This window comes from Micromonospora sp. NPDC049049 (assembly GCF_040649115.1).
Taxonomy (GTDB): Bacteria; Actinomycetota; Actinomycetes; order Mycobacteriales; family Micromonosporaceae; genus Micromonospora.
The window spans coordinates 1-57,017 of the sequence record NZ_JBEZEX010000025.1; the positions used below are offsets into that span (position 1 = coordinate 1).

Below are 57,017 nucleotides of genomic sequence, written 5' to 3' on the forward strand. Positions count from 1 at the left end.
CTCCACCACTCCCACTGACCCCCGATCCCCCCCCGACCCACGACCCATCAGCCCCGCGCCCCGCGCCCCGCGCCCCGCGCCCCGCGCCCCGCGCCCCGCGCCAAGATCGTGCTCGAACCAGGATGTAGTGGCATCAGCGACGCGCCGAGCCCACTAGATCCTGGATATTGCGCGATCTTGGGTCCGAGTCGGCCTTCTTCGCGACAAGATCCGCTCAACTTCGGGGAACTTGCGGCGTCACAGCACGCCGAGGCAGCACTTTCCCTGCAATTGAGCGGATCTTCACGGCCCCGGCCGGACCGGCCGTCTTCACGGACCGGCCGGACCGGCCCGCGGATCCCGCGGGCCCGACACCCGGCGGCCTGCCTTGTGTCTCGCGGATCTTGACGGTCGCCGGATGGCGTGGTCGGGTTTCGGCATGAGTGAGCAGTGGCGGGCACAGTTCGACGCGGAGGTGAGCTTCGCCAACGGCGGCGGGCTGCGTACCGAGGGGTTCCGGCTGGACATTCCCGGCCGGGAGATCACCGACGACGACCTCGCGGCGTTGTTCGTCCGGCACCTCGGGCTGCTGATGGTCGCCGACGTCCGGATCAGCGCCAAGACGATCGTCGAGGAGTCGCACAAGGGCGGCCGGGGTGTCGCGGTCGACGGATCCGGCGCCGAACGCCGGCTGGTCGAGCTGAGCCACGTGATCCGCGACGGGATGACCACCCTGCCGGGCTGGCCGGGCCCCCGGATCACCGACTGGCTGACCTTCGCGGCATCCCGCGAGCGGTACGCCCCGGACACCGAGTTCCACGTGGCCCGCATCGAGATGATCGCCAACACCGGCACGTACCTGGACACGCCCGCCCACCGCTGGGCCGGCAGGGACGACCTGACCGCTGTGTCGCTGGACCGTCTCGCCGACCTGCCGGGGGTGGTGGTCCGGGTGCCGGCCGGCATCCGCGCGGTGGACCGGCTGATGCTGGCCCCGTACGAGGTGAGCGGCCGGGCGGTGTTGCTGCACACCGGGTGGGACGCGCACTTCGGCACCGACCGGTACGCCGCTCCGGAAGCGCCGTACCTGACCGGCGACGCCGCCCAGGCGCTTGTCGAGGCGGGGGCGGCCCTGGTCGGCATCGACTCGATCAACATCGACGACATGAGCCCGACGGCCGCCGGCGTACGCCCCGCGCACAGCACGCTGCTCGCCGCCGGCATCCCGATCGTGGAGCACCTGACCGGCCTGGACGCGTTGCCGCCGAGCGGGTTCCGGTTCACCGCTGCCCCGCCGATGGTGGCCGGCATGGGCACCTTTCCGGTCCGCGCCTTCGCCGTCGTCAACCCCTGACGCGACCTGCGACGCCTGACGCCACCCGCGCCCCCTGACGCCACCCGCGACGCCTGACACCGCCCGCGACGCCTGCCGCACGGCCAGCGGCGGTCGCCACCGGGCCGCCGGGGCGACGAGTTGGTTCCACAGTGCGGTCCACAAAACAGACCATAGGCTAACAACGTGGACAAGGAATCGCGCGGCACAACTCGCGACTGGGCGCCCCGCAGCATCGGACTGCTCCTCGGCACCCTCGTACTGGCCACGGCGTTCATCGCGGCCTACGTCGGCGCGTTGCACCAGCCCACACCGCGCGACGTGCCGATCGGCGTCGTCTCCGGCGACCAACGCGCCCAGGCGACGCTCGACGCCGTGCGCGCCCAGACCACCATCCTCAAACCCATCGGGTACGACGACCCGGCCGCCGCCGAGCACGCACTGCTCAGCCGAGCGGTGTACGCCGTACTCAGCACCGGAGGAGACAACGGCCTGCTCCTCACCGTGGCGAGCGCCTCCGGCCCCTCCGCCACGAGCGCGATCAAGGAGGTCCTCGGCACCGCCACCACCCGCACCGGCACCGCGCTCCAGATCGTCGACAAGGTGCCGGTCACCCCGACCGACCCGCGCGGGGTGGTGCCCTTCTACCTGAACGTCGGGTACGTCCTCGGCGGCTATCTCGCCTCGACGGTGCTCGGGATATCCGCCGGCACCACACCCCGTACGGCGCGACGAGCCGGACTGCGCATCGCCGCCCTGGCGGTCTACAGCGTGCTGCTCGGCATCGCCGGCGCGGTGGTGGTCGGACCCGTTCTGGACATCTGGCACGGCGACGTACCGACGATCGCCGCCATCGGCGCGCTGGCCGTCTTCGCCGCCGCCATGTTCGCCAGCGCCATTCAGGGCTGGCTCGGCGTCGCGGGCACCGCGCTGGTCATCCTGCTGTTGGTGGTGCTCGGCAACCCGGGCTCCGGTGGCATCTACGCGCCCGAGTTCCTGCCCGGGGTGCTGCGCGGCATGCACCGCTGGAACATCCCCGGGCTCGCCAACGACCTGACCAAGGCCGCCGTGTACTTCGACTGGCGGTCGGCCGGCTGGCCGGCTTCCGCCCTCGGGATCTGGGCGGTGCTCGGAGGGCTCGGACTCGTCAGCGCGAGCCTGGTCCGGGGTCGCCGGGCCGTCTCCTCCGGCCCTGCAACGACCCGCTCGGGCCTCTCGCCGGACCGCGACGGTGGTTGAGATCACCCCGGAAAACACCCCTCCCAGGGCAGTGGATCACCAGGGGGCCCTCCAGACATCCGTTGCGCGCGGATACCATCCAGTAAGTCGGACAGCGCTGTCCTTCGTATCCACGTAAGGGAGCGCATCGTGACCGATCAGCACGACCACGACGGCCCGGACGCCGCACTGCGCGCCGACATTCGCCGACTCGGCACCCTGCTCGGCCAGACCCTGGCCCGCCAGGAGGGTCGCCCGCTGCTCGACCTCGTCGAGGAGATCCGCGCCCAGGTCCGCTCCGACGCCCCGGCGGCCGCCCAGCGCCTCGGCGGGCTCGACGTGACCACCGGCACCAAGCTGGCTCGCGCCTTCTCCACCTACTTCCACCTGGCCAACATCACCGAGCAGGTGCACCGGGCACGGGACCTGCGCCGCCGCCGTGCGGTGCAGGGCGGCTGGCTGGACCAGGCCGCCAAGATGATCGCCGAGCGCGGGGTGCCGGCCGAGGAGATCGCCAACGCGGCTCGCCGGCTGGCGGTGCGACCGGTCTTCACCGCGCACCCGACCGAGGCGGCTCGTCGCTCGATCCTGTCCAAGTTGCGGGCGATCGCCGACGAGTTGGACACCGAGACCGCCAACGCGATCCTCTACGGCGCCAGCGACGAGGGCCCGGCCAACCGCCGGCTGGCCGAGTTGTTGGACCTGATGTGGCAGACCGACGAGCTGCGGCTCGACCGGCCGGACCCGACCGACGAGGCCCGCAACGCCATCTACTACCTGCGCGACCTGTACGCCGAGGCCGCCCCGCAGGTGCTCGACGACCTGGCCGACACGTTGCGCACGCTCGGTGTGGAGACCTCACCGACGGCCCGGCCGCTGAGCTTCGGCACCTGGATCGGCGGCGACCGCGACGGCAACCCGTTCGTCACCCCGGCGGTCACCCGCGAGGTGCTGACCATCCAGCACGAGCACGGCATCGCGGCCACCGAGAAGGCGATGGACCACCTGATCAACGAGGTCTCGGTGTCCCGCCGACTGCGCGGGGTCTCCCTGGACCTCTCCGCCAGCCTCGCCGCCGACCTGGACGCGCTGCCCGAGGTGGCACAGCGCTTCCGCCGGGTCAACGCGGAGGAGCCGTACCGGCTCAAGGCACGCTGCGTGAAGGCGAAGCTCGCCAACACCCGGCTGAGGTTGCGCCAGGGCACCGCACACGTACCGGGCCGGGACTACCGGGGCTCCGCCGAGCTGATCGCCGACCTGGACCTGCTGCGCGCCTCGCTGGCCCGCAACTCCGGGCAGCTCACCGCGGTCGGCCGGCTGGCCTCCACCATCCGTACGGTCTCCGCGTTCGGCCTGCACCTGGCCACCATGGACGTCCGGGAGCACGCCGAGGCGCACCACGCGGTGCTCGCGCAGCTCTACGAGGCGGTCGGCGAGGTCTCCGACTACCCGGCGCTGACCCGGCTGGAACGCACCAAGCTGCTCGCCGACGAGCTGACCGGTCGCCGTCCGTTGTCGACGCTGGACACGTCGCTGTCCGAGCCGGCCCGCAAGACGTTCGACGTGTTCAGCACCATCCGGGAAGCACAGGACCGGTTCGGCGCCGAGGTGATCGAGTCGTACATCATCTCGATGACCCTGGGTGTCGACGACGTGCTTGCCGCGGTGGTGCTGGCCCGCGAGGCCGGCCTGGTGGACGTGCACAGCGGGCGGGCCCGGGTCGGGTTCGTGCCGCTCCTGGAGACCCCGGCCGAGCTGAACTCCGGCGGCGAACTCCTCGACGAGTTGCTGTCGCTGCCCGCGTACCGGGCGCTGGTGAGCGCCCGGGGTGACGTGCAGGAGGTCATGCTCGGCTACTCCGACTCGAACAAGGAAGCCGGGATCACGACCAGCCAGTGGTCGATCCACCGGGCGCAGCGCGCGCTGCGCGACGTGGCCGCCCGGCACGGTGTGCACCTGCGGCTCTTCCACGGCCGGGGCGGCACTGTCGGGCGCGGCGGCGGGCCGACGCACGAGGCGATCCTGGCTCAGCCGTACGGCACCATGGACGGCGCCATCAAGGTGACCGAGCAGGGCGAGGTGATCTCCGACAAGTACACCCTGCCCTCGCTGGCCCGGGAGAACCTGGAGCTCACCCTCGCCGCTGTGCTCCAGGCCACCCTGCTGCACACCGCACCCCGGCAGCCCGCCGAGATGTTGGAGCGCTGGGACGCGACGATGGACGTGGTCTCCGAGTCGGCGTTCCGGTCCTACCGGTCGCTCGTCGAGGACCCGGACCTGCCCGCGTACTTCTGGGCGTCCACCCCCACCGAGCTGCTCGGCGCGCTGAACATCGGCTCCCGGCCGGCGAAGCGCCCGAACACCGGCGCCGGGCTGTCCGGGTTGCGGGCCATCCCGTGGGTGTTCGGTTGGACGCAGACCCGGCAGATCGTGCCGGGCTGGTTCGGCGTCGGCTCCGGGCTGGCCGCCGCCCGCGAGGCCGGTCTGGCGGACGTGCTGGCCGAGATGCACCGCAACTGGCACTTCTTCCGCACGTTCCTGTCGAACGTCGAGATGATGTTGACCAAGACCGACCTGAGCATCGCCCGCCGGTACGTCGAGACGCTGGTGCCGAAGAAGCTGCACCCGATCTTCGAGCAGATCGAGCAGGAGTACGAGCTGACCAAGCGGGAGGTGCTGGCGGTGACCGCCTCACCGGCCCTGTTGGAGAACTCGCCGGTGCTCCAGCGCACCCTGGCCGTCCGCGACACCTACCTGGAGCCGCTGCACCATCTCCAGGTGGCGCTGCTGCGGCAGTACCGGGAGTCGGGTGCCGCCGGCCGGGCGGTCGCCACCGCACCGGGCGGCCGACGCGCGCCGAGCGACGGCACCGCCCTGGAACGCGCGCTGCTCACCACTGTGAACGGCATCGCGGCCGGGATGCGCAACACCGGCTGATCAAGAGGTACGGAAAACGGGCCCCGGTCGTTACGACCGGGGCCCGTTTCGGTGGGTCTGAACGACCGTCAGAAGTCGCCGCCGCCGAAGTCCCCGCCCCCGAAGTCGCCACCGCCGAAACCGCCGCCACCAAAGTCACCGCCGCCGAAGTCCCCACCGGCGTAGTCGCCGCCGCCGAAGTCGCCGCCCTGGTCGCCGCCGCCGAAGTCCCCGCCCTGGTCGCCGCCGTCGCCCCCCTGGTCGACGCCGTCACCGAAGCCCTCCTGGTAGCCAGCGTCGTAGCCGTACCCGGGGTCGGCGAAGGCGGGCGAGAAGAGCGCGTCGGCGATCAGGATGCCGCCGAGCACACCGGCACCGGCACCCAGCGCCGTCTTCCACCAGGGCGTCGAATACCAGCCGGCCGGCACCGGTCGACCCTGATAACGCCCACCCGGGTAGTAGTAGGGCGTTTCCCGGCCGGGTTGCGGCCCGGCCCGGAAGGTCTGCCCCTGCACATCGACCTCACGCTCCTTGGTGAGCTGCCCCACGCCGCGGGCGGCGGCCAGGGTCGGCACCTCGGGGCCCGGATCGATGCCCAGCGCCGTGCGCGCCGCCCGGATGTACGCCAGACCCTCCAGCGCGGTCTCCCGGGCCAGCCCGAACTGGTGCGGCGTGGACGCCTGTTCCAGCTGGGAGCCCGCCGCGTTGTACCGCTCACCGGCGTCGGCAAGCGCCTGGCGTACCGCCGGGTCGTCGCCGTGCAGGTTCATCAACTGGCCGCCGAGGCGCTCGTACCACCGCTGCGCCTCCGCGCGGGCGTCGCCGAGCTCGGTGCGCCGACGGGCACCGGCCTGAGCGCGGACGAGGGCGGCGGCGCCCAGCGCGCCGACCAGCACAACGGCGAGACAGAGCACAAGTTCCATGTCATCGAACGTACCCCCGGGTCGCACGTCGTATCCGTCTGGCAAGCTCCGGTGATGGACGTCTCGACGCTGCTCCTGGTGATCGTGTGCCTCGGCACCGGCGGGGCGGTGGGCTGGCTCGCGGCCCGGTCCCGGTCGGCCGCCGACATCGCCCGGCTGGATGCCACCCTGGCCGCCACCCGGGAGGGCGAGGGTCGGCTGGAGCAGTCCATGCGGGCGCTGAGCTACGAGGCCACCGCACAGTCCCAGGAGGCGGTGGCCCGGGCGGTCGCGCCGCTGCACGACACCCTGCGCCGCTACGAGCAGCGGGTGGCCGAGCTGGAGCACGACCGCGTCGACGCGTACGCCGAGCTGCGTGAGCAGGTCCGCTCGATGAACGCGGTCTCCGGTGAGCTGCGTACCGAGACCAAGCAGTTGGTGGCGGCGCTGCGCGCACCGCAGGTGCGGGGCCGCTGGGGCGAGCACCAGTTGCGCCGGATCGTCGAGGCTGCCGGGATGCTGGAGCACTGCGACTTCTCCGAGCAGGTCACCGCCGCCACCGACCAGCAGGTCGTCCGACCGGATCTGGTGGTTCGCCTGCACGGTGGTCGCTCGGTGGTGGTGGACGCCAAGGCCCCGTTCGACGCGTACCTGACGGCCATGGAGGCCCGCGACGAGCGCGGCCGGGACACCCACCTCGACGCGCACGCGCGGCACCTGCGGGGGCACGTCGACGCCCTGGCCGCCAAGTCGTACTGGTCGGCGTTCGACAACTCACCCGAGTTCGTGGTGCTGTTCGTCCCGGCCGACCCGTTCCTCGACGTCGCGCTCCAGCGAGACCCGTCGCTGCTGGAACACGCCTTCACCCGCAACGTGGTGCTCGCCACGCCGGCCACACTGGTCGCGCTGCTCCGCACCGTGGCCTACTCCTGGCGGCAGGAGGCACTGGCCCGCAACGCGCTCGCCGTGCACACTCTCGCCCGGGAGCTGTACGGCCGGCTCTCCACCCTGGGCGACCACGTGGGCAAGCTCGGGTCCTCGCTGGCCGGTGCGGTGACCGCCTACAACCGGGCGGTCGGCTCGCTGGAGGCCCGGGTGCTGGTCAGCGCCCGCAAGCTCGCCGAGTTGGGCGTGTCGGACGACGAGTTGGCCACCCCGGCCCAGGTCGAGTTGACGCCCCGGCAACCGCAGGCACCCGAGCTGGCCGACCCGGCCGGTGACGAGGTCTCGAACCGCTCGCCAATCATGTGACAGTACGTATACCCGCATGTCACGAACTGGTCACAAGGGACTGACCAGTAGTGACAGTGCTCACCGCTACCACGAAAGATTCTGCTCACCCGAGCGCCCTTCTCTGAAGGGCCCTGTTCTCTGGAGGTAAAGAGAACGTGAGCAGACTCCGAAATATGAGCCGGCGCACCTCAGCCGCGCTCTTCGCGTCGGTCCTGGCGGCGAGCGCCATGACGACGATGGGTGGTGCCGCCACCGCGGCCGCCGCTCCCGCCACCACACCGGACGCTTCCCCGGCCACCGCCGCCGAGACGCTGGGCGCCCACGACGCCAAACTGCTCAGTGAGGCCCGCGCCAAGAAGGCTCCGACCGTCACGTTGATCGTCGCCACCGAGAAGGGTGAGGCGGGGGACGTCGCCGACAGCCTCACCAAGCTCGGCGGCACTGTCAGCCAGCGGCAGGACAGGGTCGGCTTCGTGCTGGCCAAGGTTCCGACCGACCGGGTCCTCAAGGCGGCACGGCTGCCGGGCGTCTCGGCCGTCGACCTGGACGAGGTCATCCAACTGCCGGACCCGGCCCCGGAGCGCACCGCCACCGGCACCGCCGGCGCGCGGCAGGCCGCCGTCGCGGCGCCGGGAGAGACCACCCCGGCCGACAACCCCTACATGCCGACGAACGAGACCGGCGCGGTGGCGTTCACCGCGGCCCACCCCGAGTGGGACGGCCGGGGCGTCACGATCGGCATCATGGACTCCGGTGTGGACCTGGCCCACCCGGCGTTGCAGCAGACGACCACCGGCGAGCGCAAGATCGTCGACTGGGTCACCGCTACCGATCCGCTGGAGGACGGCTCGTGGCGGCGGATGCAGGCCGAGGTCACCGGCCCGTCGTTCACCATCGCCGGCGGCACCTGGACGGCACCGGCCGGCACGTACCGGTTCAACCTGTTCAGCGAGTCGGTCACCGCAGCGAGCGACGCCCGGGGTGACGTCAACCGCGACGGCGACACGACCGACACCTGGGGTGTGCTCTTCGACCCGGCCACCAACAACATCCGGGTGGACGCCAACCAGAACCTCAACTTCACCGACGACCCGGTTATGCGGCCGTACAAGGAAAAGTACGACATCGGCTACTTCGGTACCGACAACCCGGCGACCCCGGTCGCTGAGCGGCAGCCCTTCGTCGTCGAGTTCCGCAAGAACGTGAACACCACGCCCATCGGCCTGCCGGGCACCTACGACTACGTCAACATCGGCATCGTCGAGAGCACCCACGGCACTCACGTCGCCGGCATCACCGCCGCCAACGACATGCTCGGCAACGGAGCCTTCGACGGCGCCGCGCCCGGTGCCAAGCTGGTCTCCGCCCGCGCCTGCTCCTGGGGCGGCGGCTGCAGCGCGGCTGCCCTCACCACCGGCATGATCGACCTGGTGGCCAACCGTGGCGTCGACATCGTCAACATGTCGATCGGTGGCCTTCCGGGCCTGAACGACGGCAACAACGCGCGGACGAACCTCTACAACGAACTGATCGAGACGTACGGCGTGCAGTTGGTCATCTCGGCCGGCAACTCCGGCCCGGGTCTCAACACCGTCGGCGACCCCTCGGTGGCCAGCAACGTGATCAGCGTTGCCGCCAACATCAGCAAGGACACCTGGCTGGCCAACTACGGCTCGGTCGTGAAAAAGAAGAACGCCCTGTTCAACTTCTCCTCCCGTGGCCCGCGCGAGGACGGCGGCTTCAAGCCGAACATCGCCGCCCCCGGCTCGGCCATCTCCACCGCACCGACCTGGCAGCTCGGAGCCCCGGTCCCCGAGGCCGGTTACGCGCTGCCTCCGGGCTACGCGATGCTGAACGGCACCTCGATGGCGTCTCCGCAGACCGCCGGCGCCGGCGCGTTGCTGCTCTCGGCGGCCAAGGCCACCGACCGGGGCATCAGCCCGGCCGCACTGCGGCGGGCGCTGTTCAGCTCCGCCAAGCCGATCGCGGACGTGCCGACGTACGCGCAGGGCTACGGCATGGTCAACGTTCCGGGCGCCTGGCAGTTGCTGCGCCAGGGCGTCGAAACCCGGTCGTACGTCTCCGACGCGCCGGTCTGCAGCCCTCTCGCGGAGCAGCTGACCATCTGGAACGGCGTGAAGTTCGTGCCGAACCCGGGCCGGGGCACCGGCGTCTACAACCGCTGCACCTCGTCCGAGGGCGGCCACAAGGTCGGCCAGAGCAAGACGTACCCGGTCAAGCTCACCCGCACCAGCGGCCCGGCCGGCACCATCAAGCACACCATCACGCTCCAGGGCAACGACGGCACCTTCAAGGCGCCGAAGACCGTCGCGTTGCCGCTCAACAAGGCCGTCACCATCAACATCAGCGCCAAGCCGGCCACCGAGGGCGCGCACGGCGCGATCGTGCGGATCGACGACCCGGCCACCAACGTCGTCGACTTCGAGGTGTCCACAGTGGTGGTGGCCTCGAACGACGTGAAGAAGCCCACCTTCTCGTACGCGAACGAGGGCTCGGTCGACCGCAACGGCTTCACGTCGTACTTCGTCACGGTGCCGGAGGGCGCCAAGGCACTCCAGGTGAACCTCTCCGGGATCGCCACCGATTCGCAGACCCGGTTCATCGCGATCAACCCGTTGGGTGTGCCGGTGGAGGCCACCACCAGCACCGTCTGCTACACCAACTTCTCCGACGTCAACGTCTGCAAGCCGCAGGAGCGTGACTACCAGAACCCGCTTCCCGGGGTCTGGGAGATCGAGGTGGAGGCGCGGCGGACGTCCCCGGCGCTGAACAACCCGTTCAAGCTCCAGGCACGGGTGCAGGGCCTGACGGTCGAGCCGGCGCTGGTCGAGCTGCCCAGTGTCGAGGCCGGCGAGCCGACCCCGGTGAGCTGGAAGGTCACCAACGCCTTCGGTCCGGTCTCGGTCAGCGGCCGCAGCGGCGCGTTGACCGGTGTGCGGACCGAGCGTCCGACCATCACCGAGGGCGGTCCCAACCAGGAGTGGACCGTCGAGATCCCAACGGGTACGTCGACGTTCACCGCCCGGATCGGCAACCCCGCCAACGCGGGCGCCGACCTGGACCTGTTCGTCTACCGGGGTACCACCGAGGTCGGCCGGGCCGCTGACGGCGACTCGGAGGAGGCGGTCACGCTGACCAACCCGGCCGCCGGCACCTACCGCGTCGTGGTGGAGCCGTACGGGGTCGACGGGCCGGGGACCAGCACGGCCTACGACTACTACGACGCGTTCGCGTCGGCGTCGCTGGGCACGATCACCGCTCCGGCCGTCGCGGTGCCGCTGATGCACGGCGAGTCGGCCACCATCACCGGCACGGTGACCGCGGTGGCCGTTCCGGCCGACGGGCGTCAGCTCTCCGGTGAACTGGCGATCGTCACCAGCGAGGGTGCGATCGTGGGTCGCGGCAACGTGTCCATCGGTGCGGTGAACTGATCCGCTCGTAACACCGGCAGGAGCCCGTCCCCACGTTCGGGGGCGGGCTCCCGCATGTCAGGGGTGGGAAGGGGTCAGGACCGGTGGGCTGCCGTCACGACGAACGGGGTGCCCTGCTGGCAGGTGGTCATCATGCCGGGCTCCACCCGACCGGTGACCTCGACCCGGGCGCCCGGCGTCAGCACCTCACGCGGGCCGCCGAGCAGCAGGTAACCGTCGAGCAGCACGCAGCCGGGCTCCACACCGCCCTGCACGGTGCCGCTCAGGGTGGTGGCCCCGACGCCCGGCGGCGTGCTCGGGCCGCCCGGTTTCGGAGTCTTCAGTCCGGGCGGCACGCTCCGGGTGCCGGTCTCCGGCGAGGGCGTCGGGTCGGGCGTGGGCTGGCTGGTCACCGGCTGTGCTCCCGTCGGTGTCGGGGTGGGTGTGCCGCCCCCGACACCCTGGCCGCCGCAGGCGCTCAGCGCCACGCAGACGGCCAGCGCGGGGACGGCGAGCCGAAGAGTCCTCATGCCGAATCTGACGTACGCCGACCCGAGTTCGTTCCGTGCTTCAGCCGCGCGCCGCAGCGGCCTTCATGTCCCGCCTCAGCTCCTGCGGAAGCGAGAACGTGAGCCGCTCGTTGGCGGTGGTGATCTCCTCGACGTCGGCGAAGCCGCGGGCGGCGAGGTGGACCAGCACCTCCTGGACCAGGTCGTCCGGGACGCTCGCGCCCGAGGTCAGGCCAACCGTGGTGGCCCCCTCCAGCCAGGCGTCGTCGATCTCGTGCGCGAAGTCGACCAGGTGACCGGCGCGGGCGCCGGCGTCCAGGGCGACCTCGACCAGGCGGACCGAGTTGGAGGAGTTCGTCGAGCCGACCACGATCACCACGTCACAGTCGGCGGCGATCTCCTTGATCACGTGCTGCCGGTTGGAGGTGGCGTAGCAGATGTCGTCGCTGGGCGGGGACTGCAACAGCGGCAGCCGCTGCTTGAGGCGGGCCACCGTCTCCAGCGTCTCGTCGACCGAGAGCGTGGTCTGGGAGAGCCAGACCACCTTCTCCGGATCACGTACGGTGATCTTGTCGGCGCCGTCCGGACCGTCCACGAGCTGGATGTGCGCGGGGGCCTCACCGGCGGTGCCGATGACCTCTTCGTGCCCCTCGTGGCCGATGAGCAGGATGTCGTAGTCCTCAGCCGCGAAGCGCCGCGCCTCGTGGTGCACCTTGGTGACCAGCGGACAGGTCGCGTCGATCGCCTTCAGCGAACGCGCCTTGGCCTGCTCGTAGACCTCCGGCGCCACACCGTGGGCGGAGAAGATGACGGTGGCGCCCTCCGGCACCTCCTCGTTCTCCTCGACGAAGATGGCGCCCTGGGCCTCCAGGGTCTGCACCACGTGCTTGTTGTGCACGATCTGCTTGCGCACGTAGATCGGGGCGCCGTAGAGCTTCAGCGCCTCCTCCACGGTCTGCACGGCGCGGTCGACACCCGCGCAGTAGCCGCGGGGCTTGGCCAGGAGCACGCGCTTGCCGGTCCGGTGAGTCGCCTGAGCCTCAGTCACCACCCCATCGTACGTGCCACCCCTCCACCCGCCACCGGCCCGCGCCCCACCCATCCCTGCGTTGATCATGAAGTTATTGCTGCGACACGCCGGCACGGAGGGCAATAACTTCATGATCGACGGGCCAGGCCGGGGAGGTCCGTAGGGTGGGCGGGTGAGCGAGGGCGGGCGGGTGGGAAGCGGCGGGGCCAGCGGCGGGGGCAGCGGCGGGGGCAGCGGCGGGGGCGGCGGGGCGAGCAGCGCTGAGGAGCCTTGGCCGGTACGGGTGGTCAGCCAGAAGGTGGGGGCCTGGATCGCCAAACTGGGCTGGGTGTGGGTGGACGGGCAGGTGGCGCAGATCAGCCGCCGCCCCGGGGCCAGCACTGTCTTCCTCACCCTGCGTGACCCATCGGCCGATCTGAGCCTGACCGTCACCACCAACCGGGACGTCCTGGACTCCGGCGCGCCGGAGCTACGCGAGGGCGCACGTGTGGTGCTGCACGCCAAGCCCGAGTTCTACGCCGCCCGGGGCACGCTGAGCCTGCGGGCCGACGAGATTCGTCAGGTGGGGCTCGGGGAGCTGCTGGCCCGACTGGAGAAGCTCAAGAAGCTGCTCGCCGCCGAAGGGCTCTTCGACCGCGCCCGCAAGCGTCGACTGCCGTTCCTGCCCGGCCGGATCGGGCTCATCACCGGTCGCGCGTCGGCGGCCGAGCGGGACGTGCTGACGAATGCCCGGCGGCGCTGGCCGGCCGTGGAGTTCCGGACGGTCAACGTGGCCGTGCAGGGCCCGTCCGCGGTGCCACAGATCGTTGACGCGCTCAAGGTGCTGGACGCCGACCCGAGCATCGACGTGATCATCATCGCCCGGGGTGGCGGCGGCATCGAGGACCTGCTGCCCTTCTCCGACGAGGCGCTCTGTCGCGCGGTGTTCGGCTGTCGTACGCCGGTGGTCAGCGCGATCGGCCACGAGACGGACGCGCCTTTGATCGACTACGTCGCCGACGTCCGCGCGTCCACCCCGACCGACGCGGCGAAGCGGGTCGTCCCCGACCTCACCGAGGAGGTACGCCTCATCGGTCAGGCCCGGCACCGCCTCGAACGGGCGGTGCGCAACCTGGTCGACCGGGAGACGCACCGGCTGGACGGGCTGCGTTCCCGACCGGTGCTGGCCCGACCCCAGGTGATGGTGGAGCATCGGGCTACCGAGCTGACCGCGTTGCGTCAGCGGGCCGGCCGCTGCCTGGAACACCGGCTCGGGGCCGCCGAGGACGACCTGCGGCACACCCTCGCGCGGCTACGCGCCCTCTCCCCCGCCGCCACCCTCGACCGGGGGTACGCGATCGTGCAGCGCGCGGACGGCCACGTGGTCCGCGCGGCGGCGGAGGTCGGCAAGGGCGACCCGCTGCGGGTACGACTGGCCGACGGCGAGCTGGCCGCCACTGTCGATGGCTGAGTGGCGACGCGGCACGGTGGGGAGTGGTGTGCTGAGATGAACGCGATGACTGATGACACGAAGGCCGGGCCGGACGAGCGGCTCAGTTACGAGCAGGCCCGCGCCGAGCTGGCCTCGGTGGTGGAACGGCTGGAGGCCGGCGGCACGTCCCTGGAGGAGTCGCTGGCCCTCTGGGAGCGCGGCGAGGCGCTGGCGGTGATCTGTCAACGCTGGCTGGATGGTGCGCGGGCGCGGATCGACGCCGCCCGGCAGGAGCCCGCTTCCTGACCGACCGCCGGTGGGGCGGCCGGAGCCGCCCCACCTCGGCACGTCAGTTGAACAGGCTGTACAGCTCGGCCGGCGCCTCGACGACCTGGTCCGCCGGCGGCTTCTGCGCGGCGGTGGCGGCACCGTAGTCGGAGTACGTCATCTTGATCTCCTGGGCGGTGGTCTGCCCGGCGGCCGGCAACTGCAGCACCAGCTCGCTGAGCCGGCCCTGCGGGTCGACCTTCGCGGTGAACGGGACGGTCTTCGCCTGGGTGCCCAGCGCGGCGATCGTGGCGGCGTTCAACGAGCCCGCCTCGGCGGCCTTGGTGACGTCGATGGTGCCGGCGTACGCGCCGGTGCCGGTGCTGCGCACCTCGGTGATGCCCTGGGTGAGCACCGCGCTGCCGGCCGGGTCGACCTTCTCGAAGTCGAAGCCGAGGCTGCGGTTGCCCTTGATCCGGGTCTGGTCGAGGTGCTGGTACTTGCCGAGATTGAGCTGCTTGATGGCGGGCAGGCTGTTGGCGGTGGGGCCGCTCAGCTCCAGCTTGACCCAGCTGTCCGGCTTGAAGTGGATCACATCGAGCTTCATCGCCAGGTCGGACGAGGGGCCACCGATCGCGATCTTCATCGCCGCGCTCTGGCTCGGCTGGTGCACGAGCCCCTCCGCCGTCGAGCCGGCACCGGCCAGGGTGAACCGGAAGTTCCCGTTGCTGATCTCCTTGGTGGAGTCGAGCAGGGCCTGCTTGGCGTCGCCCGCGACCGGAGCACCGGACGGGCTCGCCGTCCCGGACGCGCTCACCGTCGGAGACGGCGTCGATCCGGCGGTGCCGGTTCCGCTGGCGCAGGCGGCCAGTGCGGGCGTGATCAGAGCGGCGGCTACCAGGCCGGCGCCGAGTCGTCGAACAGTCATACGTGTCTCCCAAGGGGGTCACCCGACGACCTGGAAGGCGCCGGAAACTCCGGGCGACGCAGCAGCACCGTCGGCTGCGTCGCGCGACCCGGGCCGAGCAACGCGCCCGGATCACCCCCTCCTTCTTCCCTGTCGACGCGTCGGACAATCACCCTTCGGGCCAGTTGCCCAGATTCAGCGCCGACGGAGCCAATCCACCGGGTCCGGTCAGCGCAGCGAGCCGGCCAGTTCGCGGAGTTCGTTGTCCCGGGCGTCGCCGACGACGATCACCGTGCGGGTCGGCTCCAGCAGGACCAGCGCCTGCTGGTTCCCCCGGGCCGTGTAGAGCTGCCAGGAGCGCCCGGCCAGCTCGGTGGGACCCTGCGGCTGGCCCTGACTGGTCAGCTCGGCGGGGAGCAGACGGTCCGCCGGGACGCTGCTCTGCAGCAGTTGGACGCCCCGCCCCTCCGGCGTGAGGTAGCCGAGCCGCAGGTTCGCACCGCCCTCGACGGTCTGGTAGCGGGCGCTGACCGTCTTCCAGTCGGCGCCGAGCCCCTGCGGCTGGCTCACCGGGAAGACGTTCGCCGAACGTGCCTGCTCGATGGCGGGCGCAGGATCGACTGTGGTGGCCTGGTCGCCGCCGAGGAATCCCCGGTAGAACGCCAGGAGCAGCGCGATCGGGACGAGCAGCACCAGCAGCGAGATCGCCATGTCCTTCGGCGACCGCTCGGACTTGCCGGAAACCGCCGGCGGCGGTGGGGTCGGGTCGGTCGCGGCGGGCTCACCACTGCGGCCGGCGGGGGCGTCGGCCGGCGGCTGACCGTCGGGCGGCGTGCTGTCGGCGGGTACGCGGTCGGCAGGCTGTGCGGGTTCCACCCCGTTATCTTCGCAGCCGCCCGACCGGCGGTATCCAGGCCATCACCGCCCCGCGCCGACGCCCGGTCGGCCATCGTGTGAGGATCAGCGACAAAGCCGGCAGTGGGGGCCTCCCCGTCGCCGGTCGTCCCCGCACCGTCGCGAGGAGGAGTAGCCGTCATGACGAACACCAGGACGCGGATCCCACAGGATCTCGACCGAAACCTTGCCCTCGACCTGGTCCGGGTCACCGAGGCCGCGGCGATGGCCGCCGGCCGTTGGGTCGGTCGGGGCGACAAGGAGGGCGGCGACGGGGCCGCGGTCGACGCGATGCGCAAGCTGATCAACTCGATCCAGATGCGCGGTGTGGTGGTGATCGGCGAGGGCGAGAAGGACAACGCCCCGATGCTCTTCAACGGCGAACACGTCGGCGACGGCACAGGCCCGGAGGTGGACGTCGCCGTCGACCCGGTGGACGGCACCACCCTGATGAGCAAGGGCATGCCGAACGCGGTGGCGGTGCTCGCCGTCTCCGAGCGCGGTGCGATGTTCGACCCCAGCGCCGTGTTCTACATGGAGAAGCTCGCCGTCGGGCCCGCGTACGCCGACGTGATCGACATCAACGCCGGTGTCGCGGAGAACCTGCGCCGGATCGCCAAGGTCAAGGGCACCGACGTCTCCGAGGTGACCGTCTGTGTGCTGGACCGGAGCCGTCACGACGACCTGGTCACGGATATCCGCCGGACCGGGGCGGGGATCCGGTTCATCTCCGACGGCGACATCGCGGGCACGATCGCGGCTGCCCGGGGTGAGTCGGACGTCGACGTCCTGATGGGCATCGGCGGCACCCCGGAGGGCATCATCTCCGCCTGCGCGCTGAAGTGCATGGGCGGTGCGATGCAGGCCAAGCTGTGGCCACGTGACGAGCAGGAGCGGGAGAAGGCGATCGCCGCCGGGCACGACCTGGACCGGGTGCTGGCCACCGATGATCTGGTCACCGGCGACAACTGCTTCTTCGTGGCGACCGGGGTCACCTCGGGCGACCTGCTGCGCGGGGTGCGTTACCGGGCGGGCGGCGCGTACACCCAGTCGATCGTGATGCGCTCGAAGAGCGGCACCATCCGGGTGATCGACTCGTATCACCGGTTGGAGAAGTTGGCGCTCTACTCCGCTGTCGACTTCGACGGTCGTCCGCTGGCCGAGCAGGAGTGACAGCCGCCGACACGGCGACCCCGCAGACCCTGTCGGCCGCCCGCCGGATCACCGGCGTCGCGCTGGCGTCGGCCTCCGGGGTCGCGGTGGCGGTGCAGTCGCGCATCAACGGCGAGCTGGGGGTACGCCTCGACGACGGTTTCGCCGCCGCGGTCGTGTCGTTCGGCATCGGTCTGCTGGTGCTGCTGGTGCTGGTGCCCGCGACCCCCGGTGGTCGGCGAGGGCTGGTCGCGACGCGGCGGGCCCTGCGGACCGGCACGCTGCGGCCCTGGCAGTGCCTCGGCGGGATGTGCGGAGCCTTCCTGGTGGCCACCCAGGGCCTCACGATCGGCACGTTGGGCGTGGCGGTCTTCACCGTGGCGGTGGTCGCCGGCCAGACCGGCAGCAGCCTCGCCGTGGACCGGGCCGGAATCGGGCCGACCGGCCGGCAGCCGGTCACCCGGCAGCGGCTGGCCGGAGCGGTGCTCACCGTGCTGGCGGTCGGCCTGGCGGTCGGCGACCGTCTTGGCGACCTGGGCGCGCTGGCGCTGGCCCTGCTGCCACTGCTCGCCGGGGTGGGTATCGCCTGGCAGCAGGCCGTCAACGGTCGGGTCCGGGCGGCGGCCGACAGTGCGCTGACCGCCACGCTCGTGAACTTCGCCGTCGGCACCGCCACCCTGCTCGTCGCGTTCGCGATCGACATCGCCGTACGCGGCTGGCCCGGGGGTGAGCTGCCGTCCGAGCCGTGGCTCTACCTGGGCGGCCCGATCGGCATCGTGTTCATCGCGATCGCCGCCGCGATCGTGCGCTTCACGGGTGTGCTGCTGCTCGGCCTGGCCACCATCGCCGGGCAGATCGTGGGCGCGGTCCTGCTGGACCTGATCCTCCCCACGGCGGCCTCGCACCCGGGTGTGAACACCCTGCTCGGGGCCGCGCTGACAATGGTGGCGGTGCTGATCGCCGCGCTGGCGCCGCCCGCCCCCCGCCGCTGACCGGCCGCCCGCCGGAGGATCACTGCGGCGGGTAGGGCGGATCAGGCACCGTCGGCGGGCGCGCGGGATAGGGCGCAGGCGGGTAGGGCCCGTACGGCGGATAGGGCGCATAGTGCGGGCGCGGCGGGTACCGGCGCTCGAACGCGCGGGCCGGGTCGACAAGCCCCGCGATCCGGGTGGCCAGCAGCACGCCCGGCACCAGGGCCAGCAGGGCGATCGCCACCGCGAACCGGGTCCGCGACGGGGTGCCGTACAGCCAACCGACGAGCGGAAGCCCGGCCAGGAACGCCGTGAGGAGGAACCCGGTGATCGCCCACCTGATCCACCGACGCAGAGCACCCTGGTAGGAGGCTCTAACGATCATGGCCACCGCGGTGAGGACGCCCACCGCCAGCACGAACGGCACGGCCATGAACGCCAGCATGTCGTCGTCACGCTCCCAGGCCGAGGCCAGCACGATGCCCGCCACCAGCAGTGCCCCGCTGCCAGCGATCCCCCACCAGCGCGTGCCTCCACCACGGCGGATAGCGAGGTGACCGGCGAGCGCGGCGACGGCACAGCCGAGAGTCAGCGCCAGCGCGACGGCGAGCAGCAGGTCCGTCCCGCGGTCACCGGGCCCGCCACCGCCCAGCCGGGGCGGATCGTTCCACGACATGGCGCTCTGCCCCTCCTCGAAGAGGAACCCGTCGCGCTGCCACGAAGCGTCGGGCAGGCGGCGCAGAAACCCGTCCCGGCCGTTGGCGACCAGCACCTCGTGTCCGCCCCTGGGATGGGGGTAGACGACCAGGTCGCGGGAGGCGAAGTGGCGCTGGACATCGCCCGGGTTCGGCGACCGGCGGGCCAACTCCTCCCGCTGCTCGTCGGGCACCTTCCAGGCCACCCGCCAGGTGGCACCAGCGTCGTCACTCTCCTCGACCCGCAGATGCCCGGTGACGACCCGGTAGCAACGCCGGGGCTCGTCCGGAGCGCACGCCTGCTGCTGCCCGGTCTCCTGGCGGGACAGCCGCTGCTTCTCGTCATCGGTGGCGGGCCGCCAGGTGGTCGCGCCGTCATCGCTGACCGCCCATTGCCCGTCCGACGGGCTGGTCGGCCAGTCCGACGCGCTGTAACCGCTGCCGACCGAGATCGCCGGTTGGCCGTCGAGCATCGCGGTGCCCACCGCGTACGGGTAGTTGATCGCACTGGTCGCTGCCACCGCCAGCACCGCCGGTGGCAGCACCACCAGCAACCGGACCAGCCGGGCGGTCCGTCGGCGCACCGGGCGGCGACGTGACCGCGTCCAACTCCACCAGGACAGACATAGCGCCGGCAGGGTGAGCAGGTCGGTCCAGTCGGCCCGGACCAGCGACGGCCCGGCCAGCACGGTCCAGGCCGAAGAGGCGAGTTCGGCGGCGTACCCACTGGATTTGACGACCGCGAACCCGGCACCCACCGCGACCAGGCCGGCCAGCGCGGCGGCCCGGGACGGCAGCCGTGGCACCAGGAGAGTCAGCAGCACCGCGACAAGCGGTGGTGCCAGCACCAGGCCGGCGACGTCGCTCAGCTTGCCGGTCACCGGGCCAGGGAAGGCCACCTTCAGCACATGGTCGTTGAGCAGCAGCAGGACCAGCGCGACCAGGGTTGCGGGGTGGCAGAGCCAGGACAGCGTGGTGGGCGCGCCGTCCCGCGGTGTCTCGGGACCCGTCATCCTCTCAGGATCCGGTCGACCAGTCTCGATCCGGACTCGGGTCGGTCTGGGTCCGATACCGACGCTCAGCCGGCGTCGGAGGAGTGCCCGGGGAAGAGGTGTGCGCTCGGGTCGATGGCCACTGCCGCGTTGTTGACAGCCGTCGCCGCCTCACCGAAGCCGGTGGCGATCAGCCGGACCTTGCCCGGATATTCGGTGATGTCGCCCGCCGCGAAGACCCGGGGCAGGTTGGTGGCCATCGCGCTGTCGACCAGGATGTGCCGGCGGTCCAGCCGTAGCCCCCACTCGGCGAGCGGGCCCAGATCGGCGGTGAAGCCGAGGGCGGCCACCACGACGTCCACCGGCAGCGTCTCGGTCGCGCCGCCGCGCACCGTCACCTCGGCACCGGTCACCGCACCGTCCCCGAGCAGCCTGGTGACCTCGGCGTTGACCACCACCCGCACCGGCAGGGAGAGCACCCGGGCGACAGTCGAGGCGTGGGCCCGGAACTTCTCCCGGCGGTGCACCAGGGTCACCGACCGGGCCAACGGTTGCAGCGCCAGCGCCCAGTCGAACGCGGAGTCGCCGCCACCGACGATCAGCACGTCCCGATCGGTCAGCTCGGTCGGCTCGGTCACGAAGTAGAGGATCCCCGAGCCGGGGGCGCCGTCGGCGCACGGCAACGGCCGAGGGCTGAAGCTGCCGAGCCCGCCGGTGACCACGACCGCGCCGCACGCGAGCTGCTCGCCACCGGCCAGGCCGAGCACCGGGCGGCCGTCGGCGTACGCGAGCTTCTCCGCCCGGGTGCCGAGCAGGTACTGCGGATTGAACGGTGCCGCCTGGGCCACCAGGTTGGCCACCAGGTCGCGGCCCTTGACCGCGGGGAAGCCGGCGACGTCGAGGATCAGCTTCTCCGGGTACATGGCGGTGACCTGGCCGCCCGGCTCGGGCAACGCGTCGATCACCGCCACGGACAGCCCCCGGAACCCGGCATAGTAGGCGGCGAAGAGGCCGGCCGGACCGGCCCCGATCACGGCGACATCGACCTCGCGCATGGCGTACCGTCGCTTTCCGCTCACGGATCAACGCTTGCTGATCTCGACCGTAAGCGGGCGGCGACGGTCGGGCAAGCATGTCCCAGAGGCGCGCCGGAGAATCGCCTCAGGGCAGGCTGAGCGTGGAGCCCGAGTAGTCCGAGCCGCCCAGTGCGGGTCGCCGCCGACGGAACAGGATCGCCGCCACCACCCCGCCGAGCAGGCCGAACAGGTGCCCCTGCCAGGAGATCCGCTCGTCGGTGGGGAGGATGCCGACCAGCTGCCAGCCGTAGAGCAGACCGACCAGGAGGAAGACCGCGAAGTTCCACCAGCTGCGCTCGACGATGCCTCGGGTGAGCAGGATGCCCAGGTAGCCGAAGATGACACCGCTGGCGCCGACCACCACCGAGTTGGGTGAGCCGGTGAACCACACACCGAGGCCGCTGACCAGGATGATGACCAGTGTCGACCAGAGGAACCGGCGGGCGCCGGCGGCGAGGACGAAGGTGCCCAGCAGGATCAGCGGGATGCTGTTGCTGTAGAGGTGGTCGAAGCCGTGGTGCAGGAACGGGGAGAAGAAGACCCCGTCCAGACCCTCGATGCGCTGCGGGATGATGCCGGCGGTGGCGTCCAGGCCGAACGCGAGCCCCTGGTCGACGGCCTCGATGAGAAAGAGGAACGGCACCACCGCGCACATGGCGACGAACGCCCGGCCGAGCGAGGCGTAGAACGCCTCGGTGCCGAACCGGAACGGGTCGCCGCTTGACGGGTGCAGGGTCACTCCACAACTGCTATCAGCAAAAGCGGCCGACCGCCACTCACGTCCCGTCCGGGGTACGCGCGACAGCGGGGCGGGTGGTCGCCCACCCGCCCCGCGTCGACAGCGTCAGTAGTGCCCGTTGTTCTGGAAGTAGGTCCAAGCGCCGCAGGGCGTCTTGTACCGGCCCTTGATGTAGCCCAGCCCCCAGATGATCTGGGTGGCCGGGTTGGTGCGCCAGTCGGACGCGACGGAGCCCATCTTGCTGCCCGGCAACGACTGCGGGATGCCGTACGCGCCGGAGGACGAGTTGGCGGCCTTGTGGTTCCAGCCGCTCTCCTTGGTCCAGAGCTTCTCCAGACAGGGGAACTCCGCGATGCCGAAGCCCTTGTCGATCATCAGGGCACAGCCGACCTTGCGGTTGCCGCTGTACTCCGCGCAGGATGCCGGGATCGGCCCGTCGTACGGCTTGGCGGGTGCGTTGGCGGCGGCGCGCTCGCGCTTACGGGACGCCGCGGCGGCCTCGGCCCTGCGGGCCCGCTCGGCGGCTTCCTTGGCGGCCTGCTTCGCCCGCAGCTTGGCCTGGTACTCGGCGGCCCGCTGCTTGGAGAACTGCACCTGGTGGGCGGCCTGCCGCTCGCGCTGGTACGCGAGGTCGGCCCGGTCGACCTCGAGACTGACCTGCTCGGTCAGACCCTGTTGCTGGGTTTCCCGGTCTTCGCCCAGGTAGAAGCCACCGGCAACGCCCACGGAGAGCAGCGCGACAGCAGCCGTACGGGCGCCCAACCGGCTCCACAGCCGACTCACGAAGTGGTCCCTTCGTCGGGAGCAAGGACGCGGCGCGGCGCAGACCACAGGTGGGCCGTCAGCCGTGCCACGAGCGCCCCGACCGGTTGCCGGTCGCGCCGACGCACCGACCTTCGCCGATGTCGTCCGTCTCGGGACGAACGATCACCAACGATTCCGGTGGTGCGTGGACGCTCGTGGGACACGATTGCGCACAGTGAGGCTGATGGGAAACCAACCAGGCACTTTGTGATCTGCGCCACACCGAAAATACGGACGAAAGCCCGCATATCACCCGTCAGATCGGGATGTCCTCCAGAAGGTCCGTGACCATCGCCGCGATCGGAGATCGCTCCGAACGGCTGAGGGTGACGTGCGCGAAGAGCGGATGACCCTTGAGCGCTTCGATGACAGCCGTCACCCCGTCGTGCCGGCCGACCCGCAAATTGTCCCGCTGGGCCACGTCGTGGGTGAGCACCACCCGGGAGCCCTGCCCGATCCGGGACAGCACGGTCAGCAGCACCCCGCGCTCCAGCGACTGGGCCTCGTCCACGATCACGTAGGCGTCATGCAGGCTGCGCCCGCGGATGTGGGTCAGCGGCAGCACCTCGAGGATGCCCCGCGAGGTGACCTCCTCCAGCACGTTCTCGTGCACCACCGCGCCGAGCGTGTCGAAGACCGCCTGGGCCCACGGCGACATCTTCTCCGACTCCGAGCCCGGCAGGTAGCCCAACTCCTGGCCACCGACGGCGTAGAGCGGGCGGAACACGATCACCTTCTTGTGGCGGCGGCGCTCCATCACCGCCTCCAGCCCGGCGCAGAGCGCCAGCGCCGACTTGCCGGTGCCGGCCCGGCCACCCAGTGAGACGATCCCGATCGACTCGTCCAGCAACAGGTCGAGGGCGACTCGCTGCTCGGCCGAGCGGCCGTGCAGCCCGAACGCCTCCCGGTCGCCCCGGACCAGACGTACCGACTTGTCCGGCAGCACCCGACCGAGCGCGGAGCCACGCCCCGAGTGCAGCACCAGACCGGTGTGGCAGGGCAGCCCGGCCGCCTCGTCGAGGTCGAGCGTCTCGCCGGCGTACAACTGGCCGATCTGCTCCTCGCTCAACTCCATCTCCGACATACCGGTCCAGGTCGGGTCGCTGGCCTGGCCGTGGCGGTACTCGTCGGCGCGCAGTCCAACCGAGGCCGCCTTGACCCGCAACGGCATGTCCTTGCTGACCAGGGTCACCTCCCGCCCTTCGGCGGCGAGGTTGAGCGCGACGGAGAGGATCCGGGCGTCATTGCTCTCGTTGCGGAACCCGGGCGGCAGAACACCGTCGTCGGTGTGGTTGAGCTCCACCCGCAGGGTGCCGCCGACGTCGTTGGCGGGCACCGGGCGGTCGAGTCGGCCGTGCCGAACCCGCAGGTCGTCGAGCATCCGCAGCGACTGCCGGGCGAACCAGCCCAGCTCCGGATGGTGCCGCTTTCCCTCCAACTCGGTGATGACCACGAGAGGCAGCACCACTTCGTGCTCCGCGAACCGGTGGAACGCCGCCGGATCGGAGAGCAGCACCGACGTGTCCAGGACAAAGGCCTGGCCGGCTGGTCGTGGCTCCTTGGGGTCGGCCGGCGCGGCGGCCGCCGAACGGCGGCTCCTGGTGGCTCGGCGGGGCGTGGCAGTCGCGGCCGGGGTTTGGTCGGCACCGGCGATGGTACGGCGAGTCGTCACAGGCCTGCTCCGACGGATGGGCACCCGCCACCCGTGTTCCGCCTCCTCCGGTGCCCGGGGACACGGGGTCGGATGCGGAACCCCATGCGCGAGGTCGCAGATCCGGGCGGACCGGCTGGCTCGGGAGAACCCCGTGCCATGCCTAGACGCTAGCCCCGCCGGACCTTCCCGGCTAGGGGCCGAACGTGGATCTCCCAAGACGCGCTCGTGAACAGCGCTCCGTCGACGCCCGCACCAGTCAAAAGGCACTGTCGCGCACGCGGCGGACCCGGCCGGGATGCATGCCCCCTGCGCGCATCCCGGCCGGTGGGGCCACCGTCACCGGTCTGACGTGACCCCGACGGTGCGTGTCCGCCGCGGACGACGCACCGCGCTCGTGGCGCCGGTCGGCGGGCAGGCCCGCCGACCGACCTCAACCGGTACGTCGGACGAGCGTGCCGGTCGGGTGCCGCCCGGTAATCGGGGCGGCCGGCGCGCTGAACGACGAGCCGGTGTACGTGGTGCCGGGGCGTTCGACAGCACCGGCGGTGCGGACCACGCCCGCTGGCGAGACCGACAGGGCCGAGGCGATCGCCGCCTGGGCGTCCCGACGACGCCGGTTCCAGGCGCCCCGGTCACCGTCGAAGTAGCCCTGCCGGTAACCGAAGCGGTAGCCGATGCGGTAGCTGAGCTGCCCGTGCAGCCGGCCGGCCGCGTAACTGGTGGCACCGAGCACCAGGACGAGGAACACCGCGAGAAACGGGCTCATAGGGCAGCTCCGGCCCAACCGGGGCGCCAGGTCATCGCTCCTCCGGCTCGATCGTGGTGGGGTCGGCGACGAGCAGCCGGTCCAGGTCGTCGGTGCTGACCTCCTCGACCAGCTCGACGCTGATCCGGCAGCCGTCCAGCACGACTTCGGCCATCGAGGACCGACGGATCTCGCCGCCGGCGTCGTAGACCCGGACGCTCAGCTCCGGGCAGCCGAGATGGGTACGCCAGGCGTTCCACTCGGCACGATCACCGACGCTCAGCGACAGGTAGCGGCAGCCTCGGGCCAGATAGAGGCGCCAGGGGGCGGTCAGCCCTGCGGCGACCCCCTCGGCGATCAGCCCGAAGGCCTGGGCGCGGGTGGCGAGCTCGGTCACCACGACCCCCTGGCACCGGGGGCGTGACGCATGTGAGCACCAATCGTCTCATGCACGTGACACACCGTAGATTGTCCCATGGGCGTGACAGTATCAGCTTTTCGTCCGCTTACGTTTGCCACTACGTTCATCTATTCTGCCCGCGTGACACCCCTCAACAGTGGCACTGACTCGTTTACCGGAAATCCGAACCCTTCGTCACGTCCGCGTGACGGTGGCGAGCCGGGTCGCGCACCCGTAGCCGGCTGGTCGTACCGTCACGGAGTGACCGAGACGGCCAATGCGCGGAAGATCGCCTTCGCCACCTTCGTCAGGCGGGCCCTGGACGAGGCGCGGGCGACCCGAGCCTGGAGCGGCACCGAGGTGTCCCGGCGCACCGGCGTCTCCCGGCAGACCATCAACCGCTGGGTTCGGGGCGACTGGGCCAGCGACCCGGAGGCCGAACGGGTGGTCGCCTTCTGCGAGGGCCTGGGGTTGAACCCTGCCGCGGCCTTCGCCGCACTCGGCTGGGACCGCGCCGCAGCCGGCCCCCGCACCGGCCAGGCCGCCCCTCCGATGGACCCCGACGTGGAGGCGCTGCTGCGCCGTCTGGTCGATCCGCAGGTGTCGGACGCGGAGAAGTTCCACATCCGGGAAACCATCAGATACCTCGCATACCGCCCAACGTTGCCGGTCGATGTCCGAAAAAGGGGCAATCAGGCAGGCTAGTTCCTCAGATAGCGAAAGAACGCCTGGTCAGGTTCATTCGTTTGCCTCCGGGGCTGGAACGGGCACGCTAGCGTCCCTACTCGTACTGCTTGGGCTCGTCATCGGCGGGGGGACGGGACAAGGCCGAACCCAGCCCTGCGGGACAGAAGGAGGGGTCTGTCCATGACCCTGAAGTGGTTGGCAGTCGTGGTCGCAACGGTGTCGGTGACACTGTGGGCGACCGGCAACACGGTGACCCTCGCGGTCGACGGCGGGCAGCTGCCGCTGCTCGTCAACCTCTTTGCGCTCATCACCGCCGGCACCGCGGTCGTCCTGGCCGTCGTCGCCGAGCTGCACGAGCGTCTGAACAACCGAATCAGCGCGCTCACCGAGTTCCTGGTGGCACGGCTCAACGAGATCGACAACCACACCGGCGATCGCAACACCGGGTTCGTGGAGGGCTACCTGTTGAGCCACGGCCAGGAAGCCGCGGTGGTGCCGTTCGGCCGGCGCGGACGAGGAGCCGCCGAACGCTGATCGCTTACCGCTCAATGGGTCCGCTCGGCCAGGAATGAGCCTGGATCGCCGGGGTACGCTGACGCGCGTGCCGCCGTTGAATCTGGGCAATCAGCAGCCGAGGACCCCGTTGAACGCCGACCAGGCCTGGCGGGTAACCGCCAGCCGGGCGGCCGGGACCGTGCTCTTCTTCGACTTCGACGGCACGCTCGCGCCCGTCGACGACGATCCGACCGCGGTACGCCCGGCGCCCAAGGCGTTGGCCGCGATCGAGGCGCTCGCCCCGGTCGTGCAGCGGGTCGCGATCGTCTCCGCCCGACCCGTCGAGTTCCTTCGGGATCAGCTCGGCGGGCTCGCTGGCGTGGACCTCTACGGCCTCTACGGGCTGGAGCACAGCCATTCCGGCGGCGAGACAGTCACCGAACCGGCCGCGCTGCCCTGGGTGCCGACCATGTCGGAGCTGGCCGACCTGGCTCGGGCGGAACTGCCACCCGGCACGCTTGTGGAGTACAAGCGGCTCTCGGTCGCGCTGCACTGGCGTACCGCCCCGCAACTCGGCGCCACTGTGCAGCAGTGGGGGCAGGCGCAGGCCGACCGTCTGGGGTTGCGCTCACAGGCCGGGCGGATGGTGCTGGAGCTCAAGCCACCTGTCGACCGGGACAAGGGCATGGTGATCGGCGAGGCGATCAAGGGTGCCACCGGCGCCTGGTACTTCGGCGACGACGTCTCCGACATCAAGGCCTTCGCCGCGCTGCGCGCTCGCGCCACTGCCGACCCGGACTTCCTCGGCGTCTGCGTGGCGGTGGCCAACCCGGAGACCGGCCACGAGGTGGCCAACGCCGCCGACCTGACCATCGAGTCGCCGGCCGCCCTGGGTGACTTCCTCACCCGGGCGCTGACCCACCTGTCCTGAACCGACCTGACCCCAGCGGCGGCCGACGGCGTCGCCGCCGGGTCAGGCGCCGTAGCGGCGTTGCCTGGTGGCGTACGAGCGCAGGGCCCGCAGAAAGTCGATGTGCCGGAAGTCCGGCCAGTTGAGCTCGCAGAAGTAGAACTCCGAGTGCGCGGACTGCCAGAGCATGAAACCGGACAGCCGCTGCTCGCCGCTGGTGCGGATGACCAGGTCCGGGTCGGGCTGGCCGCGGGTGTAGAGGTGCTCGGCGATGTGCTCGACGTCCAGCACCTCGGCCAACTCCTCGATCGTGCCTCCGGTGGCGGCGTGCTCCAGCAACAGCGAACGGACCGCGTCGGTGATCTCCCGGCGGCCGCCGTAGCCCACCGCGATGTTGACCTCCGCGCCACCGGTGCGCTCACGGGTGCGCTCCTCGGCGCCCTTGAGTGCCGCCGCAGTCTGCGCCGGCAGCAGGTCGAGCGCTCCGACGATGCGCAGTCGCCAGGGGTTGCCCTCCTCGGAGAGCTCCACCACCAGGTCCTCAATGATCTTGAGGAGGGGGTCCAGCTCGGCGGCCGGACGGCGCAGGTTGTCGGTGGCCAGCAGGTAGAGGGTCACGTGCCCGACGCCGGCCTGGTCACACCAGCCGAGGACATGCTTGATCTTCGCCGCGCCAACCCGGTGCCCGTCGTTCGGGTCGACGAAGCCCATCTCCCTCGCCCATCGGCGGTTGCCGTCGCACATCACCCCGACGTGCCGGGGCACCGGCTTACCCGCGAGCTTCGCCGTGAGCCGGCGCTCGTACACGGAGTAGATAAGGTTCCGCAGCGTCATCACCTAGCAGCGTAGCGACCCTTGCGCCAGTTCACTGCCTCGGAGCCCCATCCCCGCCGCCCAGACCGACACCGATCAGTGCGAGCGTACGAGCGGTGAGGCGGCCGTCACCCAGCCCCAGCTCGACCACGTCGTAGAACACCCGGTCGTCCCGATGGGCGGCCCGGACCGCCGCGTCCACCACCCGACGTCGCCGGGCCAACCAGGCCGCCACCGAACTGTGCCGCAGGTGGGTGCCGAGGCGGCGACGCAACCCGTCGGCGTAGCGGCCAGCCGCGCCCTCGGGCGACCGGGCCGCCGCCGACCCGGCGAGCGCGCCGGAGAGCAACGCGTAGAAGATCCCCTCCCCCGTGAACGGGTTGATCAGTGACAGGGCGTCCCCGGCCAGCAGGGTGCGCCCACGCCCCGGCGACGGCCGGTGGGTGGAGAGCGGCAGGTGATGCGCGCGCAACGCGGTCACGGTCGCCAGATCGGTGCCGGGCAGCAGCGCGGCCAGCCGATCCAGCAGGTACGCGCGGCTCAACGGCTCACCGCGCAGGACCTCCCCGTACCCGACGTTCGCCCGTCCGTCACCGATCGGAAACGACCAGGCGTACGCCGGCCAACGCGCCTTCGAGGTGACGATGAGCTGCTCGGACGGGCCGGGCAGAGCCGGGGCGTACCCCCGGATGGCCAGCGCGAGGTGTCGGTCGGGGTTCTGCGGATGGCCGAGCGCCCGACGTACCACCGAGCCGGCGCCGTCCGCGCCGATCACCACCCGGCCGGACACCTGCCCGTCGAGCACCACCCGGTCCGCGCGCGGTTCGACCTGGCGCACCGTGTGCCGGCGCAGCTGCGCGCCGGCGGCCACCGCGGCCGCCACCAGCCGCGCGTCGAAAACCTCCCGGGGCACTGTGTACGCGGGTCGGGGCAGCGCCCGAGCCACCGCACCGCCACCCGGCGAGACCATGCGTAACGCCGGCAGCGGCGCGTAACCCGCAACCGCCTCGGTCACCCCCAGCTCGGCGAGCACGTCCACCGAGTGCGCGGCGATCCCGTCACCACACGCCTTGTCTCGGGGAAAGTCGGCCCGGTCCAGCAGCAGCACGCTGGCACCGGCCCGGCGCGCCGTCAGCGCGGCCGCCGCCCCGGCCGGTCCCGCCCCCACCACCACCACGTCGAACTCGTCGCCCACCACGAGCCTCCTCCCAGTCCGCCGCGTCGCGGCCGCTCCCGCCGGGCGACCCGGTCGGCCCTGCGGCCGACCGCCGCGACATCTCCGCAGCTCGCCCCGATGTCGACACTGTGACCGACGCCACCCGCCATCCTGCCCCCTGGTCGCCCGCGAAGACCGCCCCCGCACCCGGCCGGCCAATCTCACCCACCCCACCTTTGCTCTGCACCCGCGGATGCGACGGTTACCGTCCGCGACTGTCGCATCCGCGGGTGCAGAGCAAAGGACGGTGCAGAGCCGACGAGGGATGGGCAGGTGCTGGGCCGCGGTCGGCCGCCGGGTCGGCACCCGGCGGCGTCGGTGCGGGGCACCGCCGCGGTCAAGGTCGGGGTTCGGGTCCGGCATCGTCGGGGGCGCGAGCGGCGCGGCGCAGGCCGTAGAGGACCAGCCCGGCGGCGGCGAGCAGCGGGGCGCCGTCGCGGATCAGGCCGTCCACGCCGAGCAGCCACCAGCACAGCGGCAGATCCACGGCGAGTACGGCCACAGTGACGACGACCAGCAGGCCACGCGCCCAGTCCTTGCCCCGCATCAGGAACGCTGTGCAGAACAGCACCGCGTAGCTGGCCGTGATGCCCGCACCGAACCAGAACAGCACGGCCGGCACCGCGGTCAGGCGACCATCCAGGATGGAACCCCCGGCGACCAGTGCCGGCACCAGCATCAGCGGGCTGTAGGTGAAGGCAGCCACCCGGCTGGTCAACAACCAGGCACTGGCCTGTGGTCGGCGTGGCGGGGTCTCCCGCCAGGAGATGCCGTCCCGGTCGATGACGAGGCGTGGACGGTGCCGGACCAGGTGCGCTGCCAACGCCGACGAGCGGTAGAGCAGCCAGACCACCGCGACGCAGAGCGCCGTGAGAATGGCGAAGCCGAGCAGGCCAGGCAGCGGCGGCACCCCCTGCCGGGGCACGATGAGCCGACCGACCGCGAAGATCGTGGTGACCGCGAGGATCAGCCCGAACGGGCGGGCCGCCGTACGACCCCGTCGCACGTGGCCGATCAGCAGCAGGAAGCCGAACGAGCGCAGCATGGCCCAGCCGGTCCGTACGGCGAGCCCGAACCCCTGCTCCGGGGCGTACCACCAGTTGAGCAGCTCGACCACGACGGTGGCCGCCGCCGTCGTCGCCAGCAGGATGGTGAGCACCCGGACGGCGGACGGCCGCCGGACCTGTGTCTCGGCGGCCGTCCTCATGAAATCCGATGTTGCCCGCGAAGGGCCTCGTTCACACCTACCGCTGCGGTTGCGCGGCGTCCAGGCGGGCGCGCAGCGCGTCCAACTCGGCCCAGAGCACGCCGGGCAGCTTGTCACCGAACTTCTCGAACCACTCGGTGATCATCGGCAGCTCGTTACGCCACTCGTCCGGGTCGACCTTCAGCGCGATCCGAACATCCTCCGGGGTCATGTCCAGGCCCTCGACGTCCAGGGCGTCCGGCGCGGGGACCATGCCGACCGGCGTCTCGACCGCGTCGGCAGTGCCCTCGATCCGCTCGACGACCCACTTGAGCACCCGGGAGTTCTCCCCGAAGCCCGGCCAGAGGAACGAGCCGTCCGGGTCCTTGCGGAACCAGTTGACGTAGTAGATCTTCGGCAGCTTCGCCTCGTCGCCGTCGGTGCCCTTGCCCATCTCGATCCAGTGCCGGAAGTAGTCCCCGGCGTGGTAGCCGATGAACGGCAGCATCGCCATCGGATCCCGCCGGACCACGCCGACGGCGCCGGACGCTGCGGCGGTGGTCTCCGAGGAGAGCGTGGCGCCCATGTAGACGCCGTGCACCCAGTCGCGGGCCTCGGTCACCAGCGGCACGGTGTCCTTGCGGCGTCCACCGAAGAGGATCGCGTCGATCGGCACGCCGTTCGGGTCGAAGTACTCGTCGGCGAGGATCGGGCACTGCGTGATCGGGGTGCAGAACCGGCTGTTCGCGTGGGAGGACAGGCTGTCGCTCTCCGGCGTCCAGTCGTTGCCCTTCCAGTCGATCAGGTGTGCCGGCGGCTCGCCCATGCCCTCCCACCAGACGTCGCCGTCATCGGTCAGGCCGACGTTGGTGAAGACGGAGTTGCCCCGGTCCAGCGTGCGCATGGCGTTGGCGTTGGTCTTCCAGTCGGTGCCGGGCGCGACGCCGAACAGGCCGTACTCGGGGTTGACGGCGTAGAGGCGGCCGTCCGGGCCGAACCGCATCCAGGCGATGTCGTCGCCGATGGTCTCGACCTTCCAGCCGGGAATCGTCGGCTCCACCATGGCGAGGTTGGTCTTGCCGCAGGCGGACGGGAAGGCGCCGGCGATGTGGTAGGTCTTGCCCTCCGGCGAGGTGATCTTCAGGATCAGCATGTGCTCGGCGAGCCAGCCCTCGTCGCGGCCCATCACGCTGGCGATCCGCAGCGAGTAGCACTTCTTGCCCAGCAGCGAGTTGCCGCCGTAACCCGAGCCGTACGACCAGATCTCCCGGCTCTCCGGGAAGTGCGAGATGTACTTGGTGTCGTTGCACGGCCAGGCGACATCCTGCTGGCCGGGGGCGAGCGGGGCGCCGATCGAGTGCAGCGCGTGCACGAAGTCCGCGTCGTCGCCCATGGCCTCCAGGACCCGGGTGCCCATCCGCGTCATGATGCGCATCGAGGCGACCACGTACGGGCTGTCGGTGATCTCGACGCCGAACATCGGGGACTCGGCCTCGACCGGCCCCATGACGAACGGGATGACGTACATGGTGCGACCGCGCATGGAGCCCCGGTACAACTCCGTCATCGTCCGCTTCATCTCGGCCGGCGCCATCCAGTTGTTGGTGGGGCCGGCGTCCGCCTCGTCGACGGAACAGATGTAGGTGCGTTCCTCGACCCGGGCGACGTCCGTCGGGTCGGTGCGCGCGTAGAACGAGTTGGGCTTCTTCTCCGGGTTGAGCCGGATCAGGGTGCCGGCCTCGACCAGCTCATCGGTGAGGCGGCGCCACTCCTCGTCGGACCCGTCCACCCAGACGACACGGTCGGGGGTGGTCAGTTCCGCGACCTCACGGACCCAGGCGAGCAGTTTCGGATGGGACGTCGGGGCCTGATCGATACCCCGCACAACAGCCGGAGCAACCATGACACATCTCCTTGTGGTCGACGCTGACCGATCTATGGGATGCACGAGACTCAGCGGCGCGATGCGTCGCCTTCGTGGAAACCTGGGATTGGCCTCAGCGTAAACCGGGCAGCCTTCCGAGTCAGTGGGACAGGTTGTGAAGAACTGCACAAGCTACGGCCTCGCTGCGGCATCACGAGCTGATACCCGCTTTCCCGCGCAGTTTCACGCAAATCTTGTTGTGCACCCCGGCGGACGCTTGTTGCGGTCGGGCCGTTGACCTGCCCCGCCGACCGATGCGGTGATTCCCGTTCCGCAGCGGCTCAGTCCTCCCAATTGGCTACGCTCTGTGCAGTGGTTACGTACACGGCGCTGGGCCCCTCCGAGAGACCACGCCCGCTTGCCGTTGCTACCCCTCTGACTGGCCGGCAGCCGGTAGGCTCCCCCCGTGGCCGCCACGATGACCGGGGAACAACCGGGTCCCCGGCAGACCCGACGGGGTCTCGTCGGCTTACTCCTCGACCGCTTCGGTCACCTCATCCGCGAGATGGGCAAGTTCGCCACCGTGGGTGGTTTCGCGTTCCTCGTCGACTTCGCGCTCTTCAACTACCTGACGAGCAGGCACGGCGTCGAAGAGTTGACGGCGAAGACGATCTCCACGGTGATCGCGGCGTCCGTCGCCTTCGTGGGCAACCGGTTCTGGACGTGGCGGCACCGTCAGCGCAACAACGCGGCCCGCGAGTACGCGCTGTTCTTCTTCTTCAACGCGGTCGGTCTCGGCATCACTGTGGCCTGCCTCGCGCTCAGCCGCTACGGGCTCGGGGCCATCTGGCCGGACGTGTTCCAGACGCGCCTGGCGGACAATCTCGCCAGCTACATCGTCGGTACGGGATTCGCCACGCTGTTTCGATTCTGGTCGTACCGGCGGTTCGTCTTCGTCGAAGCGGGAACCCCGACCCTTCCGCAGGTGGATCCCGACCGTGACCACCGGGCGTGACCTGCCGCCCACCTCGTTCGGCCGGTGATCGCCGGCCGCACCGACTGCCCTAAGGTGTTTCGCATGCGTCTTGTCCGCCTGCTGCCTGAGCGCTGGCAGAAGTTCATCCACGAGGCGCTCAAGTTCGGCATCGTCGGCGGCATCAACACCGTCATCAATTACGCGGTGTTCAATGCCCTTGCACTGACCGTTTTTGTCAATGGTCAGTTGAAGGCGACAGTGATCGCGACGATCGTCGCCACCATCACGTCGTACCTCATGAATCGGCACTGGACGTACCGTGATCGCCCGAAATCGGCGCTTCGCCGGGAATATCTGCTTTTCTTCCTATTCAACGGCGCTGGCCTGCTCATTGAGCTGGGGGCTGTGGCGGCAGCGAAGTACGGTCTCGGCGTACACGGCCTGCTGGCACTGAATCTGGCCAAGACCGTCGGCGTCCTGCTGGCCACGCTGTTCCGGTTCTGGTCATACCGCACGTTCGTCTTCCAACCCGTCGCGCCAGCCGAGGACGAGCCCGCGAAGCCCGACTCCACCTGGCACAGCATTCCGCGCGACGAGTGGGACACCATGGCGGAGATGGACCCGGTCGCCGAGTTGGCGGAATCGGTGTCCGAGCTGGAGGAGGCGGAGTCAGCGCAACGCAACGACCCGCCGGCCGGCGCACCGACTCAGGGGCGGCTCCCGCAGTTGAGCGTCAGCCCCGCCGTCGACCTGGACGCGGAACTCGCCGCGGAGCTGCACGTCGGCACCCGTCGCGCGCCCCGCCGGTGACGACACCCGACGCCCGCTCCGGCACGGGGCGACCCGCCGAGCTGTTCTTCGAGGATCTCGTCCCGGGACTCACCGTCGATCTTGGCGTGGTCACCGTGGACGGCGACGAAATGGTTGCCTTCGCCCGCCGCTTCGACCCGCAGTGGTACCACGTCGACCCCGACCTGGCTGCGGCGAGCCGACACGGTGGTCTGATCGCCAGCGGCTTCTACACGGTCAGCCTGTTCATGCGCGCGTACGTCGACCACCTGCTGTCCCGGGCCGCCGCGGACGCCTCCCCCGGCCTGGAGGAGCTGCGTTGGCTCGCCCCGGTGCGGGCCGGCGACCGGCTCGCGGTCCGGGTCGACGTGATGGGCGCCCGGCCGTCGACTGCCCGCCCCGGGCTCGGCACCGTCAGCCTCACCGGCACCATGCTGCGCCTCGGCCCGGACGACCGGCCCGAGCAGGAGGTGCTGCGGACCCGCTTCCGTGGCTGGTTCGGCATGCGACCGGTCGAGGCCGACCCCGCCGAAGCCACCGAAGCCACTCCGACCGACGCTGACCGGCCCGGAGCTGACCAGCCCGACAGCGGCCCGACCGCGGCAGACCCGTCCACCGTCGGGTCGTCCCCGACCGACCCGACGAAGAGCAGCGGCCCACCCGACTGACCCGCCCCCGACGGTGTGCCAGGGGCGGGTCTCCACCGGCCCGGATCAGGTAGTGGTGTCGCGCAGCGGCTTGCCGTCCTGCATGTCGGCGAGCATGTCGCGCATCTCGCCATCGCCCAGCGAGTGCTTGTCGTGCTGTGCCTCGACCAGCTCGTACAGGGTGGTCTGCACCTTCCCGACGTCCGGCACGTCGGCGAGCACCGACTGGCCGCGCTCACCAGCCGACTCGATGGTGAGTGTCCCGCAGCCGAGCAGACGCTCGACGAAACGCTGGTTCATCGAGTGGTCGTTGACCCGGGCGAGCGGAAGGTCCCGCCGGTCCCGGGAGAGCACACCCTGCTGAAGCAGGACTCGCTCGTTCGTGAACAGGTAGTGGGTGGTGCGCCAGACCAGGAACGGCCACAGGCCGAGCCAGAGCACCGCGACCAGGGCGATCGCCCCGATCACGGCCAGCGCGACCGAACCGCCGCCACTCTCGGGCAACAGGAGCACGCCGACCACCACCGCGGCGATGGCCAGCACCAGCACCGCGATCGGCCGGATCAACGCCTTCCAGTGCGGGTGCAGGTGCAGCACGACGTGCTCGTCCTCGGTGAGCACGTCTTCGGGAAACGCCACGGGAACCTCCAACGCGATTTTCTGGACGCGCAGACGGTAAACCCCCCAGGCCCCACCACAACATCCGCCGCGCGGGCCCACTCGGGCCCTACGTGATCTTGCCCGTCCTCAGCGGAGGTGCAGGACGTCGCCGGCGGCCAGGGTTCGGGCGCCGGTCGACGTGGTGACCATCAGTTGGCCGTCCGGGTCCACCCCGGTGGCGGTGCCGGTCAGGGAGTCGCCGTCGGGGAGCAGGACGCGTACCTCGCGCCCGATCGTCGCGCAGGCCGCCAGGTAGGCGTCGCGCAGGCCGCTGGCCACCGCGTCGCCGCCCGCCGAACGCCAACGGTCGTACCAGTCGGCCACCGCCCGCAGCAGCGCCCGCAGCAGCGGATCTCGATCGGTGGCCACCGCGCCGGCCAACTGGAGCGAGGTGGCCGGCAGCCCGGTCGGATTCACCGGCAACTCGTCGGCGCGCAACGTCACGTTGAGCCCGATGCCCAGCACGATCGCCGGCGGTTGGTCCGGCGCCCGTCCAGGCACCGCCTCAGCCAGCACGCCCGCGCACTTCGCGTCGTCGATCAGCAGGTCGTTCGGCCACTTGAGGGTGGCTTCCAGCTCGGCGAGCCGGGCCACCGCCTCCACCAACGCCACGCCGGCCAGCAACGGCAGCCACCCGTACCCGGTGGGTGTCGCCGGCAGCCAGCCGCGGTCCGGCACGGCCTCGCCGGGCCGCAGCAGGACGCTGGTCGCGATGCCGGCCCGCGCCGGCGACTGCCAGACCCGCCCGCGCCGGCCGCGCCCCGCGGTCTGCCGCTCGGCGACCACGACCAGGCCCTCGGGCTCGTCGGCCCGCGCGGCCTCGGCCACGTCGGCGTTCGTGGAGCCGGTCTCGGCACGCAGCTCCAGGCGGGCCCACGGCCCGTTCGGCGCTGTCAACGCGCGGCGCAGCCGGGCCGCCGACAGCGGCGGCCGGTCCAGATCGGTGTACGGGGAGCCCGGCATTCCGCCAGCCTACGGCGGTGCTCCGGTCGACACTGAGGCGTACTGCACAGCGGCACCCACCTGAACCATCGTTATATTCCCTGGGTGACTACCGAGACCGGGACCAACATGCACAGCACCGCGGGCAAGCTGGCGGACCTGGAGCGCCGGGTCGACGAGGCGGTGCACGCCGGGTCGGCCCGCGCCGTGGAGAAGCAGCACGCGCGCGGCAAGAAGACCGCCCGCGAGCGGATCGAGATGCTGCTCGACGAGGGCTCCTTCGTCGAGCTCGACGGGCTGGCCCGGCACCGGTCCACTGCCTTCGGGCTGGAGCGGAACCGCCCGTACGGCGACGGTGTGGTCACCGGCTACGGCACGGTGGACGGCCGGCAGGTGTGCGTCTTCGCGCAGGACTTCACTGTCTTCGGTGGCTCGCTCGGTGAGGTCTTCGGCGAGAAGATCGTCAAGGTGATGGACCTGGCCATGAAGATCGGCTGCCCGGTGGTCGGCATCAACGACTCCGGCGGCGCGCGAATCCAGGAGGGCGTCGTCTCGCTCGGCCTCTACGGCGAGATCTTCTTCCGCAACGTGCGGGCTTCCGGCGTCATCCCGCAGATCTCACTGGTGATGGGGCCCTGTGCCGGCGGCGCTGTCTACTCCCCGGCGGTCACCGACTTCACCGTGATGGTCGACCAGACCTCGCACATGTTCATCACCGGCCCCGACGTGATCAAGACGGTGACGGGCGAGGACGTCGGCATGGAGGAGCTGGGCGGCGCGCGTACGCACAACACCCGCAGCGGCAACGCGCACTACCTCGCCAGCGACGAGGAGGACGCCGTCGACTACGTCAAGGCGCTGCTGTCGTACCTGCCGTCGAACAACCTCGACGAGCCGGTCGTGGTCGACGCCCCCGCTTCGCTTGAGGTCAATGACGAGGACCGGGAGTTGGACACGCTCATCCCGGACGCTGCCAACCAGCCGTACGACATCCACACGGTGATCGAGCACGTCCTCGACGACGGGGAGTTCCTGGAGGTCCAGCCGCTCTACGCGCAGAACATCGTGGTCGGCTACGGCCGGGTCGAGGGACGGCCGGTCGGCGTGGTGGCCAATCAGCCGATGCACTTCGCCGGCACCCTGGACATCGCCGCCTCGGAGAAGGCCGCCCGGTTCGTCCGCACCTGCGACGCGTTCAACATCCCGGTGCTGACCTTCGTGGACGTGCCCGGCTTCCTGCCCGGCACCGGTCAGGAGTGGGACGGCATCATCCGCCGGGGCGCGAAGCTCATCTACGCGTACGCCGAGGCGACCGTCCCGAAGGTCACCGTGATCACCCGCAAGGCGTACGGCGGGGCGTACGACGTGATGGGCTCCAAGCACCTCGGCGCGGACCTGAACTTCGCCTGGCCGACCGCGCAGATCGCGGTGATGGGCGCGCAGGGCGCTGTGAACATCCTCTACCGCTCCGAGCTGGCCGGGGCCGAGGACCCGGCGGCCGTCCGGGCCGAGAAGATCGCCGAGTACGAGGACACCCTGGCCAACCCGTACGTGGCCGCCGAGCGCGGGTACATCGATTCGGTGATCGCTCCGCACGAGACACGCACCCAGATCGTCCGGGCGCTGCGCGTCCTGCGGACCAAGCGGGAGACCCTGCCCCCGAAGAAGCACGGCAACATCCCGCTGTAGAGCCCTGCTCACGTGATCCGCACAACTTCGGGGATGGTGCTGCTTCCGGGGATCGGGAGGCAGCGACATCCGTGAAGTTGCGCGGATCGTGGAAGGGTCAGCACGCCGGGTTGGCAGCGGGGCACAGTCGTTGGGCGGCCGTACGGCCCAGCGCCTCAAGATCCGCGTCGCCCAGGCCCAGGCCAGGGTCGGGCACCAGCACCGTGACCAGATCGCCGACCCGGACCACGACTGTCATCCCGACCGGCTTGGAGCGCTGGAGCGTCCTTCCGGCGGCCGGGCCACGGGGGGCGAACGGCACGTGCCGCACCAGTACCGACTCGTCACCGGCGAAGTTGCTCGCCGCCGTCTCCCAGGCGTGCTTGCTCTCGTTCGGCGTCGTCTCGCCCGCGGCGACGACGTTCTCGACGACATGCCACTCGGGGCAGGCGTCGAGCAGCGCCCTCAGGTGAGTGAAGAGTCGCGCACTCACCAGCGGATCGAGCCGGTAGACGTCCTGGCTCAGTTCGGCCCGTACCGGCGCCCTGCCGTCCCTCGTCGGCGACAACAGGGTCTGCGACCGCGAGTAACGGGAGTACGCGGGAACCGTCGGCACGCCGCGGTCGTCGCCGCACCTCTGCAACGTCGGATCCAACCGGACGACCTCACCGAGGCCAGCGTCGCCCAACTGCACGGCGCCTTTCATCGCCGGCACCTCGGTGACAGCCAGCAGGGAGTCGAGGGGGATGTCCATCCGGACCGGGCCCTGCGTGGACGCAGGCAGGGCGGCATCGGGCGGAGCCGACGCCCGTTCCGTCAGGGCGTACGCCGGGCCAGTCACGGCCGCGAGCACCGCGACCGTCGCCAGCGCGACAGTACGACGACTACGGCGACGGGCACGGGACCGGATCTCCTGCGGCTCCGGCCACCTGACGTCACGCAGGTCCCGGTGAACCCGTTCGACGAATGCCAGGTCGTCGTCACGCATCGGTGGCCTCCTCCAGGTCAGAGACGGCGAGCAGACCGGCGAGCGCGGTACGCCCCCGGGAGAGACGGGCCTTGACGGTGCCCACCGGGGCCGCGGTCTCCCGCGCCACCTCGGCGACCGGCATACCCATCAGGTAGTACAGGGCGATGGCGGTGCGCTGCTCCTCGGGCAGTCGACGCAGGGCGGCGACCACCGCGACGGTGTCGGTGCCCGGCCCGGGAACGGTCTCGGTGGCCCCGTGTCGCAGGTAGGCGCGGGCGCGGCTCCGCAGGCTGCGCCACCGGCTGACGGCGATCCGGCTGGCCACCACCCGTACCCACGCCTCCGGGTCGTCGTACCCGCTGATCGTCGACCAGCGCTGCCACGCCCGGACGTACGCCTCCTGCACGGCGTCCTGCGCCTCACCCCGATCGCCGGTGAGGGCGTAGACGAACCCGAGGAGTCGTTGCCGACTCCCCCGGTAGAACTCGTCGAACCCGTCGACGTCCGGCACCCGCTACCTCCCCGTGTCGGTCGCTGGGAACACGCACCGGCAAGGGCCGTTGGTTGCCCGGTCAGGCGATCGACTTTTCCAGTTCGTCGAGCGGGAACGCGCCGGCCCCGATCCGCTCCCGGACCGCCCGGCGCACGGCCCGCTGCACGGCGACGTTGACCGGCGTCGGCACCCCGTGCAACCGGCCGAGCAGCGCGATCTCACCGTTGAGGTGGTCGACCTCGGTCGAGCTGGCGCCCCGGGCCAGGCTCTGCCAGGTGGAGCCGCCGGAGCGGGCCTCGCCGCCGACCGGGCGCTGTCCGACCAGGTCGCCGCGTTCGGCCTTCTCCTCCTCTGGCGAGGTGTGCGCGATGCCGGCGGCGGCGAGCGCGGCGACGCCCTCGGCGCGTACCCGCTCGACCAGCGCATCCGGGATGTCCCGGCCGAGCAACGCCTGCAGGCCGTTACCGAGGTTGCTGAGCAGCTTGCCGTACTTCCAGCGCAGCACGTCGGTGCGGACCGGTGCGACGAAGCCGGCGGCGGTCAGGTCGGCGGCGACAGCCCGGTCGGTGTCGTCGGCGCCTCCGGGGTACCGGCCGATGTGAAGCATCCCGGGATGCGGGTACCCGTTGGCGACCACCACACCCGGGTCCAGGTGGGTGGCCGGCAGCCAGACGCAGACCGGGTGCACGTCGGCGAAGAGGCGCAGCGCGGCCCGCTCGTTGGCCACCCCGTTCTGCGCGGTCACCAGCGGCAGACGTTCTCCCGCCGTGCCGCCGCCGACCACCGGAGCGTCCACCCAGGCTGCCAACGCGTCGGCGGTGTCCTGCGACTTCACGGTGAGGATCAGCAGGGTGTCCGCTGGCAGCGGCTGGTCGGTGGGCCGGTCCACCGCCGCGAGCCGGGCGGTGACCTCACCCTCGGGCTGTCGCAGGGTCAGGCCCCGCGCTCGGATCGCCTCCAGGTGCGCACCCCGGGCCACTACCGTCACGTCCCGGTCGGCCTGGGCCAGCCGTACCCCGATGGTCCCGCCGACCGCACCCGCGCCGATGATCACGTATCGCATTGCCTCATTCTGCCCGGATCGACCGGAGCGAGGCGGCTAGGGCGATGTGGGGAGGAACGGGCCGGCGAGCAGGAGCGCTCCGGCGATCAGCGCCGCCACGTTGACCAGGGCGAAGAAGCCCACCCAGAAGAGCGGCGGGAACGGGGTGAGCCCGGCGAGCTGGTCGGCGTCGGAGGCGGGCATCCGGCCCCGCGAGCGCAGCCGTTGCAGCTCGACCACCGGTCGCACCCCACCGAGCAGCAGGAACCACACACCGGTGTACGCGAACGCGGCTTGGACCTGCGGCGTCGCGTACCAGGAGACGGCGAACACCAGTGCGCCCGTGACCAGCAGCGACACCACACCGAAGGCGTTGCGGATCATGACGAGCATCGCCAGCAGAAGCGCCACGGCCACCCAGAGCAGCAGGGTGATCCGGTTACCACCGAGCAGCCAGGCCCCGGCCAGCCCGACCAGCGGCGGTGCGACGTACCCGGCGAGCAGAGTGAGGATCATGCCCGGCCCGGTGGGGCGGCCGGCGGAGAGCGTCAGCCCGGACGTGTCCGAGTGCAGTCGGATGCCGCGCAGCTTACGGCCGGTCAGCAGGGCGACCAGGGCGTGCCCGCCCTCGTGCGCGATGGTGACGGCGTTACGGGCGATCCGCCACGGCAGGCGGGTGGAGACCACCACCAGCGCTACGACCCCGGTGATCAGCACCAGCAGCGCGGGCGGGTCCGGCTGCGCGCCGAACAGCGTGTCCCACTTCTCGCCCAGTCCGTCGATCGACATCATGGGGCGCGAGCCTACCGGCGGCGTTCCGTGTCGTTCCCAAGGCACCGGCTCGTATCCTGTGAGACTGATCGAGTGGCGAGCGAAGCGGGAGGTGACGGTCGGTGAGCACTGCCCCCCTGGAGCCGCACGTCGGTCTGTGGACCGAAGCCGACTACTTCGCCCTGGGCGAGACGCCTGACCGGATCGAACTGCTCGACGGGAGCCTGTTGGTGAGCCGGGCCCCGAGCCGACGGCACCAGCGGGTGTCGCGTCGGCTGGCGAACAGCATCGAGGCAGCAGCAGAGCCTCGGGGTTTCCTGGTCTATGACGCGATCAACGTCCGGCTCGGCGTCGACCGGGTCGTGATCCCGGATCTCGTCGTCACCGATGCCGATGACGACGGCACTTATCTCGACTCCGACCGGGTGTCTCTCGTCGGGGAGGTCGTCTCGCCGGGGAACGCGGCCGCTGACCGTCTGCTCAAGATGCAGCTCTACGCCATCGCGAGAATCCCCTGGTATCTGCTTGTCGAGCAGGACGGGGACGGCCACTCGTTGCGGCTGTTCCGGCTCGACGGCGAGCACTACGTCGAGGACCAGGTGGCCAAAGCCGGCGAGACGTTGAGCGTCGTCGAGCCGTTCCGCTGGCAGCTCGACCCGGCCGCACTCCGCTGATCCGTCCCGCCTCGTCCAGGGGTCCCGCACCCAGTCATTGAAGCTTTTATTCAACCGCACTTGCGATCTAGGGCACTTACCTCCAAAGATGATTGTCGATAGAGCAATCCTCTTGGAGGCACTCATGGCCCGTACCTCATCATCGCTGCGCCGCGCACTCGCGGCCAGCCTCACCGTCCTCGCCACCGCGGCGGCGGCCCTGGTCGCGACCGCCGGACCGGCGGCCGCCGCCACCACACCCGGTGTCGACGTGTCCCGCTATCAGGGCAGCATCAACTGGACTAGCGTGCGCAACGCCGGGATCCAGTTCGCCTTCATCAAGGCGACCGAGGGCACCAGCTACAAGGACCCGAACTTCAACGCCAACTACGTCAACTCGTACAACGCCGGGGTGATCCGCGGGGCGTACCACTTCGCCCGCCCCAACATCTCCGCCGGCTCCACCCAGGCCAACTACCTGGCCTCCAACGGCGGAGCCTGGTCGGCGGACAGCCGCACTCTCCCGGCCGCGCTGGACATCGAGGGCAACCCGTACGCCGGCGGCTACTGCTACGGGCTCAGCACCACCGGGATGCGCAACTGGGTGCAGGACTTCCTGAACACCTACCGCTCCCGCACCGGCCGGTACGCGGTCATCTACACCACCACCAGCTGGTGGAACCAGTGCACCGGCAGCTGGACCGGCCCGTGGGCGAACCACCCGCTCTGGCTGGCTCGCTGGTCGAGCACGCCAGGCGCCCTGCCGGCTGGGGCTTCGGTGTGGAGCTTCTGGCAGTACACCAGCACCGGCGCGGTCTCCGGAATCAGCGGCAACGTGGACCGCAACTACTGGAACGGCGACCGGAGCCGCCTGATCGCGTTGGCCAACAACACCTGACCGGGCCGTTGGCGGCAGCGGGATCGACGATCACCATTATGGTCGACAATCGGTCCGGCTGCCGCCACACCACCGGGTACGGGTCAGGCCCGCCGCCGGCTCAGGGCCGGCACCACAGCGTCCTCACGAGCCAGCGCTCCCCTGCGGGTCATGCGCCAGGCAGCAACACCAAAGCCGGCAACGATCACGACGCCGAGCAGTGCGACGAGCACCGAAACCCCCGCGCTGACCAGCAGCAGGATCGCGTCGCCAAGCGCCACGAGCATCCACAGTGCCAGCCGAGGCCGAGCGTCCCTCCGTCGGTAACGCATGTCGTGCCTCCTTCCGTCGTCGACTGTCAATTACCCAGGACCACGGAAGGTCATGCGAAGAAGTTTCAGTCCTGACGGTCGGGCACGAAACCCTTGGCGATCCGGTCGAAGTTCGGCAGGTTGGCCTGCCAGTCCTTCTCCGCGATCTCCCATCGCAGGGCGTAACCGCGGTTCTTGGCCGTCACGAACCCCCGGTTACGGACGTGGATCCGCTGCCCGTCCCGGGTCTCCAGCCACTCCCAGTCACCGCAGGTCTTCCAGAAGTCGCACGCCTTGATGCTGAGGTACTGGTAGTTCTTGACGCGGCTAGCGCGATTCGGCTCCTGCTCCCGCCAGTCCGCGACCGCATCCTTCTTCGGGGTGGGGGTCCACTGCACGAGCAGCTTTCCCGGCCCGTTGGACTGGTTGAAGACGACCGTGTTGCCGTCGACCTGGCTACGCACCCAGCCATCGGGCAGCGGCAGGGAGAAGCCTTCGGGGTCCTTGTGCAGCTTCCAGCCCGCCGGCAACGCGTTCGGGTCCACCGAGGGGGTGGCCGAGGCCGACGGGCTCGGCGCACCGGTGGTGGGTGGCGGAGGCGCAGCAGCGGAGGTCGGCGCAGCCCCCGAGGTCGCGCCAGCACCGGTCGGGTTGGCCTGCGGGGTCTTGTCGCCATCACCCTTGGTCAGCATCGGCACGACCACCACGAGGCCGATCAGCAGCAGCGCGACCACGGCGCCGATCAGCAGGTTACGTCGGGTGTTGTTCGGCTTTGTGCCGTCCGAGGGCGGCACCGCCGCGCGGCCGGCCGGACTGACCGGCGGCATGAGCGACGTCGGCGTGGTCGGCTTGCGCTGCTCCGGAGCGACCGGCGGACCGTCGACCACCGTCGGCTCGTCGTCGACGTTCGTCGTACCGTCGCCGCTTGTGTCGGGCGCGGCCGTGACCTTCGCGGTCGGCTCGGCATCGGACGGCTCGGCATCGGACGGGTCGGCGTCGGACGGTCGGTCGATCGTGGCGGTCGGCTCGGCCGGGGCCGCTGCCGCCGACTCGGCCGGCACGACGGCAGTCGGGTCGGCGACCGCACCGGAAACGACGGCCGTCGGCGTGGCATCGGCGGCCGGGGTCGCGGCGGCACCGGAGGTGGCGGCGGAGGTGGTCGCGGCGGCGGCGGCCGGCGGCGGCGACACCGGCCGGTCGACACTCTCGGCCGGTCGTGGGGCCGGCACCACCGGCAGGCGCGGCTCGCGCGGACCGTTCGGCCCAGGCCGGCGTACGCCATCGAGCAGGGAGATGCCGCGCGACCGCTTGCCCCCGGCGCGGCGCAGCAACCGCTCCGCCACCTCGGCGGTGATGCGCTCGTTCGGGTCCTTGCGCAGCAGCCCGTTGAGGACGGCCTTGAGCGGGCCGGCGTTCTTCGGCGGCGGAATCGGCTCGGTGGCCAACGCGGCCAGGGTGCCGATCGCCGACGGCCGGGCGTACGGCGACTTGCCCTCGACCGCCGCGTAGAGCGTCGCGCCCAGCGACCACAGGTCGGCCTCCGGCCCGGCGGTGCCGTCCCGGGCCCGCTCCGGCGAGATGTACGCGGGCGAGCCGAGCACCATGCCGGTGCGGGTCACGTTGGGGTCACCGGGGATCGTGGCGAGACCGAAATCGGTCAGCACCACCCGACCGTCGTCGCCGAGCAACACGTTGCCGGGCTTCACGTCGCGGTGCATGACGCCCGCCTTGTGCGCGGCGCTGAGCGCACCCAGCACGCCCAGGCCGATCTCGACCGTGCGGGCAACCCCCACCGGGCCGTCCTCGGCGAGAGTGTCCTGCAACGACTTCGACGCCACGTACTCCATGACGATCCACGGATCGCCGTCGGTGCGCAGTACGTCGAAGATGCGGACGACATTGGCGTGGTTGAGCCGGGCGATGGCCCGCGCCTCCCGCAACGAGCGCTCCCGCATTTCGCGGCGTTCCTCATCGGTGAGACCGGGTGGCGGCACCAACTCCTTGATGGCGACGTCCCGATGCAGCACCTCGTCGCGCGCCTTCCACACCCTGCCCATGCCGCCCTGGCCGAGCGGCGACAGGAGCCGGTATCGGTCAGCGACGAGTTGGGGAAGCGCGTTCGACATCGGTGAGACGGTACCCGGACCCGCTGACGCTCACACCGCCGGCACGCCACTGTGCGCTTCGGGTAACTTCGCGCCGCGTACCCTGGCGGCATGTCTGCCGAAGAGCCGCTGTTCCGGGTCGTCCGCGGCGTGCCCACAGCCGAAGAGTTGGCCGCTCTGGTGGGGGCGATCATCGTCCGAACCCGTCCGGCCGCCGCCCCCGTCCCGGCGACCGCGTCCGCCTGGGCGCTCAGCGGTCGACCCGGCGGCTCCCGCGGGTGGCGCGCCGCCGGCTTGCCCCGCTGACCCCGAGACCTGCCGTACGGGGGCTGTCAGGGTGGCGTTGAGCCGTTAACCTCACTCAGGGAAACGGTGCCGTTACGGGTAGGGAGGATCCATGATCCCCGAAGAGGACCGGCCAGCACCCTGGCTACGCGGTTACGGCGGCATCGAAGCCGACATCAGCCAGCTCAGAGAGTTCGCCGACCGGCTCGCCGCCGAGGTGGAGAGCAACTACGCGCCGCACCTGTCGTACATCGCCGAAGACATGTCGGCGAAGCTGCCCAACCCGTGTGACGCCTTCATCGAGCTGGTCACCTTCCTGCACGCCCACCACGAGACGCAGCAGGCCACCGCCGACATGGTGTACGCCGTCCGAGGCGCCACCGGCCACCTGGCCGCCGCCGCCGATCAGGTCGCCACCCACTACGCCGACAGCGACGCCTTCACCGCCGCCCGAGTGGTCGACGTGCAACGAGCCCTCGCCAACCCTTTGAACATGCTGCCCGGCGGCCCTACGTCAATGCTGACCGACCCGACCGGTCCCGACGCCGAAGGGCCGGTGGTCCTGCCGTGATCGAACGGGGCACCGGCCGCACCTCCGGCCTCACCGACTGGCACCTCATGGACGTCAACAGCATGTGGGCCTGCCTCCAGGACCACGACACCGCCAACCACTGGAAGCAGGTCGCCGGCTGGCGCAAGGTCTGCGACCTGGCGCAAACCCACCTCGGCCGCCTCCAGCAGTACCGACGCGGACTCGCCGAGGCGTGGCCCCCCGAAACCAGCGCCGCCTCCCGCACGTACCTCGCCGAACTCGACGACCTCATCGACAAGGTGCAGCGCACCCACGACGCCGCCGCCGCGAACTACACAGCACTCTCCGCCGCAACCCAGGCCATCGGCACCACCCGCGCCGCACTCCACAAGATCTACGAGGAGTACGCGACCAAGTTCCAGCAGAAGCAGGCGTACGAGTCGATGGTCGCCGACCCGAAAGCGGTGATGGGCAACCGGGCCACCACGCCACCTGTTGCTGACGGGGAACTGGAACGGCTGAACGTGCAGGCCCGCTCCATGATGTTCAACCTGAGCGGCGAACTCCAACAAGCCCAAGCAACCCTCCAAAAACCCCCCGCAGCACCTCCACAAACCGGCAAGGATATTTCGAACTCGGATGTGTATGGCAACGCTGCAGCGCCCATCATTCCACCGATCCTGCCAGCACCTATGCCGCCAAAAATAACCACGACCCCGTCCGCGAATAATCACGCCGCCACACCAGCAACCGTAGCCCCCGGAAATGGTCCCATTCTTAATGGGGCTGGAGGAGTCGCTCCGCTAAGCCCACCCAGCATTGCACACCCCGGCCCATCAAGTGCACCGCATGCCAGTTCCTCGCCAGGGGTACCGCCCGTCCTTCCGCCGGCTGCCACCACCGCGCCATTGAGGCACCAGCCGACGCAACCGATTGGGAGACCTGACTCGAATGGCTCGCGCGGCTCGTCACGCTCACCCGGTCTGGACCCATCGCGAAAATTGCCGCCTAGTGGCCTTATCGGCAGCGTTCCCGGATCACTCCCCCGTCAGCCCGACAGCAACAACGTACCCCCACGCCGAGTTAACCCGGTTGGAGGCGTGATTGGTGGCGGTGGGGCCGGAACTGCCCCTACTGGTGCGGCTGGATCTCGCCCTTCCGCCGGTAGAGGCCTTCCTGGTGCACATGGAACGCCTCCGATCGGGGGCGCGCCGGGACCTTGGAGTTCCGGGATGAGCGGAACTGCTCGCCTTCGGCGGAACGACGGCAATACGGAGGAGCCGAATCGCTGGGATCCGGACAATCCTTGGGAAACGCAAAAGGGAGTCAACCCGGTAGTGCGCCCTCCGGACGACGAGGGGCCAATAGACCCAGGACCGGCAATCGGTATCGGCCGGTGAAGAGGTCGACCATACACGCCCTTTTCGGAATACCGATAGTTATCGGAATTATTACCCTATCTTCCACCCCTATCGCCGCGAGCACGGCCAGCCCGCCGCCCAACGATGGCTCGAAGCGCATTCGCGCTGACCAGTGGCATCTCTCAGCCCTCAACTCTGGAGAAGCCAACAAAATCAGCCAGGGCGAGGGCGTGACTGTGGCAGTACCGGATACTGGCGTTTACCCGCATCCAGATCTAAGAGGGAACCTGCTTCGCGGCACCGACCTTACCAACGGAGGAGAGAGCAACGATGGTCAAGGCGATCGAAATAGCCACGGCACGGGGATGGCGGGTCTTATCGCTGCCCACGGCCAACAAGGAAACCAAGGCGCTCGCGGCATAGCACCGAAAGCAAAGGTTCTGCCGATAATTTCCTCGACAGTCGACAATCAGAGCAGCCCAGACAATCTGGGCAGGGCAATCGAGTATGCGGTTTCTTCTGGTGCTGACATCATTAGCATTTCCAGTGCGGGAGGCTCCAGCCCAGCCCTACGTCGCGCGATCAGGGGAGCTATCGTCGCGAATGTCGTCGTCGTTGCTGCTGCAGGTAATCGACCAGCCGACACTGAGGTTGGTTACCCGGCATCCGAAGATGGCGTCCTAGCCGTGGGGGGAGTTGACAAATCCGGTACACACGCCGCCGTCTCCGTCACTGGGCCGGAGATTGACGTGGTTGCGCCCGCCGTTGACATCTACAGCACGAGCATCGACGGCAAGTACCGCAAAGGCACCGGCACCTCTGACGCGACGGCGATCGTTGCGGGCGCGGCTGCGTTGATCAGGTCCAAGTACCCGTACCTGCCGGCCCGAGAGGTGGCGCACCGGCTCACGGCTACCGCCGTCGACAAGGGCCCTCCTGGGCGTGACGACGAGTACGGCTATGGAGTCATCGATCTTGTGGCGGCGCTGACGGCAGACGTACCGCCGCTTGGGTTTGAATCGGTGAGCGCTCCGGCCGGTGCTGGCCCGACCACGACGGCTGGCGCTCAGCCGGGCGGGGAGAGCGATAGCGCGACCGCGCGTGGGCTGGTCACTCTCGGGGTGCTCGTGGCTGCCGGGGTCGGGTGGGCCGTGATAGCGCGGCGGCGTCGACGTGGCGATGATCCGCCACCCAGAATCAGTCGCTGAACGATCGGCGAAGCGGTGATCCACTCGGCTTGCAGGAAGTCGCGGTGTCCGGAGGGACGGGATCGCGCGGTTTCCTGCAAGTCGAGTGGATCAAGGGCGCGGGCCACCCGGCGGCGGGGTGTCGGTCTTGGTGGGTGGCTGGGCGGTAACGTCGGGGTGGTGTCTGAGACTTTGCCGCTCCGCCTCGTGCTCGCATCGGCGAGCCCTGCCCGTCGTAAGTTGCTCCAGGCTGCCGGCGTCGAGCCGGAGGTGCTGGTCAGTGGGGTGGACGAGTCCCTGGTGGTGACCGAGCGGGCCGAGGAGTTGTGCCTGGAGTTGGCTCGCCTGAAGGCGCAGGCGGTGTTGACCCGGCTCAATGCGGCCGCCGATCAGCGGACGTTGGTGATCGGCTGCGACTCGGTGCTCGCCTTCGACGGGGAGATCCTCGGCAAGCCGGCGGATGCCGCGGACGCGACCCGGCGGTGGCTGCGGATGCGGGGACGCAGCGGCGTTCTGCACAGCGGGCACTGCCTGGTCGACGTTACTGCGGGCCGGCGCGCGGAGGCGGTCGCGTCGACGACGGTCCACTTCGCTGACATCAGTGACGACGAGATCGCCGCGTACGTGGCCACCGGTGAGCCGCTGGCGGTGGCCGGCGCGTTCACGATCGACGGGCTGGGTGGGCCGTTCGTGGAACGGATCGAGGGTGACCCGGGGACGGTGGTCGGGCTGTCGATGCCGCTGCTGCGCCGGCTCCTCGCCGAGCTGGATCTGCGGATCACCGACCTGTGGACGACTGTCGCGCCGGGCGGCCAAATGGTCGAGCCGCTCGGTAACGTCCGGTCATGACCATCAAGTCGATCCCGCTCACCAACGAGCTGCACGCCTATCTGGTCGCACACGGCTCCCCGCCGGACGAGATCATCCGTGACCTGGCCGAGGAGACCCGGTCGGTGCTGCCCGAGCACGCCACCATGCAGGTGGCTCCGGAGCAGGCCGCGTTCCTGACGTTCCTCACCCGGCTGCTCGGCGTGCGGCAGGCCGTCGAGGTCGGCACGTTCACCGGGCTCTCGTCTCTGGCAATCGCCCGCGGGTTGCCCGAGGGTGGGCAACTGACCTGCTTCGACATCTCCGAGGAGTTCACCGGCATAGCCCGGCGCTACTGGGCGAGGGCCGGCGTGCAGGATCTGATCGACCTGCGCATCGGCCCGGCCGCAGAAGGGCTGCGGGAGTTGCCGCACGAGCGGCACCTGGACTTCGCGTTCATCGACGCGGACAAGACCGGCTACCCGATCTACTGGGCCGAGTTGGTGCCCCGGATGCGTCCGGGTGGCGTGATCGCCGTCGACAACGTCCTGCGTGGCGGGCGGGTCATCGCCCCGCAGGACGCCGGCGACCGGGCCATCGCCGCGTTCAACGACGAGGTCCTCGCGGACGTACGGGTGGACCCGGTGATGCTGGCGATCGCGGACGGCCTGACCCTCGCCCGGGTCCGCTGACCGACGCCGCACGCAGCGACGGGGGTGTCCCCACCAGAGGGACACCCCCGTCAGTGAAAGCCGGCGTCAGCGGACGCTGCGGGCGAACTGGCGGGCAGCCCAGTAGACGCCCAGCGCGGCGAGGACAGCGGTGATGCTGAGGCCCTGCCAGACCTTGTCGCTGCCCAGGTCACCGGCGAACAGCGCCCGGGTACCGTCGACCGCCCAGGAGAACGGGTTCCAGTTGGCGATGCCCTGCAACCAGCCGGGCGCGAAGGTCAGCGGCAGCAGGATGCCGGAGAGCAGCAGCACCGGCTGCGCCACGGTGTTCATCAGCGGGGCCAGCGCGTCCTCACTCTTGACCTTGAGGGCGACGCCGTAGGAGACGGCCGAGGTCATGAGGGCGATCAGGGCGAGCATCAGGTACGCCAGCAGCAGGTCCCCGAGGAACACCCGAAGGTCGAAGATGAGCGCCAGGAGCGTGATGATGACGGCCTGCACCAGGAGCGAGACCACGTCGCGCAGCGAGCGACCGAGCAGCAGGGCGAGCCGGCTGATCGGGGTGACCCGGGAGCGTTCGATGACGCCGGCTCGCAGCTCGGCGATCAGGCCGAAGCCCTGGAACAGTCCGCCGAAGATGGCCAGGAGCACCAGCAGACCCGGTACGAAGATCTTGTAGGCGGCCGCCTGGGTGGGCGCGTTCAGTGCGGGCTTGAGCAGCGGGGCGAAGAGCAGCAGGTACATGACCGGCTGGAACACACCGACGAAGACCCAGACCGGGTTGCGGAGCAGGAGTTGGATCTGGCGCTGGAAGATCAGCCACGTGTCACGGGCGAATTTCATGAGAGTCGTCTCCGGTGGTCAGGACTCGCGCAGCGAGCGGCCGGTCTTGGTGAGGAAGACGTCGTCCAGGCTGGGTCGGTGCAGCTCGATCGAGCGCAGCTCCAGCCCGGCGTGGTCGAGTCGGCGCAGCACCTGCGGGATGGCGGTGGCGCCCTCGTCGACGTAGAGGCGCAGGCCGCCCTCGTCGACCGTCTCCAGCTTGTTGACGTACGGCTCGCCGTCGAGCGTCTGGGCGGCCTGCGGAGTGGCGGCCAGGTCGAGACCGACCAGCACCACGTCGCCGGAGATCTCCCGCTTCAGCTCGGCGGGGGTGCCCTCGGCCACCACCTCGCCGTTGTCCATGATCGCGATCCGGTCGCAGAGCGCGTCGGCCTCGTCCAGGTAGTGAGTGGTGATGAAGACGGTCATGCCGTCGGCGCGGAGCCGGCGGATCTCGTCCCACATGTGTGCGCGGCTCTGCGGATCGAGGCCGGTGGTCGGCTCATCCAGGAAGACGATCTTCGGCTCGTGGATGATGCCGAGGGCGATCTCCACCCGGCGACGCTGGCCGCCGGAGTAGGTCTTGCACTTGCGGTCGGCGTACTCGGTGAGCTGGAAGGCGTCCAGGGCGCGGGCGGCACGCCGCTGCGCGTCGGCCTTGCTGATGCCGTACATCCGGGCGTGCAGCACCAGCTCTTCGCGGGCGGTGGACTCGTCCCAGGTGCTGCCGCCCTGCGGGACGTACCCGATGCGGCGGCGCACCTCGGCCGGGTCCTTGCGCAGGTCGGCGCCCGCGATGGTGGCCTCGCCGCCGTCCGGCTCGATCAGCGTGGCGAGCATCCGCAGCGTGGTGGTCTTGCCGGCGCCGTTCGGGCCGAGGAAGCCGAAGATCTCACCCTTGGCAACGTCAAGGTCGACGCCCCGCACGGCGTCCACCGTCTTCGTCTCTCGACCCGCGCGGGAGCGGAACGACTTCCGCAGCCCCCTGGTCTCGATCATCTCTGCTCCTGGTCGTTCGGGCCGGTCGGGCCGGCCGTCGAGTGGGTCGACGCCGGGCGGCGCAATCCCCCGCTGTGCCGTCAGTAGGCTAACGCGATATAACTTTTCTAGTCAACGTTGATTATTCCGCGTCGGAGTCGGGCGACTCCAGGCCGTCCCTCCACCCCGTCCAACCCTGCGCTTCGTCCAGCTCAGCAGGCAGGTACGACACTCCGGAATCGATCCGCTCCGCGATCCGCTCGCACCAGGTCATCTCCGCCTCCGCGCGCGCCGACCACAGCTCGAACATCCAGGCCACGTGCACCGGCTTGCGGTTGCGCACCCAGTCCGACTCCAGCGAGGCGCGCATGGACTCGACGCCGGCGCGCAGCAGGTTGGCCCGGTTACGCAGGGCGGCGGCCGCCTCGGCGCGGGGCATGGCCGGCAGGAAGGAGAAGGCGGCCACGAACGGGTCGACGGGCTCGCTGATGGTCCACCACGAGTTGCGCAGCAGCGTCTCGAACTCGTCCTCCCCCTTGACCGTCACCTCGTACGTGGTCCGCGCGGGACGGGCGCCCACCTGCTCGGTCGCGACGGCGCGGAGCAACCCTTCCTCGGTGAGCTTGCGCAGGGCGTGATAGATCGATCCGGGTTGCACGTTCGCCCACTTGTCGGCGCTCCAGCTCAGCAGCTCACGGCGCACGTCGTAGCCGTGCACGGGCTGCATCCACCGCACCAGACCGAGAATCATCATTCGAGTCGAAGACACCCGATAAGCGTAATAGCCAAGTTTGACTAAACCGTGGCGGGTGCAGTGCGCCATCCCACACTGAGCGATCGTTAGGGTCGCCGTGGGCGGCCGATACACTCCCCGTCAGTAACCTGCCCGGGAGGAGCCACCAAGGTGCGCAAGGTACTCATCGCCAACCGCGGCGAGATCGCCGTCCGGGTGATCCGCGCGTGCCGCGACGCCGGCCTGGGCAGCGTTGCCGTGTACGCGGACTCCGACCGCGACGCCCTGCACGCCACCCTCGCGGACGAGGCGTACGCGCTGGGCGGGGACAGCGCGACCGAGACCTACCTGCGCATCGACAAGCTGCTCGACGTCGCCGCTCGGGCCGGCGCCGACGCCGTACACCCGGGTTATGGCTTCCTCAGTGAGAACGCCGACTTCGCCCAGGCCGTCACGGACGCCGGGCTGACCTGGATCGGCCCCACCCCGCAGGCGATCCGTGACCTGGGCGACAAGGTCACCGCCCGGCACATCGCCCAGCGGGCCGGCGCACCGCTGGTCCCCGGCACCCCGGACCCGGTGGCCAGCCCGGACGAGGTGATGGCCTTCGCCGTCGACCACGGCCTGCCGGTCGCCATCAAGGCCGCCTTCGGTGGCGGCGGGCGCGGCCTCAAGGTTGCCCGCACGATGGAGGAGATCCCGCAGCTGTTCGAGTCGGCCACCCGGGAGGCGGTCGCGGCGTTCGGTCGGGGCGAGTGCTTCGTCGAGCGGTACCTCGACCAGCCCCGGCACGTCGAGGCGCAGGTCCTCGCCGACCAGCACGGCAACGTGATCGTGGTGGGCACCCGGGACTGCTCGTTGCAGCGGCGTCACCAGAAGCTCGTCGAGGAGGCGCCCGCGCCGTTCCTCACCGACGCCCAGCGCGCGCAGATCCACGAGAGCGCCAAGGCGATCTGCCGCGAAGCCGGCTACCACGGCGCCGGCACAGTGGAATACCTGGTCGGCGTGGACGGCACCATCTCCTTCCTGGAGGTCAACACCCGACTCCAGGTCGAGCACCCGGTCACCGAGGAGACCGCCGGCATCGACCTGGTCCGCGAACAGTTCCGGATCGCCGACGGCGAGAAGCTGCGGATCACGGAGGACCCGACGCCGCGCGGGCACGCGATCGAGTTCCGGATCAACGGCGAGGACCCAGGCCGCAACTTCCTGCCCGCCCCCGGCACTGTCACCGCGCTGCGTCTGCCCAGCGGGCCGGGTGTGCGGGTCGACACCGGCATCTCGGCCGGCGACGTGATCGGCGGCAACTTCGACTCACTGCTCGCCAAGGTGATCATCGTCGGTGAGACGCGGACCGAGGCGTTGGAGCGCGCCCGCCGCGCGCTGGACGAGATGGTCCTCGACGGAATGGCCACCGCGCTGCCGTTCCACCGGCTCGTCGTGCGGGACGAGGCGTTCACCGCCGAGCCCTTCACAGTGCACACCCGGTGGATCGAGACCGAGTTCCACAACACGGTGCCGCCGTTCAGCGCCGCCGCCGGCACCGCCGAGGCGCCGGCCGAGCGCGACACCGTCGTGGTCGAGGTGGGCGGCAAGCGCATCGAGGTCAGCCTCCCCGCCGGCTTCGGCGGGAGTACGACCACCGCGGCACCCGCCGCCCGCAAGCCGACCCGGCGCGGTGGCGGCGCCAAGGCCGGTGCCCCGGTCGGCGGCGACTCGCTCACCTCGCCGATGCAGGGCACCATCGTCAAGATCGCGGTGGCGGACGGCGACACGGTGGCCGAGGGTGACCTGGTCGTGGTGCTGGAGGCGATGAAGATGGAGCAGCCGCTGCACGCGCACAAGGCGGGTACGGTCAGCGGCCTCAGCGCCGAGGTCGGCGCCGTGATCACCGCCGGTGCTCCCATCTGCACCATCGCCTGAGCCGTCCGGCGGACGATCAGCGCAGGGTTTCGGCGGCGACCTCGCGGACGGCGACGGTCAGGGCGTTCAGCACGTCCGACTCCAGCCGCCAGTGCTGCCAGTACAGCGGAACGTCGAGGTGTCGGCCCGGCGCGAGGTCGACACAGCGACCTGCGGTCAGGTCGGCCTGGGCGATCTGTTCCGGCACCAGACCCCAACCCAACCCGAGCCGGATCGCCTCGCTGAACGCCGGCACCGACGGTACGTAGTTCACCGGCGGGTCGAGCGGTCGACCGACCACCGCCCGGATGAACCGATGTTGCACCCGGTCCTTTCGGTCGAAGACCAACAGCGGGGTGCTCGCCAGCGCGGCGGCGGCGAATCCTCCGGGGAAGTGGGACGCCGCGAATTCCGCTGTGGCCAACGCGCGGTAGCGCACGGCCCCGAGTCGCAGCACCCGGCAGCCCTGCACGGCCTCCCGCTGGGCAGTGACCGCCGCCGTCACCGAACCGTCGCGCAGCAGCTCGGCGGTGTGGTCCTGATCGTCCTGCCGCAGGTCGAACGAGAGCCCGGCGCGCTGCGGCAAGCGGGCCAGCGCGGCGGGGAACCAGGTGGCCAGCGAGTCCGCGTTGACCACCACGGCGACCCGGATGCGGCCACCGCCGGCCAGCGGGCCGCGGGCATCTGCGAGGGCCTCCCGTTCGAGCAGCGCGAGCTGGCCGGCCAGGCGTAGCAGCGGGCGGCCGGCGTCGGTCGCCACGCATGGACGGGCACGGCGGACCAGCACCTGGCCGACTGTCTCCTCCAGCGCCTTGATCCGTTGGCTCACCGCTGACGGCGTAACGTGCAGCAGCCGGGCCGCCGCGTCGAAGCTGCCCTCCGCCACCACGGCCGCGAGTGTCCGAAGCTGCGCCGAGTCGAGACCTTCCATCAGCTGAGCTTAAGTTGCGTGAGAATCTTTAGTTGGACTGGTGACTGCCGACCGCCCTAGCGTCGTCTCCGTGCTCACCTCCGCCGTCGCCGGCTTCTCGGTCTCCATCGCCCTCATCGTCGCCATCGGCGCCCAGAACGCCTTCGTCCTGCGTCAGGGTCTGCGACGCGAGCACGTCGTACCCGTGGTGCTGACCTGCGCCGCTTCGGACGCGCTGCTGATCATGGCGGGGGTGGCCGGGGTCGGTTCGCTGGTGACCGGCCGACCGGGCCTGCTGATGGCGATTCGATGGGGTGGAGCCGCCTTCCTGCTCTGCTACGCGGGGCTCGCCGCCCGCCGCGCCCTGCGTCCCGGCGCCCTGCTGCCCACCGAGCGGCCGCCAGCCACGTTGGGGGCGACCCTGCTCGCCTGCGCCGCCTTCACCTACCTGAACCCGCACGTCTACCTGGACACCGTGCTGCTCCTCGGCAGCGTGGCCCAGCAACACCCGCACCGGTGGGTCTTCGGCGCCGGCGCCGTTCTGGCCAGTGTGGCCTGGTTCACCGCCCTCGGCGTCGGCGCGCAGCGCCTCGCGCCGCTGCTCGCCCGCGCCGTCGCCTGGCGGGTGCTGGACGCGGTCATCGCCGTCGTGATGGCCGGGCTCGCCGTGGCACTCCTGCTGGGCTGACCCGTTCTACCCGGACTCGCCGTGGCCCCTCCTGTGGCGAGCACCGCGCCACCGCGATCAGGACCGACGACGATGCGAGTGTTTTCCGCGACCACCGGCGGTGGAACCGACCGCGAGCGGGAATGATTGCCGGGTGCGGTTCCTTCACGGCGCGGCTCCCGCGCACGACCTGACCTATACCGACGTCTTCATGGCGCCGGCCCGCTCCGACCTGGGCTCCCGACTCGACGTCGACCTCTCCACCGGCGACGGCACCGGCACCACGATTCCGTTGGTGGTGTCGAACATGACCGCGGTCGCCGGACGGCGGATGGCCGAGACGGTCGCCCGCCGGGGTGCCATCACTGTGATCCCGCAGGACATTCCGATCGAAGTGGTGGCCAACGTCGTCGCCTGGGTCAAGCAGCGCCACCTGGTCTACGACACCCCGATCACGCTGGGCCCGACCGAGACCGTGGGCGATGCCATCCACCTGCTGCCCAAGCGCTCGCACGGTGCGGTGATCGTCGTCGACGACGACGGCCGGCCGATGGGTGTGGTCACCGAGGCGGACACCACTGGCGTGGACCGCTTCGCGCAACTGCGTCACGTCATGTCCACCGAGCTGCACACCGTTCCGGCGGACGCGGATCCTCGTACCGGCTTCGATCTGCTCTCGGCGGGCCGCCGCCGACTCGCCCCGGTGGTGGACGCCGAGGGTCGGCTGGTCGGGGTGCTGACCCGACAGGGCGCGTTGCGCGCCACCCTCTACACACCGGCTGTGGACGACCGGGGCCGGCTGCGGATCGCGGCGGCCGTCGGGATCAAC

Annotated in this window: 54 protein-coding genes (1 of these 54 running past the window's edge); 26 read left to right on the forward strand and 28 right to left on the reverse strand. The window is 70.6% G+C overall.

Translation table 11 applies throughout. From position 1 onward, the window contains the following. Window positions 1–418: 418 nt before the first annotated feature. From AB0B68_RS23350 to ppc, 3 genes are all read left to right on the forward strand, one after another. On the forward strand, window positions 419–1,333 hold the full coding sequence (locus tag AB0B68_RS23350) for a cyclase family protein (protein ID WP_357202726.1): 915 nt from the start codon (window positions 419–421) through the stop codon (window positions 1,331–1,333). 165 nt (window positions 1,334–1,498) lie between these two features. Next, entirely contained in the window at window positions 1,499–2,551 is a 1,053-nt protein-coding gene (locus AB0B68_RS23355) for a hypothetical protein (RefSeq protein WP_357262673.1), read from the forward strand. A 129-nt stretch (window positions 2,552–2,680) separates the two neighbouring features. After that, a complete protein-coding gene (ppc, locus tag AB0B68_RS23360; protein ID WP_357262676.1) occupies window positions 2,681–5,467 on the forward strand; it encodes a phosphoenolpyruvate carboxylase in 2,787 nt (928 codons plus the stop codon). A 68-nt stretch (window positions 5,468–5,535) separates the two neighbouring features. Here ppc and AB0B68_RS23365 read toward each other — a convergent pair whose 3' ends face one another. Then, window positions 5,536–6,369 (reverse strand): hypothetical protein, encoded by an 834-nt coding sequence (locus tag AB0B68_RS23365; protein ID WP_357202735.1) that lies wholly within the window; start codon window positions 6,367–6,369, stop codon window positions 5,536–5,538. A gap of 54 nt (window positions 6,370–6,423) precedes the next feature. Here AB0B68_RS23365 and AB0B68_RS23370 point away from each other — a divergent pair, with 54 nt between their 5' ends. Together AB0B68_RS23370 and AB0B68_RS23375 are read left to right on the forward strand one after the other, a co-directional pair. Next, window positions 6,424–7,599 (forward strand): DNA recombination protein RmuC, encoded by a 1,176-nt coding sequence (locus AB0B68_RS23370; RefSeq protein WP_357202738.1) that lies wholly within the window; start codon window positions 6,424–6,426, stop codon window positions 7,597–7,599. Window positions 7,600–7,736: 137 nt separating this feature from the next. After that, window positions 7,737–11,033, forward strand: coding sequence for a S8 family serine peptidase (locus AB0B68_RS23375; protein ID WP_357262679.1), 3,297 nt, complete (start codon window positions 7,737–7,739; stop codon window positions 11,031–11,033). 74 nt (window positions 11,034–11,107) lie between these two features. On the opposite strand, the gene AB0B68_RS23380 is transcribed toward AB0B68_RS23375, so the two are convergent. Both AB0B68_RS23380 and AB0B68_RS23385 read right to left on the reverse strand, forming a co-directional pair. Then, window positions 11,108–11,542 carry a hypothetical protein gene (locus tag AB0B68_RS23380; protein ID WP_112581935.1) on the reverse strand — a complete coding sequence of 145 codons (435 nt, stop codon included), beginning with the start codon at window positions 11,540–11,542 and terminating at the stop codon, window positions 11,108–11,110. A 40-nt stretch (window positions 11,543–11,582) separates the two neighbouring features. Further along, window positions 11,583–12,569, reverse strand: coding sequence for a 4-hydroxy-3-methylbut-2-enyl diphosphate reductase (locus AB0B68_RS23385; RefSeq protein WP_357202744.1), 987 nt, complete (start codon window positions 12,567–12,569; stop codon window positions 11,583–11,585). A 265-nt stretch (window positions 12,570–12,834) separates the two neighbouring features. Here AB0B68_RS23385 and xseA point away from each other — a divergent pair, with 265 nt between their 5' ends. Next, window positions 12,835–14,001, forward strand: a complete 1,167-nt coding sequence (gene xseA / locus AB0B68_RS23390) for an exodeoxyribonuclease VII large subunit (protein ID WP_357202769.1) — start codon at window positions 12,835–12,837, stop codon at window positions 13,999–14,001. A gap of 45 nt (window positions 14,002–14,046) precedes the next feature. Beyond that, entirely contained in the window at window positions 14,047–14,268 is a 222-nt protein-coding gene (locus AB0B68_RS23395) for an exodeoxyribonuclease VII small subunit (protein ID WP_030328827.1), read from the forward strand. A gap of 43 nt (window positions 14,269–14,311) precedes the next feature. Here the strand turns inward: AB0B68_RS23395 and AB0B68_RS23400 are convergent, their stop codons facing one another. Continuing rightward, a complete protein-coding gene (locus AB0B68_RS23400) occupies window positions 14,312–15,157 on the reverse strand; it encodes a hypothetical protein (protein ID WP_357202747.1) in 846 nt (281 codons plus the stop codon). A 207-nt stretch (window positions 15,158–15,364) separates the two neighbouring features. Next, the gene (locus tag AB0B68_RS23405) at window positions 15,365–16,012 is read right to left on the reverse strand and encodes a DUF4245 domain-containing protein (protein ID WP_355009434.1); all 648 of its coding nucleotides are present in this window, start codon (window positions 16,010–16,012) and stop codon (window positions 15,365–15,367) included. Window positions 16,013–16,171: 159 nt separating this feature from the next. On the opposite strand from AB0B68_RS23405, the gene glpX reads away from it, so the two are divergent. Together glpX and AB0B68_RS23415 are read left to right on the forward strand one after the other, a co-directional pair. Further along, window positions 16,172–17,203 (forward strand): class II fructose-bisphosphatase, encoded by a 1,032-nt coding sequence (gene glpX / locus AB0B68_RS23410; RefSeq protein ID WP_357202751.1) that lies wholly within the window; start codon window positions 16,172–16,174, stop codon window positions 17,201–17,203. After that, window positions 17,200–18,174 carry a DMT family transporter gene (locus AB0B68_RS23415; protein ID WP_357202754.1) on the forward strand — a complete coding sequence of 325 codons (975 nt, stop codon included), beginning with the start codon at window positions 17,200–17,202 and terminating at the stop codon, window positions 18,172–18,174. Before glpX ends, AB0B68_RS23415 begins: the two co-directional genes overlap by 4 nt. 19 nt (window positions 18,175–18,193) lie before the next feature. Here the strand turns inward: AB0B68_RS23415 and AB0B68_RS23420 are convergent, their stop codons facing one another. The 7 genes from AB0B68_RS23420 to AB0B68_RS23450 form a co-directional block, all read right to left on the reverse strand. Continuing rightward, on the reverse strand, window positions 18,194–19,861 hold the full coding sequence (locus AB0B68_RS23420; protein WP_357202757.1) for a hypothetical protein: 1,668 nt from the start codon (window positions 19,859–19,861) through the stop codon (window positions 18,194–18,196). A gap of 65 nt (window positions 19,862–19,926) precedes the next feature. After that, window positions 19,927–20,895: an NAD(P)/FAD-dependent oxidoreductase gene (locus AB0B68_RS23425; protein ID WP_355009509.1), complete on the reverse strand. Its 969-nt coding sequence runs from the start codon at window positions 20,893–20,895 to the stop codon at window positions 19,927–19,929. 106 nt (window positions 20,896–21,001) lie between these two features. Further along, window positions 21,002–21,655, reverse strand: a complete 654-nt coding sequence (locus tag AB0B68_RS23430) for a rhomboid family intramembrane serine protease (RefSeq protein WP_357202760.1) — start codon at window positions 21,653–21,655, stop codon at window positions 21,002–21,004. Window positions 21,656–21,760: 105 nt separating this feature from the next. Further along, on the reverse strand, window positions 21,761–22,438 hold the full coding sequence (locus AB0B68_RS23435; RefSeq protein ID WP_357262682.1) for a lytic transglycosylase domain-containing protein: 678 nt from the start codon (window positions 22,436–22,438) through the stop codon (window positions 21,761–21,763). Window positions 22,439–22,715: 277 nt separating this feature from the next. Then, window positions 22,716–24,131 (reverse strand): PhoH family protein, encoded by a 1,416-nt coding sequence (locus AB0B68_RS23440; protein ID WP_357202766.1) that lies wholly within the window; start codon window positions 24,129–24,131, stop codon window positions 22,716–22,718. A gap of 412 nt (window positions 24,132–24,543) precedes the next feature. Further along, window positions 24,544–24,879, reverse strand: coding sequence for a hypothetical protein (locus AB0B68_RS23445; protein WP_357198029.1), 336 nt, complete (start codon window positions 24,877–24,879; stop codon window positions 24,544–24,546). 31 nt (window positions 24,880–24,910) lie between these two features. Then, the gene (locus tag AB0B68_RS23450) at window positions 24,911–25,255 is read right to left on the reverse strand and encodes a hypothetical protein (RefSeq protein WP_110562608.1); all 345 of its coding nucleotides are present in this window, start codon (window positions 25,253–25,255) and stop codon (window positions 24,911–24,913) included. A 264-nt stretch (window positions 25,256–25,519) separates the two neighbouring features. Between AB0B68_RS23450 and AB0B68_RS23455 the strand changes: the two genes are divergently transcribed. The 3 genes from AB0B68_RS23455 to otsB all read left to right on the forward strand — a co-directional run bounded on the left by AB0B68_RS23455 (window position 25,520) and on the right by otsB (window position 27,371). After that, window positions 25,520–25,963, forward strand: a complete 444-nt coding sequence (locus AB0B68_RS23455; RefSeq protein ID WP_091394342.1) for an XRE family transcriptional regulator — start codon at window positions 25,520–25,522, stop codon at window positions 25,961–25,963. Between the two features lie 162 nt (window positions 25,964–26,125). Further along, window positions 26,126–26,479, forward strand: a complete 354-nt coding sequence (locus AB0B68_RS23460) for a hypothetical protein (RefSeq protein WP_210784414.1) — start codon at window positions 26,126–26,128, stop codon at window positions 26,477–26,479. A gap of 67 nt (window positions 26,480–26,546) precedes the next feature. Beyond that, window positions 26,547–27,371 (forward strand): trehalose-phosphatase, encoded by an 825-nt coding sequence (otsB, locus tag AB0B68_RS23465; protein WP_357198025.1) that lies wholly within the window; start codon window positions 26,547–26,549, stop codon window positions 27,369–27,371. Between the two features lie 42 nt (window positions 27,372–27,413). Here otsB and AB0B68_RS23470 read toward each other — a convergent pair whose 3' ends face one another. The 4 genes from AB0B68_RS23470 to AB0B68_RS23485 all read right to left on the reverse strand — a co-directional run bounded on the left by AB0B68_RS23470 (window position 27,414) and on the right by AB0B68_RS23485 (window position 32,468). After that, entirely contained in the window at window positions 27,414–28,184 is a 771-nt protein-coding gene (locus AB0B68_RS23470; protein WP_091394347.1) for an isoprenyl transferase, read from the reverse strand. 31 nt (window positions 28,185–28,215) lie between these two features. Next, window positions 28,216–29,358, reverse strand: a complete 1,143-nt coding sequence (locus tag AB0B68_RS23475) for a geranylgeranyl reductase family protein (RefSeq protein ID WP_357198022.1) — start codon at window positions 29,356–29,358, stop codon at window positions 28,216–28,218. Between the two features lie 358 nt (window positions 29,359–29,716). Then, on the reverse strand, window positions 29,717–30,586 hold the full coding sequence (locus AB0B68_RS23480) for a hypothetical protein (protein WP_357198019.1): 870 nt from the start codon (window positions 30,584–30,586) through the stop codon (window positions 29,717–29,719). Window positions 30,587–30,623: 37 nt separating this feature from the next. After that, entirely contained in the window at window positions 30,624–32,468 is a 1,845-nt protein-coding gene (locus AB0B68_RS23485; RefSeq protein WP_357198016.1) for a phosphoenolpyruvate carboxykinase (GTP), read from the reverse strand. 427 nt (window positions 32,469–32,895) lie between these two features. On the opposite strand from AB0B68_RS23485, the gene AB0B68_RS23490 reads away from it, so the two are divergent. The 3 genes from AB0B68_RS23490 to AB0B68_RS23500 all read left to right on the forward strand — a co-directional run bounded on the left by AB0B68_RS23490 (window position 32,896) and on the right by AB0B68_RS23500 (window position 34,862). Continuing rightward, window positions 32,896–33,444, forward strand: coding sequence for a GtrA family protein (locus AB0B68_RS23490; RefSeq protein WP_357198013.1), 549 nt, complete (start codon window positions 32,896–32,898; stop codon window positions 33,442–33,444). A 63-nt stretch (window positions 33,445–33,507) separates the two neighbouring features. Further along, window positions 33,508–34,215: a GtrA family protein gene (locus AB0B68_RS23495; RefSeq protein ID WP_357198041.1), complete on the forward strand. Its 708-nt coding sequence runs from the start codon at window positions 33,508–33,510 to the stop codon at window positions 34,213–34,215. Continuing rightward, a complete protein-coding gene (locus tag AB0B68_RS23500) occupies window positions 34,212–34,862 on the forward strand; it encodes a MaoC/PaaZ C-terminal domain-containing protein (RefSeq protein ID WP_357198011.1) in 651 nt (216 codons plus the stop codon). The genes AB0B68_RS23495 and AB0B68_RS23500 overlap by 4 nt, the downstream gene beginning before the upstream one ends. A 45-nt stretch (window positions 34,863–34,907) precedes the next feature. Here AB0B68_RS23500 and AB0B68_RS23505 read toward each other — a convergent pair whose 3' ends face one another. Further along, on the reverse strand, window positions 34,908–35,480 hold the full coding sequence (locus tag AB0B68_RS23505; RefSeq protein WP_357198008.1) for a PH domain-containing protein: 573 nt from the start codon (window positions 35,478–35,480) through the stop codon (window positions 34,908–34,910). Window positions 35,481–35,588: 108 nt separating this feature from the next. Further along, window positions 35,589–36,464: a biotin--[acetyl-CoA-carboxylase] ligase gene (locus AB0B68_RS23510; RefSeq protein WP_357198005.1), complete on the reverse strand. Its 876-nt coding sequence runs from the start codon at window positions 36,462–36,464 to the stop codon at window positions 35,589–35,591. An 84-nt stretch (window positions 36,465–36,548) separates the two neighbouring features. On the opposite strand from AB0B68_RS23510, the gene AB0B68_RS23515 reads away from it, so the two are divergent. Continuing rightward, window positions 36,549–38,132 (forward strand): acyl-CoA carboxylase subunit beta, encoded by a 1,584-nt coding sequence (locus AB0B68_RS23515; protein WP_357262685.1) that lies wholly within the window; start codon window positions 36,549–36,551, stop codon window positions 38,130–38,132. 97 nt (window positions 38,133–38,229) lie between these two features. Here AB0B68_RS23515 and AB0B68_RS23520 read toward each other — a convergent pair whose 3' ends face one another. From AB0B68_RS23520 to AB0B68_RS23535, 4 genes are all read right to left on the reverse strand, one after another. Then, window positions 38,230–39,099, reverse strand: a complete 870-nt coding sequence (locus AB0B68_RS23520) for a hypothetical protein (RefSeq protein ID WP_357197999.1) — start codon at window positions 39,097–39,099, stop codon at window positions 38,230–38,232. After that, window positions 39,092–39,592, reverse strand: coding sequence for a SigE family RNA polymerase sigma factor (locus AB0B68_RS23525; protein WP_357262688.1), 501 nt, complete (start codon window positions 39,590–39,592; stop codon window positions 39,092–39,094). The genes AB0B68_RS23520 and AB0B68_RS23525 overlap by 8 nt, the downstream gene beginning before the upstream one ends. Window positions 39,593–39,653: 61 nt before the next feature. Next, window positions 39,654–40,637, reverse strand: a complete 984-nt coding sequence (locus AB0B68_RS23530) for a 2-dehydropantoate 2-reductase N-terminal domain-containing protein (RefSeq protein ID WP_357262691.1) — start codon at window positions 40,635–40,637, stop codon at window positions 39,654–39,656. Window positions 40,638–40,673: 36 nt separating this feature from the next. Continuing rightward, window positions 40,674–41,408: a M50 family metallopeptidase gene (locus tag AB0B68_RS23535; protein WP_357197993.1), complete on the reverse strand. Its 735-nt coding sequence runs from the start codon at window positions 41,406–41,408 to the stop codon at window positions 40,674–40,676. 101 nt (window positions 41,409–41,509) lie between these two features. Between AB0B68_RS23535 and AB0B68_RS23540 the strand changes: the two genes are divergently transcribed. Together AB0B68_RS23540 and AB0B68_RS23545 are read left to right on the forward strand one after the other, a co-directional pair. Beyond that, window positions 41,510–42,061 carry a Uma2 family endonuclease gene (locus AB0B68_RS23540; protein WP_357197990.1) on the forward strand — a complete coding sequence of 184 codons (552 nt, stop codon included), beginning with the start codon at window positions 41,510–41,512 and terminating at the stop codon, window positions 42,059–42,061. A 124-nt stretch (window positions 42,062–42,185) separates the two neighbouring features. Next, entirely contained in the window at window positions 42,186–42,938 is a 753-nt protein-coding gene (locus tag AB0B68_RS23545; RefSeq protein WP_357262694.1) for a GH25 family lysozyme, read from the forward strand. Between the two features lie 83 nt (window positions 42,939–43,021). Here AB0B68_RS23545 and AB0B68_RS23550 read toward each other — a convergent pair whose 3' ends face one another. Both AB0B68_RS23550 and AB0B68_RS23555 read right to left on the reverse strand, forming a co-directional pair. Further along, entirely contained in the window at window positions 43,022–43,249 is a 228-nt protein-coding gene (locus AB0B68_RS23550) for a hypothetical protein (protein WP_357197985.1), read from the reverse strand. 65 nt (window positions 43,250–43,314) lie between these two features. Continuing rightward, window positions 43,315–45,354 (reverse strand): serine/threonine-protein kinase, encoded by a 2,040-nt coding sequence (locus tag AB0B68_RS23555; RefSeq protein ID WP_357262697.1) that lies wholly within the window; start codon window positions 45,352–45,354, stop codon window positions 43,315–43,317. A 90-nt stretch (window positions 45,355–45,444) separates the two neighbouring features. Between AB0B68_RS23555 and AB0B68_RS23560 the strand changes: the two genes are divergently transcribed. From AB0B68_RS23560 to AB0B68_RS23580, 5 genes are all read left to right on the forward strand, one after another. Then, window positions 45,445–45,639: an acyl-CoA carboxylase subunit epsilon gene (locus AB0B68_RS23560; protein ID WP_357197978.1), complete on the forward strand. Its 195-nt coding sequence runs from the start codon at window positions 45,445–45,447 to the stop codon at window positions 45,637–45,639. A gap of 91 nt (window positions 45,640–45,730) precedes the next feature. Continuing rightward, a complete protein-coding gene (locus AB0B68_RS23565) occupies window positions 45,731–46,189 on the forward strand; it encodes a hypothetical protein (RefSeq protein ID WP_124858015.1) in 459 nt (152 codons plus the stop codon). A 1,432-nt stretch (window positions 46,190–47,621) separates the two neighbouring features. Beyond that, window positions 47,622–48,719, forward strand: a complete 1,098-nt coding sequence (locus AB0B68_RS23570; protein ID WP_357262738.1) for a S8 family serine peptidase — start codon at window positions 47,622–47,624, stop codon at window positions 48,717–48,719. A 159-nt stretch (window positions 48,720–48,878) separates the two neighbouring features. Beyond that, window positions 48,879–49,547 (forward strand): Maf family protein, encoded by a 669-nt coding sequence (locus AB0B68_RS23575; protein WP_357262700.1) that lies wholly within the window; start codon window positions 48,879–48,881, stop codon window positions 49,545–49,547. Continuing rightward, window positions 49,544–50,197: an O-methyltransferase gene (locus tag AB0B68_RS23580; RefSeq protein ID WP_357262703.1), complete on the forward strand. Its 654-nt coding sequence runs from the start codon at window positions 49,544–49,546 to the stop codon at window positions 50,195–50,197. The genes AB0B68_RS23575 and AB0B68_RS23580 overlap by 4 nt, the downstream gene beginning before the upstream one ends. A gap of 66 nt (window positions 50,198–50,263) precedes the next feature. Here the strand turns inward: AB0B68_RS23580 and AB0B68_RS23585 are convergent, their stop codons facing one another. The 3 genes from AB0B68_RS23585 to AB0B68_RS23595 all read right to left on the reverse strand — a co-directional run bounded on the left by AB0B68_RS23585 (window position 50,264) and on the right by AB0B68_RS23595 (window position 52,730). Then, window positions 50,264–51,019: an ABC transporter permease gene (locus AB0B68_RS23585; protein ID WP_357197966.1), complete on the reverse strand. Its 756-nt coding sequence runs from the start codon at window positions 51,017–51,019 to the stop codon at window positions 50,264–50,266. Window positions 51,020–51,037: 18 nt separating this feature from the next. Continuing rightward, complete coding sequence (locus AB0B68_RS23590; protein WP_355009464.1) at window positions 51,038–51,997, reverse strand: ATP-binding cassette domain-containing protein; 960 nt, start codon at window positions 51,995–51,997, stop codon at window positions 51,038–51,040. Window positions 51,998–52,118: 121 nt separating this feature from the next. Further along, window positions 52,119–52,730 carry a PadR family transcriptional regulator gene (locus AB0B68_RS23595; RefSeq protein WP_357262741.1) on the reverse strand — a complete coding sequence of 204 codons (612 nt, stop codon included), beginning with the start codon at window positions 52,728–52,730 and terminating at the stop codon, window positions 52,119–52,121. Window positions 52,731–52,880: 150 nt separating this feature from the next. On the opposite strand from AB0B68_RS23595, the gene AB0B68_RS23600 reads away from it, so the two are divergent. Further along, window positions 52,881–54,632, forward strand: a complete 1,752-nt coding sequence (locus AB0B68_RS23600) for a biotin carboxylase N-terminal domain-containing protein (protein ID WP_357197962.1) — start codon at window positions 52,881–52,883, stop codon at window positions 54,630–54,632. 16 nt (window positions 54,633–54,648) lie between these two features. Here AB0B68_RS23600 and AB0B68_RS23605 read toward each other — a convergent pair whose 3' ends face one another. After that, complete coding sequence (locus tag AB0B68_RS23605; RefSeq protein ID WP_357197959.1) at window positions 54,649–55,542, reverse strand: LysR family transcriptional regulator ArgP; 894 nt, start codon at window positions 55,540–55,542, stop codon at window positions 54,649–54,651. A 70-nt stretch (window positions 55,543–55,612) separates the two neighbouring features. Here AB0B68_RS23605 and AB0B68_RS23610 point away from each other — a divergent pair, with 70 nt between their 5' ends. Further along, window positions 55,613–56,209, forward strand: a complete 597-nt coding sequence (locus tag AB0B68_RS23610; RefSeq protein ID WP_357197956.1) for a LysE/ArgO family amino acid transporter — start codon at window positions 55,613–55,615, stop codon at window positions 56,207–56,209. 133 nt (window positions 56,210–56,342) lie between these two features. Then, window positions 56,343–57,017 carry the 5' end (the start) of a GuaB1 family IMP dehydrogenase-related protein gene (locus AB0B68_RS23615; RefSeq protein ID WP_357262706.1) on the forward strand. Its footprint extends 765 nt past the window's final position, so only the first 675 of its 1,440 coding nucleotides appear in the window; it begins with the start codon at window positions 56,343–56,345; its stop codon lies off the right edge, out of view.

Excerpts from the sequence above, each read along its gene's own strand:
- AB0B68_RS23485 (WP_357198016.1), bottom strand. The coding sequence starts at position 32,468 with ATGGTTGCTCCGGCTGTTGTGCGGGGTATCGATCAGGCCCCGACGTCC.
- AB0B68_RS23470 (WP_091394347.1), bottom strand. The coding sequence starts at position 28,184 with ATGACGCTGCGGAACCTTATCTACTCCGTGTACGAGCGCCGGCTCACG.
- AB0B68_RS23460 (WP_210784414.1), top strand. The coding sequence starts at position 26,126 with ATGACCCTGAAGTGGTTGGCAGTCGTGGTCGCAACGGTGTCGGTGACA.
- AB0B68_RS23560 (WP_357197978.1), top strand. The coding sequence starts at position 45,445 with ATGTCTGCCGAAGAGCCGCTGTTCCGGGTCGTCCGCGGCGTGCCCACA.
- AB0B68_RS23605 (WP_357197959.1), bottom strand. The coding sequence starts at position 55,542 with ATGGAAGGTCTCGACTCGGCGCAGCTTCGGACACTCGCGGCCGTGGTG.
- AB0B68_RS23395 (WP_030328827.1), top strand. The coding sequence starts at position 14,047 with ATGACTGATGACACGAAGGCCGGGCCGGACGAGCGGCTCAGTTACGAG.
- AB0B68_RS23425 (WP_355009509.1), bottom strand. The coding sequence starts at position 20,895 with ATGCGCGAGGTCGATGTCGCCGTGATCGGGGCCGGTCCGGCCGGCCTC.
- AB0B68_RS23590 (WP_355009464.1), bottom strand. The coding sequence starts at position 51,997 with ATGATCGAGACCAGGGGGCTGCGGAAGTCGTTCCGCTCCCGCGCGGGT.
- AB0B68_RS23545 (WP_357262694.1), top strand. The coding sequence starts at position 42,186 with ATGGCCCGTACCTCATCATCGCTGCGCCGCGCACTCGCGGCCAGCCTC.
- AB0B68_RS23420 (WP_357202757.1), bottom strand. The coding sequence starts at position 19,861 with ATGACGGGTCCCGAGACACCGCGGGACGGCGCGCCCACCACGCTGTCC.
- AB0B68_RS23535 (WP_357197993.1), bottom strand. The coding sequence starts at position 41,408 with ATGATGTCGATCGACGGACTGGGCGAGAAGTGGGACACGCTGTTCGGC.
- AB0B68_RS23495 (WP_357198041.1), top strand. The coding sequence starts at position 33,508 with ATGCGTCTTGTCCGCCTGCTGCCTGAGCGCTGGCAGAAGTTCATCCAC.
- AB0B68_RS23400 (WP_357202747.1), bottom strand. The coding sequence starts at position 15,157 with ATGACTGTTCGACGACTCGGCGCCGGCCTGGTAGCCGCCGCTCTGATC.
- AB0B68_RS23520 (WP_357197999.1), bottom strand. The coding sequence starts at position 39,099 with ATGCGTGACGACGACCTGGCATTCGTCGAACGGGTTCACCGGGACCTG.
- AB0B68_RS23350 (WP_357202726.1), top strand. The coding sequence starts at position 419 with ATGAGTGAGCAGTGGCGGGCACAGTTCGACGCGGAGGTGAGCTTCGCC.
- AB0B68_RS23370 (WP_357202738.1), top strand. The coding sequence starts at position 6,424 with ATGGACGTCTCGACGCTGCTCCTGGTGATCGTGTGCCTCGGCACCGGC.
- AB0B68_RS23585 (WP_357197966.1), bottom strand. The coding sequence starts at position 51,019 with ATGAAATTCGCCCGTGACACGTGGCTGATCTTCCAGCGCCAGATCCAA.
- AB0B68_RS23510 (WP_357198005.1), bottom strand. The coding sequence starts at position 36,464 with ATGCCGGGCTCCCCGTACACCGATCTGGACCGGCCGCCGCTGTCGGCG.
- AB0B68_RS23445 (WP_357198029.1), bottom strand. The coding sequence starts at position 24,879 with ATGAGCCCGTTTCTCGCGGTGTTCCTCGTCCTGGTGCTCGGTGCCACC.
- AB0B68_RS23550 (WP_357197985.1), bottom strand. The coding sequence starts at position 43,249 with ATGCGTTACCGACGGAGGGACGCTCGGCCTCGGCTGGCACTGTGGATG.
- AB0B68_RS23480 (WP_357198019.1), bottom strand. The coding sequence starts at position 30,586 with ATGAGGACGGCCGCCGAGACACAGGTCCGGCGGCCGTCCGCCGTCCGG.
- AB0B68_RS23580 (WP_357262703.1), top strand. The coding sequence starts at position 49,544 with ATGACCATCAAGTCGATCCCGCTCACCAACGAGCTGCACGCCTATCTG.
- AB0B68_RS23365 (WP_357202735.1), bottom strand. The coding sequence starts at position 6,369 with ATGGAACTTGTGCTCTGTCTCGCCGTTGTGCTGGTCGGCGCGCTGGGC.
- AB0B68_RS23380 (WP_112581935.1), bottom strand. The coding sequence starts at position 11,542 with ATGAGGACTCTTCGGCTCGCCGTCCCCGCGCTGGCCGTCTGCGTGGCG.
- AB0B68_RS23530 (WP_357262691.1), bottom strand. The coding sequence starts at position 40,637 with ATGCGATACGTGATCATCGGCGCGGGTGCGGTCGGCGGGACCATCGGG.
- glpX (WP_357202751.1), top strand. The coding sequence starts at position 16,172 with ATGACGAACACCAGGACGCGGATCCCACAGGATCTCGACCGAAACCTT.
- AB0B68_RS23595 (WP_357262741.1), bottom strand. The coding sequence starts at position 52,730 with ATGATGATTCTCGGTCTGGTGCGGTGGATGCAGCCCGTGCACGGCTAC.
- AB0B68_RS23565 (WP_124858015.1), top strand. The coding sequence starts at position 45,731 with ATGATCCCCGAAGAGGACCGGCCAGCACCCTGGCTACGCGGTTACGGC.
- AB0B68_RS23555 (WP_357262697.1), bottom strand. The coding sequence starts at position 45,354 with ATGTCGAACGCGCTTCCCCAACTCGTCGCTGACCGATACCGGCTCCTG.